We start from the raw sequence: 57671 nt of genomic DNA, 5'->3' as shown, positions 1-57671 counted from the left end.
CACTAATCGAAACGGAGAGTTAAAAATGCCAATTATTACACATTTACAAGCTCGTGAAGTATTAGATTCACGCGGGAACCCAACAGTAGAAGTAGAGGTTTTTACAGAAAGCGGAGCATTTGGTCGTGCAATCGTTCCATCTGGCGCATCTACTGGTGAATATGAAGCAGTAGAACTTCGTGATGGTGACAAAGCAAGATACCTAGGGAAAGGTGTTTTAAAAGCAGTTGATAACGTAAATAACATCATTGCAGCAGAATTAGAAGAGAACTTTTCCGTACTTGACCAAGTAGGAATCGATCACGCAATGATTGAACTAGATGGTACAGACAACAAAGGTAACCTTGGTGCAAACGCAATCCTAGGTGTATCCATTGCCGTTGCGCATGCAGCAGCAGATTACTTAGATATTCCGTTGTATCAATATTTAGGTGGCTTCAATGCGAAACAACTACCAGTTCCAATGATGAACATTGTAAATGGTGGAGAACATGCTGATAACAATGTGGACATTCAAGAATTCATGGTTATGCCAGTCGGAGCAGAATCTTTCCGTCATGCACTACGTATGGGAGCTGAAATTTTCCATAGCTTAAAAGCAGTGTTAAAAGACGCAGGTTTAAACACAGCAGTTGGAGATGAAGGTGGATTTGCGCCTAACTTAAAATCTAACGAAGAAGCACTTTCAACGATCATGACTGCTATTGAAAAAGCAGGTTATAGACCAGGGGAAGAAGTACTTCTTGCAATGGACGTTGCTGCTTCTGAATTATTCAATAAAGAAGATGGAAAATACCATTTAGCTGGTGAAGGTGTAGTAAAAACTTCAGAAGAATGGTAGCTTGGTATGAAGAGCTTTGCGAAAAATACCCAATCGTTTCAATCGAAGACGGTTTAGATGAAAACGACTGGGCTGGACATAAATTACTTACTGAAAAATTAGGTAAAAAAGTCCAACTAGTTGGAGACGACTTATTCGTGACAAACACGAAAAAATTGTCACAAGGAATTGAGCAAGGTGTTGGAAACTCAATCCTTGTAAAAGTAAACCAAATTGGTACTTTAACAGAAACGTTCGATGCAATCGAAATGGCTAAACGTGCAGGCTATACAGCAGTAATTTCTCACCGCTCTGGTGAATCAGAAGACGTAACAATTGCAGATATCGCAGTTGCTACAAACGCTGGTCAAATTAAAACGGGTGCACCATCTCGTTCAGACCGCGTAGCAAAATACAACCAATTACTTCGTATTGAGGATCAACTAGATATTACTGCTCAATACTTAGGAAAAGATACTTTTTATAACCTAAAATAATGATCAAAAAAGCTACTTAACGGCATTTTGCTGTTAAGTAGCTTTTTGTAGTTAGCCTATTTTAAAGCGTGTAACCCTTACTCAACTTTGTTAAAATTGTAAGATAAGTATGAAATGATTAAATGTCCATGTTAATCATTTGGTTTACAGGGAGAGGGGAAATGAATATATGTCGATTTACCATAAAGTAATTGGAGAAGGATATCCCATCGTTATGTTGCATGGTTGGACACTTGACCATCAAGTGATGTTACATGCGATGGAACCGATATTCGAGAAACGAAGCGGTTGGAAGAGAATATACATAGACTTACCAGGTATGGGGCAATCCGACTCACAACCATCTATTCAGAACTCTGATGATATTTTAAAAGCGGTATTGCGTCTCTTGGACGAGATTATCCCTGATCAACCGTTTATTATTTGTGGTAATTCATATGGAGGGTACATTGCCAGAGGAATAGCCCGATTGCGTCAGGACACAGTTCGGGGATTACTGCTGATGGCACCAATGACTATACCCGACTTCGATGAAAGGGAAGTACCGCAGCAGACCGTTCTAAAAAGAGACAACAACTTAATATCACAATTGTCTTCAAGTGAGGCTGATGAATTTTGCTCCATGGGGGTAGTACAAGGTCAACCTGAATGGGAGAGGTTTCGAAATGAAATTTTACTTCCTTCTAAACAAACAAATGATGAATTCGTAAACCACATCCGTCAAAATGGATATGGCTTCACCTTTGATATTACATGTAAAATTGAGTATCCCACGCTAATTATCACAGGGCGTCAGGACAATGTAGTTGGATACCACGACGCATGGCGATTAATCGAAGATTACCCAAGGGCAACTTTTGCAGTGCTTGATATGGCTGGTCACAACCTACAAATCGAACAAACGGATGTATTTAACGCATTAGTTCATAATTGGTTAAACAGACTTGAGTCGGAGGATTCTCGGATGGTATAACTTTTCATAGGTTAAAATGCTTATGGTGATATTAGAATGGAGTCAGCAAGTTGAGCGGGCTCAGGCTTAGTTGGAAATTTGGAGTAGTTAGTTGGAATTTTGAAACATTTAGTTGGAAAATTTGCAGGTTTAGTTGTAATTTTGAGTTATTTAGTTGTAATATCCAGTAAAATGGAAAATATCAGATAGATTAATTTACTTAAAGAGTTGTAACTTCACACACTTTTTGGTAAAATTACTTATGTTGTGAACGTTTTATCAGGAGGTGGAACAAATGCATACGTTACTAATGGTTTTACTTGTCATTGTATCGCTCGCATTAATCGTTGTTGTATTGTTACAATCGGGGAAAAGTGCTGGTCTTTCAGGAGCCATCTCTGGTGGAGCGGAACAACTTTTTGGAAAACAAAAAGCCCGAGGTATGGACCTTGTGTTACATAGAATAACGATTGTACTTGCAGTGTTATTTTTTATTTTGACAATTGCTGTTACAAAGTTTTAATAATTGAGTTGAACCGAACCGCCTGACCGACATCTGATTGGTTAGGCGTTTTCTTTTACATACTAAGTTTGTGGTAGTTGATTGGAGGTATTTTTATATGAAAATTACAACACCAAAACCATTTTTCTTTGAAGCTGGAAAACGTGCTGTGCTATTGCTGCATGGTTTCACGGGGAATTCATCGGACGTTCGAATGCTTGGACGTTTCTTGGAGAAAAACGGATACACATCTCTTGCCCCGCACTATAAAGGGCATGGCGTACCACCGGAGGAGCTACTTGAGACCGGGCCGAAAGACTGGTGGAAGGATGTCATGCGTGGGTATGACCGTTTAAAAGCAGAAGGCTATGAGGAGATTGCAGTAGCTGGACTTTCACTTGGAGGCGTATTTTCACTCAAATTGGGGTATACAGTTCCTGTGAAGGGTATTGTCACGATGTGTTCCCCAATGACGATGAAAACAACTGACGTCATGTTCGAAGGTGTCGTAAAATATGCCAAAGAATATAAGAAATATGAAGGAAAAACAGAAGCGCAAATAGAAGAAGAAGTAGAGGCGATTCGCCAAACTCCAATGGAGACGCTGGCAGAGCTAAGAGAGTTTGTCTATAATGTTCGAGAACATGTCGATCATATTTACGCACCACTACTTGTCACACAAGGCAAGAAAGATACGGTAATAGATATTGAATCGGCAAGTACCATTTTTGAGCAAGCAGAATCATTAGAGAAAAAACTCAATTGGTATGAAAACTCAGGGCATGTGATTACACTTGGTCCTGAAAAAGAACAATTACATGAAGATATATTAAACTTTTTAGAGTCGCTTGATTGGAATGTGTAAAACACACCAAATGTGCACACGCTGAAAAAGGAGGGATGTAACATGGAAAATATGAAAGAAAAATTATTAGAACTAATGCGAGATGAAGAATATAAACCACTAACTACAAAAGAGCTAGAGGAGCACTTTGGATTAGTGGATGCAGACGATTTTAAAGAACTAGTGAAAACACTTGTTCAAATGGAAGATGCAGGACTCGTTGTCCGCTCCAGATCCAATCGTTATGGTACCCCGGCTCGAATGAATTTAGTCGTTGGGAAATTTATCGGCCATGCGAAAGGATTCGGCTTTGTTGCACCAGAAGAGGGTGGAGATGATATTTTTATTCCACCGACGGAAGTGAATGGAGCAGTGAACGGAGACAAGGTACTCGTTCGTGTATCCCGTGAATCACATGGTGACCGAAGTGAAGGTTCCATTATTAAAATTACACAAAGAGGCACTACCCAAGTCGTTGGAACGTTCCAGGACAATCGAGGGTTTGGCTTTGTTATTCCAGATGATAAAAAAGTACCTATGGACGTATTTATCGCAAAAGGAGATACGTTAGGGGCAATCGAAGGACATAAAGTAGTTGTAGAAATTACGGAGTGGCCAAATGAAAGAAAATCCGCAACTGGTATGGTTACGAAAATTCTTGGACATAAAAATGACCCAGGAGTCGATATTCTATCTATTATTTACAAGCATGGCATTACCATCGACTTCCCGCAAGAAGTGATTGACCAAGCAGAATCAGTTCCGGATGAAATTGACGAAAAAGATTTGGAGAATCGCAGAGATTTACGAGATGAAGTAATCGTCACAATTGATGGAGCAGATGCAAAAGACTTAGATGATGCTGTTACAGTAACGAAACTACCGGATGGTACCTATAAACTAGGCGTACATATTGCGGATGTTAGTCATTATGTAACGGAAGGCTCTCCACTTGATCGCGAAGCATATGATCGCGGAACGAGTGTTTACTTAGCAGACCGAGTTATCCCGATGATTCCGCATCGTCTATCAAACGGTATTTGTTCATTGAACCCGCAAGTAGACCGTTTAACATTATCCTGTGAGATGATCATTAACGGCTCTGGTACGGTTGTATCGCATGAAATTTTCCAAAGTGTGATTCGTACAACCGAACGAATGACTTACCATGATGTATTTAAAATTTTAGAAGAAAAAGATGCAGCGTTAATCGAGCGTTACGAGCCATTAGTACCAATGTTTGAACTGATGGGTGAGCTTGCGGCAATCCTTAGAGAAAAGCGTCAAGAACGTGGTGCAATCGACTTTGACTTCCAAGAAGCTAAAATTATCGTAGATGAAGATGGCTGGCCAACAGATGTTGCGACTCGCGAACGTACAGTTGCAGAACGTCTTATTGAAGAATTCATGCTTGTTGCCAATGAAACAGTTGCAGAGCATTTTAAATGGATGGATGTTCCGTTTATTTATCGTATTCACGAAGATCCAAAGCCGGAAAAACTGCAACGCTTTTTCGCTTTCCTAACGAATTTTGGACTTGTAGTAAAAGGTACGGGCAATGAAGTGCATCCAAAGGCATTACAAGAAATTATTGAAAATATTGAAGGTATGCCAGAAGAGCCAGTCATTTCTACGATGTTATTACGCTCTCTACAACAAGCGAAATATTACGGGGAATGTTTAGGACACTTTGGATTATCTACTGAATTCTATACGCATTTCACATCACCAATTCGACGTTATCCCGATTTAATCGTTCATCGATTAATCCGAACATACTTAGTAAATGGAGATGTAAGCTCAGCAACGATTAATCATTGGGGAGCAATCATCGATGATATCGCCGAGCACACATCGAAACGTGAACGTCGTGCAGTAGATGCAGAACGTGATACAGATGCACTGAAGAAAGCACAATTCATGTCCGATAAGATCGGGGAAGAATTCGAAGGTATTATTAGCTCTGTTACAAACTTCGGTATATTCGTCGAGCTGCCAAATACGATTGAAGGACTTGTGCATGTAACGAATATGACGGATGACTATTATCGATTCGATGATCGTCAAATGATCATGATCGGTGAGCGTTCAGGCAAGCAATTCCGAATCGGGGATGAAGTAACGGTTCGCGTATCCGAAGTAAAACCAGAAGAATCAGCGATCGATTTTGAAATCGTCGGCATGAAAAAAGCATTCCACCGCACGAGAAAAGAAGCACCAAAAGTAATTCATGCAAAGAAAAAAGAAGGCGCAGGCAGAAGAAGCTCTTCTCAACCAGGCCCGAAAAAAGAAGTAAAACAGAAAAAGAAATTTTACGAATCCGTTGCCAAAAAATCGCAACGTCGTAAACGACCAAAAAAGAAAAAATAAAAGGAGCGCTTAGTCGCTCCTCGTAAGCTTTAAGAGGTGAATGAGATGGCAGCAAAAAAGCATGACGATAAAGTGCTCGCACAGAACAAAAAAGCAAGCCATGATTACTTTATCGAAGAAACAATTGAAGCAGGTATCGTATTACAAGGAACCGAAATAAAATCCATCCGTAACGGAAAAGTACAACTAAAAGATGCATTCGTTCGTATCCGTAACAATGAAGCGTGGATTTCCAATATGCATATTAGCCCATACGAGCAAGGAAACCGCTTCAACCATGATCCATTACGATCTCGAAAACTACTTTTACATAAAAAGCAGATCAATACATTAATCGGCGAAACTAAACGAGAGGGCTACACAATCGTCCCGCTAAAAATGTATGTGAAAAATGGCTATGCAAAAGTATTAATTGGCCTTGGTAAAGGGAAGAAAGATTACGACAAACGAGACGTCTTGAAGAAAAAAGAAGCAAAACGTGATATGGAAAGAGCGTTCAAGGAGCGCAACCAATAAGGACTATCCATTATTGGAAAGATGTATCACTTGAAAATTGACCATTTTTGATGTATAGTTAGCTATGTAACAAAGCTTACATTATTCCATAAACGGGGACGTTATGGATTCGACAGGGATAGTCTGAGCTTGAGTTGCGCGTCGGAGGCTCGGCTCCGCAAAAACGGACTTTATAATAACAGGCAAAACAAACAACAACTTAGCATTCGCAGCGTAAGCTCGGATCTGCTTTATCTATCCATCGCCCATGTGGCTAGGTAGAGCTCACTCTTAGTGGGATACGGTTGGCAGTGCCACTTGAGCTGTCAGCAAGAGATTTCCAAGTTAGCGTACATGACGCCTGCTTGTCGGCATAGTGCTACGCGAAACCTAAATAGGCAAGATACACGCGTAGAAGCTTAAGTGTTAGAGTTTCTGGACGCGGGTTCAAATCCCGCCGTCTCCATACTATTTTTGACAGTAGAAACACTGTTAAATCAATGTTTAAACAATGTTAGGGGTATTTGATAGGAGTTGAACTCTTATTGAATATCCCTTTTTTGTTACTAGGGTAAATTACTCATTATTTATATGAACTTAGTTTATAAACCTTCTGATTCCAATTTGGATTAGGGGGTTTTTTTATGTCCAATATTAGAAAACATGGTGTATATGCAATTGAAGATACACAGTTAGTATTCAGTAAAGGGGGAGATAAAAGCAATATTAGTTGGACACCGATAAGCTATGGAATGGAAGTAATTTTTAAACAAATGCAGATAGCTGGCAATAGACCGAGAACAATTCAAAGCTATGATTATATCTTTAAGCAATTTGTTCAATTCAATGGGTTAGTTTTTATAGAGGAAATCAATTCAGATAGTATTTTTAACTATTTGGATAATCTTGAGGTTTCTGTACAAACAAAAAAAATTCGTTTGAAGACAATCAAAGCAGTACTAGGAAAGCTATTTTTTAACAATTGGATAAAGGATAACTTTTGGAAGAACATCCATATCAAAGTTGATAAGGAGGTTAAACCATCTGCTAAAGAATGTGACATTCAAAAGTTGTTTCATTTGATAGATAAATCAACCTTTATAGGCTTTAGAGATGTCACTGCTGTCAAACTGATGTTTAAGACTGGAATAAGAATTCACACTGTATGCGAGTTAAAGGAACGGCACATTGATTTTGAAAAACATTGTTTAAACTTAAATGGATCTACATTAAAAAATCATAAATATTTGAAGCTACCAATCGATGAAGAATTAGCTGACATTTTAATGTTACTAATCAAACAAAATCAGCGTATTAGAAAACATTTTAAAACCACCGGCACAAATGTGTTTATAACTCAGAATGGCCTAGCCATGAATACAACTAAATCATCAAACTGTGCCATTTCAAAACAACTTAATAAATACAGTAAACGATTTGGATTAGAGAACATCAACGCACACGCTATTAGAAGGGCGTTCGCAAAGAACCTCCTAGAGAAAGGTGCAAGTGTACCACTCATCAGTAAAGCCTTAGGACACTCGGATTTAGCCGTTACAACGCAATATTTAGACCTTGATATAGAGGAAGTATCTAACAGTCTAAAACAATATCTATAGCAAATAAAAAGTACCAATAAAGCATCTTCTTAAGAAATGAATGTTTCGAATGTTAATACTGATTGAAAGTAAGGGAGAATTGAATGTTGAGAAATTATAAATTCAAGGATGCAGAGAATAAAAATTTATACATTACTCTTGAAAGCCACTATGTAAAGATTACGGATGCAAAACAAACATATTTGGATTCAAAGCAATCTGGCAAAAAAGACGATTCAATTTTAATAGGGGTAGGAAATGGGAAAGAAATTCTTTCGATTATTACCTCAGGAGTTGATGAAGCTGAAAAGTTCGCTTTAGACATATTAAATCTATGTCAGACAATAAAGTATTAACCCATACATACTGGAGTTAATTTCATCATTACTGGATTGGTAAACTACAAACAACATAATTGAAGTGAAAGGGGAGGAAATAAAAAAGAGAGTAACGATTCGCAGTCGTTACCCTCTACTCAATTAGCGTACGCAAATACAACTAAATATGAGTTTCTAACATGCCTTCATTTTACTTGAAAAAAAGCTAAATTGCAAAGGTCTAGTTTCCTATTGTCTTTTTTAGGATGTACTCTTTCGAGGTTGCCCACTAACTCGAATCAAAATAAAACTGGAAAGGTTATGACGTTTCCGATGCAAACAAACGTCTAGCACTCTATTCTAGCGTTCCTTGTTTCGCTTTGAGTGTGAATGGTGTTAGCGACCATTAACGGCTAGGAGTGGAAGAATTGAGTTGTTAAGGCAACACAGAACACACCAAAGAGTATAATTTTACAGAGTTCCACTATAGATGGATATGTATTAACGATATGATGCAAATGGCTTTAAATCGAATTGTATGAACTCATGGGGGCAATAGTAGTGTAGTAGGTGTGTTGATTTGAAAGAATCGCATTTAACAAGGGCATACATATACGGATACCTCAAATGACGGATTCATGTGAAAAGTGTTGCAATGGCTGACTATGTTTCAGATTCTATTAATTTAGTTTCTGAAATGTAGGCAGTCATTTTTGCACCAAGCCGTTGTCCTCAATTCTGGCTTCATGTTGGGGGAAGTATTTGAATAACGCAAGTAAATATGAAAAATAAACAAAAAAAGAATCCTAGTTACTGGTAACGATATACACCCACCCTTATCGCTACGTTGATAGGCTACTACATTGATATGTGTTGATTATTGAGTTTATATAAAATAATTTGAATAATCTTGTAATTTTAATAGAGTTCGTTTACAATAATATATGGCGTTGCATTTTGGGGGATGTTTGGCTTAGAAGCAGCCATCATTTTAAAAGTGCGTAATAGCTTACTCCAGATAGCTAAGTATCCGATTCGTCGGTACTAAAACTATCATTAGGAGGAATTGAATCATGGGCAAGAAAAATTTAATTGTACTACTCATTGTAGTAGTCCTACTGGGGATAAGCACAGGATTTATAGGCGTCACGTTGGTTTTCAGCAACTTTGGAAATTTCATGGTTGTATTACTTGGTATCTTATATACGTACTGGATGGGTGGTCCTGGGGGAAACAGTGGCACTGGAAATGGGGAGAATAGTATACCTTAGGGTGTGCCCCTCTCTCCCCACACCTATGGGGTGCAATAATACCGTCAAAAGTATGCACACAATTAAATTATAATTCCTCCGGTGGTAGAGGGGGTGTCGCTATGTAGACCCAGATATATAGCAGGCACCCCCATACTTTTTTTATTAGGTTCATATAAAAGTAGTAGCACTATTAAATAGGCAAAAATATAGCCGTGTAATGAATTTAGGTGAACAGTTATCCATTCTAGTGTTAGTGTTCCTAAAGTCGTTACAGCGCTTCTCACAAGTATCATTGTTACATTATAAGTTTTTTGTATGCTTAAATTTATCGAGATAGCCTAAATCAATTGGTGTTTTCTTGATAATCTTCTGTACTTCTTCATGAGTAAGGGCCAAGTAAATACCATTATAGCGTTTTAAATGGCTTGGCATTGGTGCTGAATCCACTGTAAAGATGTTATATACATCCTTCTTCATTCCAGCAGCCTGTTCTACTAGTTGAATCTGTAGATCAACGGCTTGGAACTGGTGAAGTACTTCAGCTTCTTCTTTCATAGCTTCCACGTATTCACGCTTCTTTGACATCATCTTGCTATAGATCTTATCCATAGCAATAGCACGTTCATCCTTAAATAATTGCTGATACTGTTTCAGTTCGTTTGCCGCTTGAAAATGATACTGCTGCAAGGCGTTCTGTAGAATCAAAACTTCTTCATTTTTCTCTTCTAGTTCTGTCTGAAGCTTTATTAATGTTTTCTTTAGTTTATTTTCCAATCCTGATTCACTGGACAAGACACGCTGCACAGAAGCTTCAGGGAGTTCCTTCTGACTGATATACTTTATTTCCATTTCAATTTCAGTAACACGCTTGGAACTGGATTCTATTCTTTCATTAAGCTGATTCAATTTATTATTGTATTCTGCTATGAAGGTATTAATCTTTTCAGTTACGTTCATTTTGATTCACCGCATTCTTCTTCATGAATAATGAAATGTAGTCCACGGAACTTATGAAGGTCATTTCTCTCTACCCATGCAATACCGTGACGAAATTTGTATCCAGCACGATCTCCGTTAAAGTAGTGATGCACGTCACCTTTTATTGTCTTACTTATCTTTACTGGGACTTCTACCTTTATCTTTTCTTCCTCGGCAAAATACGCCCTAATTGCTTCTAATCTATCTGTATTACTCATTAATAACACCTTCCATTTCTTTTATTATGAATATCTGAAAATCTTTAACGTGAAGCATTTTTTTCGCATTAGAATAAGCCCAAATATTCCGCTTAAAACTTCTATGTAAAGAAGGGAAATAAAGCTTTCTTTGAATTAATGACCTTGCAATTATGTTATATTGTCGTTTAGTACTGGCCTGTTTAAGTTCATTCAGTCTAATTATCGCTTTGTACTTATGGCGGCTTAATAGCTGGGTGTAAACGTTTGTAGCATCTGGGGGAAGGTTCTCTAATGGATTGGAGAACTGAATCTGTAACTGTTCCACTTGATTGATTAGTAGATCCAGCTTCATGTTTCTTACTTCGAATGATATTTCATCATTATTCCATTCCTGTGACGTGTCGGTTAATTCCTGAATCATATCTTCAATTAGCTTCATTTGTTTTCACCTTCTTCATAGTAGTCATCATTTTGTTTATCAGGATTAATTCAGCAGCTTCTAAGCCGTATTGAATGAATAGATTAAGAATGATTTCACGCTGGTAATTTTTAAAGCTATCGTTTTTAAGTTGGTAATAAACTGCTGGTCTTGTTTGTCCAAATCTGATAGCAATTTTCTTATAGTCAATTCCATAAATCCTTAGAAGCACCTTTATCGTATCTGCATCTAGTAGCTTTAATAATTCAGTTTTATCGTATCTATTCATTTATAATAACCTCCATTTTTATGCATAGTAAAAAACAGCCCAAACTAATTAAAGTCTGAACTGTTCCTAGTAAGGAGTTGTGTAATGGCACAACAAAGTAACACCCATGCCTAAGTGTTATTTTATAAGGATGATGTTATTCATTCTTACATACTTATACACGCTTGAAGGTGCTAAAGTTCGTAAAGATACTGTGTCCATCTCATGAAGGATTATTATGGGAATATTTATTTGTTTAATCTGTTTTGTAATCTTTCTAAGGCTCTATCATTCACTGGTAGATTAACATTTTCATCTATTGTTTTTGGTATTTCATTAGTACTTTTCTTTGTACCATTTTTAGTACTTTCTTTAGTATCAAGGATTTCTACTTGGCCGCCGAAAATAGCCACCTGTGAAATAGGGTGAATTGTATAGACGCTATTTTTAAAATATCCATTCTGAACCATCCTACGACTAATTAAAGGCTTACCTTTGAACTTAAAAGCTAGCAATTCATTTACAGACTTATTAACTGTGGTTTTTCCAATACCACTGCTCTCTGCAATCTGTTCTTGTGTAGGCCAACATTCACCAGCTTCATTCATATAGCTACAAATGGTCATGAAAACAGTGAAATTGGTGGCTTTCAGCTTGGCAACTAAACCACTTCTAAACGCGGATAAGTACAGTCGTACATAGATTTCATCATTACTAGTATTATTTTTAGAGATTTTTGACATTAAAAACACCTTCCATTCTGTTGTTTGTACTACAATAACGAAAGGTATTTCAATTTCTGACATAAGCTGTTTAAATTTTTTAATGATGATGTATCAAGAAGTGAAGTTAGCAAGATTCAATATCTGAACTTTGCTTGTTTCAGAATCTGATATGTAACTATAACCAATAAACAATAACCAATAACCAATAAACAATTAACTATTAATATTTCTATTGAAAGAATACTATCAAGGTGCATAGCTATAATAACTATAGTAATAGCAGTAAAGTAAAGAAGTTAAATCATATTAGGATTGAGTAAATTTTCGTCAGTTATCAATATAGATTCCGTTATTGTAGTAAAAGGCCGATAGTTCCGCTAACTGTTAAAACTTTCACTACTCATTCTTCTAATCTAAATAACATCCGATCTGAAGCCCTTACTAGTATTCACTGCTGGTAGGGGTACTTTTTTATTCGAATATTAACGTTCATGAAAAATGAATAGCTGATATATAGCAAGCTGGCACAAAAAGAAGGCATGTTCTAATATATCTAAGAGTTGATAATCGTTATCAATAAAGGGCTTTAGCTATCTACAAGGGCAGGTTCATGCCATTAGTTCAGGTGGGCGGCTATTTGACTTCAATTAAAAATTACAAAGGTGTCATAACTTAATAGTATTGACACCTCTTTTCCGATACTGTAATATCAACGTACCAGAGGGTGTCGTAACTTAGTGTCATAAGTGAAACGCAAAAAAGGAGTAAATACATAATGAAATACGGATATGCAAGGGTAAGTACAGTTTCACAAGAATTAGAGGGACAATTACAAGCACTAGAAAATGAAAACTGTGACAATATCTATTCAGAGAAGTTCACAGGAACTAAAGCAGACAGACCACAATTACAAGAAGTTCTGTCACTATTAAAAGAGGGTGACACGTTGGTCGTCACTAAATTGGATAGACTAGCTAGAAATACTGTTGAAGGCATTGAAATAGTAAAGGATTTATTTTCTAAAGGTGTGAGGGTTCATGTGTTAAATGTGGGACTACTGGAAGATACAACAATGGGACGTTTCTTCTTAACTACTCTATTAGCAGTGGCAGAAATGGAAAGAAACCTAATTGTAGAACGTACTCAAGAAGGTAAAGCCATCGCTAAACAGAAACCAGACTTTACAGAAGGTAGACCGAATAAATTCACTAAGGAACAGATTGACCACGCTTTAAAGTTATTAGAAACTCATAGCTATAAAGAAGTTGAGAAGATGACAAGATTGTCAAAAAGTACTCTTATTCGTGCTAAAAGAAAGGTGACAAAATAATATGAACGTAATAGATGAATTAAAGGTTATAGACGGTTATTTTGAAGGTGATAGATTCCTTAATTCATATTATGAGGGGGTAAGCCGGAAACGCTAGATACGGCACTTATAAAGCCGTTGGGATTGCTTCAATGGTTAGAATGATAAATGATACTCCAATGAGTTTCACAATCGATAAAGAACGTACGCTATTAGTTCCAGTCGAACTAAATCAACAATTAAAAAAGGAATTATATATGATTGCTGAAGAATTAGAGAAGAACTAAGTGCCGGTGTTTCCGGTCTTTTTTTATGTCCATAGCTTTTATATAGCGTTAGTACATACGTATTCCTTAAAAGGATAGATACCTAGATGATAAAATTGTTTATTAATAATCAAAAACTAGGAACTAAAGGTAAGGGGGGGCATGGGTGAGGGGGGGATATTTACGCCACACACTACCTCTCAACAATTTCTATACCATTTTTTTAAAGTTGGCCATGTTCATTTAGCGGATTTTTTTTATTATATTTTGATATTAATGCTAAAATATATTAATGATTGTTAATAGTTTCACTTAAACTAACGAAGCAGGTTAGCTTAAGAGTAATTATTTTGAGTTTTTTTGGAGTAAGAGGTTTTACAGGGTAAATTTATTTGAATTTACAGGAAGAAGACGTGAATCTACCACTACTTCTTCTTTTTAATATTAAAATAATAACCATTTATGTATAAGAATAGTAAAATATTTTTTGAGGTTATATACATATCTGAGAAGGAGTAGGTTAATATAATGAATATTAATAATTGGACAGCGGTTGAATGGGGAACTTTAGGAAACTGGGTTTTAGCTTTTGCTACTTTTATTGCAGCTATTGTTGCTTTATGGACTTCTAAACAATCTCGGAAGCCTGAAGTACTGGTTTCGGTATCTTATGGTTTTTTGTAGGTGGAGGTAATATGGGCAGTGGTCAGCATTTAGTAATTACGGCTGTAAATGCTGGAATAGTTCCAGTAACGTTAACTAATACTTCATTTAAATTGCCAAATAAAAAACAAATGGTGTTTCCAATACAACAACAAGATGCAATACCTAAAAAACTGCAACCATCAGAATCTACGGAATACTATGTTGAATTATCTCTAGTAGCAAAAAAATTCCAACAGGAAGGATATAATGGGAGAATAAAATTATTTGTTACTTTTACTGATAGCCTTGGAAATGTATATAAGCGTAGAATGAAATTCAATATAGAAAGTTCTTTATAAAAACGTTTAGTAGGGAGATTGATTGCAAACGCTATTTGAAATGCGGTTATTTCCATATTGCTTGTCAGAAATAACCAAAAAAACAACGCAGTTTGTGAAGGAATATACTTAAGCTAACGGGTGCTTTAGTTAAACAAGACCATCTATTGATGGTCTGTTTACGTCCAAAAACATCAGGTATATTTCAGTAATCCATTGTGAAATGTTATATTTAAACTAACGGAGCAGGTTTGTTCAATAAGAGAAGGAAAAATTTTATGTCGTATTTGACACATAAGGCGGAACAAGGAAGGAGAATAATAGTGGGAATCTGGAACTATAGAGTTGTAATGACAGTAGATAAAGAAAATAAACCTTCCTTCGAGATAAGCGAAGTTCATTATGATGAAAACAATAAGCCTTACGGTTGGGGAGAAGTAATGGCAGATGATTCATTAGAGGAACTAAAGGAATCTTACGAGTATATGGCTACAGCATTTGATATGCCAGTATTGAAAGTAGTCGATGGTAAACTAGTAGAACAGGGGGAATAATGTCGCAGTACGACCATAATGTGTAATAAAAGAGAAGGTGCTTCTTCAAATACGGATGCTTTAGTTCAACAGTCGATTCCAAGGAATCGGCTTTTTTTCAGTATTTTTACTATTAATATATTTTATAGAGTGAATTTTCAGGGATTGTATTGACGTGGAGTTTTCTCTATTTTACAGTGATGGTAATAAAGGTCAGGGAGGTTATTTGAATGAAAACGTTTCGTACTCTAGAACAGTCAAAAAAAGATTTACAGGAGATTCAGGAATATGTGGAACTCATTGAGAAATATCAACCTGAAAATTTTGTGCAACAAGTGATTCATGCCTATGTAATTCATGAAAGCATTGCAAAAACAGCAGAGGTACTAAATGGTCAAGGATATACCATTGAACAAGGGGAGGTATCTGCTTCCATAAAAAGCACACCAGTTAAAGGTGACTTATTACATAAGAAAGTTTTAAGTCTATATTTAAAGAAAACACGGTCCAGTCGCAGGGTTGCTAAAAGTTATTTCTAATAGAAGGAATGGGATCGAACATAGTGGGAGGCAAACGTTGCTAGGTGGCTTAAGGATGCTGCACCATATATGCCTTACTTCGTTATTCATATGAAGAAATTAAAGGTTGGTTAGATAGAAGAAGTAAAGATTTGTGCTAACAGGTGCTTTAGTGAAAAACGGACTGTAAAAGATGTGGACTTGGAGATACCTTACCAAGTTCTTTTTTTATGCAAAATTTATTATTTTTTCAAATTCATTGTCAGTATTTGATTTAACTTGCGTTATTAGTGTGTAAAGCCGAAAGGCAAACAAAACAATAGAGGAAAAGACAATGAATAAAAAAAGTAAAAGAAGGTTGTGAAGAGATCGGTTAAAAAGTTTTTCAACTTTATTGTCAGGATTTAAAGTAGATTGCGTTATTAGCGTGTAGAGCCGAAGAGCAAACAAAACTATTAGGAGGAAAAGAAAATGAATAAAAAAGTAAATGTAGGTTATGAAGAGATCGGTTATAAAATTTATCACTATCTAAATGATGTCTGTGTATTTTTAGAAAAGGATATGGATGAAGTATTTGAGGATATTTCGATGGTAAGTTATAGTGACAACTGGCATATTACAAATACAGGGGATATTATGATTCACTCAAAAGATTTCCGATCGCTATTAATTTATTTAAATAAAGAAAAATACGCTAATTATATTCAAGAACTGGACTTCATTCTTGAGGAAGAAAGTTGCTATGAAGAAGTAATGGTCTTATATAGACAAAAAAAGGATATCGAAGAAAAGATAAAAACTATAGAACAAAGAGATATAAATAATGAAATTAAGTGGGAAGAACATAAATGGGGAAGAAATAAAAAGTAAAATATAACACTATTCTTATTAAGAGATACAGTTTAAAATGCTGTATCTTTTTTTATTGTCTATAATTTGAAGTTGTTACAGTCGATAACTGATAGCTCATGAAGATTGTATAGTGGTCTAGATAGAAAAGAATGGGACCGAAGGATGTATAAAGGGCAATTATGGAGCAATTGATGAGATTGTATAGTTAAATATCGCCCTGTTTTCTATAGAGGAGAGCAGAGGGGTTGTTTTTCACATTCCAAAGTCTGGTTAGTTTGGAAAAAGAGTGAGTAGATTAATGTACACACAATAGATAAAATAAGGATACGATGTAATGGTTTGAGTACAGTATTAATTATATCCTTTTTATAAGTTATAATAGTATTTAAGACAAGGGAGGCAATTTAATGAGTAGTTGGCGAGAATTAGTAGAAAATCAGTTAAGTGAGCAAAAAAATATAGTTGCTCAAATAGATTTGAGCAAAGCAAGTGTACTTTATTCTAAAGATATAAAACATCATAGAGAATTGAAAGTCTTATCTGGAGACGAAGAAATAGTAAGAGCATATATATTAGATAGATTAGTAAATGATTTAGATTATCGAGCTGAAAATATAGAAACGGAGAAAGAATATAATATCCATGGTGGGCATTCTAAATTAGTGCCGAGAATAGATGTGATTGTAAAAGACGACTTCGGAAATCCATTCTTTTTTATTGAATTAAAATCCCCAAGTAAATTTGAAAGAGATAAATCAGAAATTGAGGGACAATTATTTGCTTTAGCACAAGCAGAAGAAAGAGATTTTAAAACTAAAGTAAAATACCTAGTATATTACACTTTGGATGAAGTAGCAGGGGAATTGTTAGATAAATTATTAATTATAGATTTTGAGAAATATCCAACCTATGCAGAATGGGAAGCTGATGGGTATATATCAATAGGTACAAAATTGACTGGTGGATATGGTAAGCCTAAAAAGCAACCTTTACTGAAGGGTGATAAAGAGTATGACCTAAGATTAAAGATAGATAAAGATGAAGTGGATGGACTAGCTAAAGACTTACATAATAAGCTTTGGGGTGGTGGCGGAACTAATGATAGTGAAATATTTTACTCATTAGTTAATATAATTTTAGCTAAAATTCAAGATGAATATGAAAAAGTCAATGGTGAAGAATATGATTTCCAGGTATATCAGTATGGAGTAAATACAGAGAGTCCTAAAAAGTTATATGAGAGGATAAATGATTTATATAAGAGGGCAAAAAAAGAACAGTTAAATATAAGTGATGAACAACAACTTAATGATGACAGTGTTATAAACCTTAATAAGTTCCAATTAAATAAATTGATTTATACTGTTCAAACTTTAGAGAATATTTCTTTTTTAGAAGGTAGAAATTCATTAAACAATAAAGATATTCTAGGAGATTTCTTTGAAAGTATAACTAGAGATGGTTTTAAGCAACATAAAGGACAGTTCTTCACTCCAACTCCAATTGTGAAGTTTTTACTATTTGGATTACAACTAGACACTTTAGCAATTGAGAAATTGAATAATGAAAGAGAATTACCTTACATTATTGACCCATCTGCGGGGAGTGGCACGTATTTAGTTGAAGCAATGAGAGTAATAACAAAAGAGTTAAAATACAAGCAAAAGTACAAACTTAAATCGAGCAGGCAGCTTGAAAAACGTTTTGAAGAACTATTTACTCCAGACCATAATGAAAATAAATGGGCTAGAGAATATTTGTATGGCTCAGAAATAAATTTTGATCTAGGAACAGCTTCAAAAGTAAATATGATACTGCATGGCGATGGTTCAACTAATATATTTGTAAAAAGCGGATTACTTCCGTTCCATTTGTATAGAAGTAGTGCACCTAATGTTTTAGAAAATAATAGTTCAACCGATTCTAATTATGCTAAAGAAATTAATGGTAGATTCGACGTTGTTATTAGTAATCCTCCTTTCAGTGTGGACCTAGACACAGAGACATTGAGAAGTGTTAAAAATACTTTTATTTTTGGTGAAAAGAAGAACTCAGAGAATCTATTTATTGAAAGATATTATCAATTGTTAAAAGAAGGTGGAAGATTAGGTGTCGTTCTTCCAGAAAGTGTTTTTGATACTATTGAAAATAAATATATTCGTTTATTTATTTATAAGTATTTTAATGTTAAAGCTGTAGTTAGTTTACCCGAAGTTACATTTGAGCCTTACACATCTACTAAGACAAGTATTTTATTTGCTCAAAAAAAATCTTCTAAAGATATAACGTTATGGAACGATAAATGGAATGAATATGGTAAAGAATGGGGTAGACTAAAGACTCGTATTAATAACTATATTGATTACTTTATATATGAAAAAAAAATAAATGGAAAATGGGCTAAAGATGTAGTAGAAAATTTAAAGGGAAATAATATTTCAATTATTAAAGAACATATTGATCGGTACTTGAAAGATTTTATTATAGATAGTGATAAAGAATTAGATGTAAAGGATTTGCTAGTAAAGTACCAAGAGGAAATTGATGAGGTCTCTAAAATTGAAAAAGAAACTGATGTATTTGGTTTTTATAATGCAGCATGGGTTTTTGGAGAAGTAGCAAAAGAGTTAGATTATAATGTCTTTATGGGAGAAGCATCTCATGTAGGATATAAACGTTCGAAAAAGGGAACGGAGAAAGTAATGCCGAATGATTTATATGATTTAGAATTTGCGCCACTAAAAATTGAAGAAGAAAGTGTGCTACAAGAATTAGAAGATAAGTTACAAAAACTTGTGGTAAAAGAAAAGGCTTTGCAAGAATTTTTAGAAAATCTCAAACAAAATGAGATAGAAAAGAGCTCAAGTAATTTAGCTAAACAAATTGTGAAACAACAAAATCAGTTAGAAAGCGTTACTGCAGAAGTAGCATATTTACAAGAAACTATTTCTGAAGTAAATGAAGTTTTTGCTAAATACTACGATGATAATGGAATTTTGAGGGAAGAATATCTAGAACGTGATGATGAAGAGTTAATTAACAAGTTTAAATATGGGTTTTTAACTTTGCTAAAAAGTGAAGAAATTGTTCTACGTGAACAAAATAGAATTAAAATTTTAGATTATATTAGGCAAGAGGTGAAGTGGGAATGAAAATAAAGCATCAAAAGATGTCAGAATTTTCTTCTGAGCCCACGTTGAGATTTGATTTCAAATTTATAGTTGGAAATGTAACAGATGATAAAGATTACTATACTTATAAATCTCTGTTTAAAATCATTCCATATAAAAAATGTGAAATTGATTTGGATACGACAATTCAATATGCGGAAATTGGGAATGTAAGTAAATTAGGAGAGGTTTTCCCTGTAGCACTTTCTAATGATAATAGAAATGAATTGAATGAAGATTTATTTAAAAAGATAGAAAAAGGGGATATTATTTCACCAGAAAAAGGCGATATACTGCTTTCTAGTATTAGACCTTATTTAAATAAAGTAGTATTGATTAGGGAAGATGAATTTACGAACAATAAAGATATATACTTCACAAAAGCTTTTATTCAAATAAGACCTTTAATAAATAGTAAAGTTCTTTACTATTTATTAAGAACTATTTTAAGTTCTAAAATAAATGCTGTTTCTAGACAAGGTAAGGGTTATCCAACATTAAAAGAGTCAGATTTAAAAAATATAAGGTTTTCAAAGGATCTTCTAGACCATATTTTAGACAATGAAGAAACTATTTTAGCAGATTTGGAGAAAGTTGAAAGTGAAATTGGGAAACTAAATTCTTTAAGGATTAATAAAAAAGAAATAGTTGATAAGATTTTTGCACAAGAATTTAACTTAGATATAAAATCTATTTTTAATGTTGAATCTATAAAGAATTTGAAAGTTCCTATTAGTAGTATTACAAATGTAAATAAAGATTTAAGGTATAGTTTTAGATGGAACAAAATGAAGGAATTACAAGGATTTATGTATGAAAATATAGATTGTATAGAGCGACTAGGTAAGTATATTCTTTCAACTAATAATGGATGGAGTCCAGAATCAATAGTCGCTGGAGAGGGGATTCCGGTATTAGGACAAGAGCATTTTGATTTTGGCGCATATCTTGATGTGCATCCCACAAAAGCAACTATAAAAACTAGGCCAGATATTAACAAGTTCTTTATTAAAAAGGGAGATTTCTTTATAAGTAGAGGAAATACAGTAGGTTTGGTTGGTTTAGCGAGTATTGTACATGAGGAGATAAATGAAAATATCATATATCCGGATTTATATATAAAAGTTCAATTTTCTAAAGAGATTTTACCGAAATACATAGCTCTAGTTTTTAATTCTTTTCTAGGTAGATCTTATTTTAAATATGTATCTAAGGGGAAAAATCAATCTATGGTGAAAGTTTCTAGTAATGAATTATTGAATTTTTATTTACCTATACCTGACATGTCTACTCAAGAGAAGATAGTTAAATCTGTTCAAGAGAAAATTGAGGTACAGGATAATTTATCAAGAAAAGCAATCTTAGGTTATGGGAAGATAGATAAGATATTTAATGATTTTAAATAGTGACAAAACCAATTACTTCTTATCTTAAGAACTAAACGATTAAGTGCGAATGGGATAGATAATAAGGTGAAAGAGAATCTGAATTAAAAGATTCTCTTTTTATTTTATATATACATGGTATAATGTGGTTAAGAAAGTTTATAACCAAGTTCATGAATAGTGTAATACACCCTTACAATAATAAATAGTTTAGATATAATAGTATGGATGCTGCAAGAGATTTCCAAGTTAGCGTACAGGACGCCCGCTTATCGGCATATTGCTACGCGAAACTTCAAATAGGTAAGATACACGCGTAGAAGCTTAAGTGTTAGAGTTTCTGGACGCGGGTTCAAATCCCGCCGTCTCCATATAGCAACTTCATTGAGTTTCAGTGAACGTCAATGTGACGTAAAGCATAAAATTTCCTTTTGGAAACTTTATACTTGATTTTTTATTTGATAAAGCAGTGACTTTAAGTATATCTTTGCCATATTGCCAAGATTTAACGAAAAAGGATTAACGCAAAACGAAACGTCAGGTTAGTGGATTTTTAATTGGATATTTATGTTACTTCACTATAAAGAATTTGGTTTCTAGCTGTTCAATTTCTTGAATGGTTAATGCCTTTACTTTAAAGAATAATAATAAAGAAGCTAAGAGAGTGTTCTCTTAGCTTCTTTGTGTTGAACGATTATCTTCTAGGAAAACTAACACACCAGGAGGGTGAAAGCCTCAGTTCGACAGCCCCATTACAACTACAACTACTTTCCGTCAGTGATCTGATTAATTCCACGTTCTAGCAATCCTGCAAAACCTGAAAGGATTCGGTTAGCTGCAGGTGCGTTATCTGCAGGATTAGGCAATGCATTCATACATGCTCGCATTGCAGAAACTTGATCTAGATTTTTTGCTTCATCTGCCAAAACCACTCGTTTATCTACTGCTGCTAGAAAAGTAGTATCACCTAGCCATGCTAAATTATAAAGATAAGCAGTTGGTTGTTTATGGTTCAGCAGTCCTGTTGCATGTCCAATAGTATCTTTACTTGTAACTAGACTCGCTGGCTCTTTCATCATTTGCTCCACAACTGCGTTAATACTAGTTACAGTAGGTTGTGTTCCATTAAAATCAAATGGCTCGTGAATTTCATAGGCTTGGCGAGACTGTAATACTGATGTATAGAATGCGGCTATTTGTTTGGCCTGTGTTAAATATTGCCCACCATTAGAAGGGATTCTTAAATCTCCAGTCCCCGTGTGACCATGTGCGGCCAGTGCTAATCCCATACCAGTGTAGGCATTATATCCAGACGAACCGAATGGCTTTCTATTAGTACTTCTACCACCGATAGGAACAAAGGTACGAGAATTATTTGTTGTCCCATATCTTCCTACGACTGTATTAGAAAATGTCACAATTGCACTACGGTGTGCTGTTGACTTATTGACTATGTCTGAGTAAACACTTAAGGCACCTGCAACTAATGCAGCAATATTTAGTGAAAACTTAGGCACAGGATTCAAACCTTTATATTTATATGGCGTTGTGTCCGTATTAACTTCATTAAGACAGAACTGATATAAATGCTGACCAAGCTTATCAAAAAGGTTCTTTGCGATTGTGTCCACTATGCCTTTTGTATTAGCATTAAGTCCATTATAAGCTGAACCTTTTTTAACTAATGCTAATCCTAGCAAAATCATACCATGACCTGGATCGTCCAATACTGCACTATAAGTTAGTTTATCTACGTTGAACTGCCCACTATTGTTAAAATTGTTCATAAGTAAAGTAATTTCACTAGCGATCCTGGATTTTCGGTTAGTATCAGCAGTTCGAGGATACAAAGCTGCTAAAAATTGAAGTTGCATTCCCATTCGTTGTTTAGTAGTTGAATCAGCCAGGTTCCGATGACCGGTAATTTGGTCCAATAGCTTGTTGTACCTATTTCCATATTCAAAATAAGTTTCAAATGCGTTTTCTGCTTCAGTTAAAGTAGATAGTAATGCCATTTATAAATACCTCCATGTTCTTATATTTTTTGGTCTTCACTAAATAAAGGGAACCTTAAAGTTAAATTAACAACTCTCATTAACTAAATTTTGTTTTTTTATTAGTTGTCAGTAATTTAGCATATGCATCAATGACAAAACTGTTGAGATTTATCGAAAGTATAGATAAAATTAAGGAGTGGCGGCAATGACTTGGGGAGTAATAAGTTTTGGTAAATATCATATTGGTATCCCACAGGGTTTAAGATTAGTTACTTGAATGATGTTTAGTCATCGGCCGACAAAGAACAAAATTCTCTAAAATAAGACAGACTAAAATTGGTAAAAGGTTGTTAAAAGTTGCACTTTTAACCCTTTATATATAGAAGGGCCATTTTTTTTATCTAAAAATAGAACGTATGCTCTATTTCGGAAAGGGTGAAGGTAATGAAAAGAATAGATTATGAAGAAATTATCGATATTTTAACTCCTAAAATAAAGAGAGCTTTAAAGGAAACAACGTTCCAGGAACAAGAAGAGCTTGAACAAGAATTAAAAATTAAAATACTCAAGCAAATAGATAATTTAAAGGTTGATTTGATTCCAAACTTCTTTGATCTTTTAAGTAAAGAATAAGTTTATAGGAGGACGCAACAGGATATAGTGTCTTTCCATTTTTTAAAGGGATTAATAGTTGTATATAAGAATTTATTCTTTACCTTTTAATAAATTTATCTTAATGGTTGGGTGGTATCGGAGAATGATTATTGAAAGAGGTCAGATAAAAAATCCTATACTCATTGGTTTTTTAAACCAAGAAGATAATGCAAAAGTATATGATCTTTATTGCCAAGAACCTTCGAATGAAAAAAGAGAACTACTGAATCGAAGGTTTGTAGAATTTTATTATAAGATTAAGCTCATTACCTATTTTTCTAAAGTTATAGGTTTTGAAGCTAAAAGATATGACAAGAAAGATAGGGAATATAAAGAAAGAAATCAATTAGTTTTAGACAAAAAAGATGAGGATAACGAAGATTCAATAATGAATTTATTTGAATCAAAAGCAGATGTGTATTTTTTCAATAATACTAAATTAGAAGATTACATTGAAGACCCTAAAGTATATAAAATTGTTTCTAAACTTACCAAAAGGCAGAAACAAATTCTCTATTTATCTTATATTAATAACATGAAAGATATTGAAATAGCAAAGTTGCTTAGAGTATCTCAACAGGCAATAACCAAAACTAAAAATCAAGCTCTAAATAAAGTAAGGAGGGAAATAAAAAATGGATAATGTTGAATTTGTTCAAATGATAGGAGATGTCGGACTTCCAATGTTAATAACCCTATATTTATTAATCATATTTGAAAAAGGATGGATTATCTATAATGGTAATTCAAGAGTTAACAAAAGAAATAGCGTCACTAAAAGAAATTTTTCGAAATAATCTTTGACGGAAATGGAGAAGTTCAGTGTATTAAATTATAAACATTTAATAGAAAATACATCTATGCTAAAATATTTTCTTAGTAAAAATTTTATCTCTCTTTATCTAAAAAAATCTTTCAAAGAAGGGGGTATTAAAATTGGCTAAGGAAAATGAGTGCAATTCCACGGCTCGATTGGCTATCTGACACCGCAGCAGATGGAGGAACGATGCTGGGAAAGCAGTGTCTGCATTACCTGACCCCCATTTTTCGAGAACGACATCCATAGTGCTTCTTCCCTTTGCAAATCACAGGATTATCCCATAAATAGATGTCGTTCTGAAAAACTTAAGTAGATCCAATGGGGCAAATTAATTCTTTTCTGATATACGTTGCGGTTTCCAGAACTGCTCTAGTAATATGACCAGAATCGTTCCCACAAGAAGGCCATTGCTGACGATATCCTGGATGACCGCTGGCAGTGTGCTGAAAAGACCTGTCGGCAGGAACATGATGCCAATGCTGATCAAAAGCGTAATGCCAAGGATGGACAGTCTGCGCTGATCGAGTATTTCTTTCGTAAGTGACGTTAGCGCAATCGCAATCATATTAATGAAAGAAGCCATCAAAGCTGCATTCGCAATCGGTCCTGGAAGAAGAGATAATACATGGACTATGGACGGAATGAGTGCGAGAACAGCAAGTCCCATGCTCGCGAATAGGAATGGCTTGATCTTCTTCTCACCAGTCATTTGCAAGAAGCCAGCCGTGACAGGGAGCGGCACGACCACGAGCGATGAAAAGCCGGATGCAAGAATATGAGATATGCCGCCTGTATACAAGCTGCGATTGATTGTCGACTCGAAATTCTTTGTATCATTGCCAAGAGATTGACGGACTGCGGTAACCGCAGCAATCGTATTGGAGATGAGCAGGAAAGAAAACAGTATTGCTGTAACAATCATCCCAGCATTCAACTTCGGCAATCCCCAGGCAAACAGTTCCGGAACTTGGAATATCGCTGAATGTGTAGGCGCACTGATTGATGCCTTGCCCAGGACAAGTGCAATGAGCCAACCTGCAAGAATACCGATAAGAACGGCATAGCTTTTCACCCAGCCTTTCCCCTTGTTGGAGAGTAGGATGACAAAGATGAAGACGAAGAAGGCAATCGCTGCCATGCCATAGTCAGGCACAGCCGGGTCCCCTTTTACTGCAAGCATCCCTTCAAGGAATACACCACTCAGCTGCAGAGCGAGCAGCAATAGAAACGTTCCAGTAACAAGCGGACTAAAGAGAAACAGAATTTTTTGCACAAGTCCGCTGATGCCGAGTACGATTAAAAGAATACCTGCAAAGAACACAGCCCCCATAAGGAGCGGCAAAGCTGTCTGCGGATCACCAGTCTGCTGGATCGCGATTGCTCCCAGCATGACGAATATGCTGACCCATGAACCAGCAGGACCGTCTGCAAGAGGGAGCCTGTGACCGATGAATCCTTGAAGGAATGAACTGATTCCGACGATGAAGAAGACACGCTGCATGAGCGAGGTGATTTCATCAATGGAAAGGCCGAACGCCCCGCCAATTACAATCGGCAGAGCAATCGCATTCGCCAAAAGGAAGATGAACCATTGGAACGTACTAAGTGTTCCGTTAATATATTTCTTATTCAAAACATTCACCTGCACAATCTATGTAATTTCAGCTTTGTAAAAAATTTGGCCATGATCAAGGTTTTTCCTAATTATGGCCTTTTTATTTCGCACCCGCTGTTATCAAAATTTCTTCAATTTCTTAAATCCTCTAACATTCTAAAGCGTAAGTATGCCCCTTATATCCTTATACAAAATACGAGAGTTTGATAATTGAGAAATCATAAAGTAATGATATTCTATTTGATATCATATGGGAAATATTAAAAAAGTAAGTTTTTCTTATCTTTTTCATATACAAGAGGGTTTCATTATTGGATGTAACTATAGAGGATTGTGGAAGAAAGATTTCAGCTACAGCCAAAAGATTACATATTTCACAACCCTCGCTGAGCCAGTAATTAAAAGTAATGGAGAAAGAGTTAGGGACAAAACTAGTAGAGAGAACTGGCAGATTTTTAGAAGTGACAGAGGCAGGATCAGCAACCTCTATTATTCTTTTACCGTCATTCTATTGGTGTTTATACAATTTTAATATATTGTTCATTTTGATTTTATAAGATGTAAAATCTATGTTTACTAAAAAAAGTTTATCGATGTTCATTTTGAGTAGTGGTCTTATTCTTACGGGGTGCAGTACAAATGAGAGTGTTAGTGAAAACGAGGAGCAGAAAACAAAAACTCAGGAAGAAACTAGTCAAGTAGAAAATATATCAAATGTTGAAGAGTTGGCCAAAGGCGAAGAACTATCCAACATCCTTACCTCTACGAATTGGCAAGGCACTAAAGTATATGATGAAGAAGGAAATAATCTAACAGAAGAGAATAGTAATTTTATTGGATTGGCAAAATACGATCAAGAAACAAATCGCTATGAATTTTTCGATAAAGCAACAGGTGAAACACGTGGGGATGAAGGGATATTTTTCATCACGAATGATGGTAAAAAGCGGATTTTAATTTCCCAAAGCATGGGCTATCAAGCAGTTGTGGAGCTTACGGAGATCAGTGATGAAATATTTACTTATAAACGAATGGGTGTAGATAAAAGTGGTAATGAAGTAGAAGTGTATGTTGAACACGTACCATATAATGAGACTGAGCTCGAGTTTACTAATAGTGGTGAAAAGTTAACTAGTGAAACAGGCGAAATTATTACAGAAATCCCAGGTAGTCGTATTTTAGGGGAAACGTTGTGGAATGGTACTAAAGTGTTGGATAATGAGGGCAATGATGTAACAGAGTACAATAATAATTTCATTAGTATTGCTAAATTTGATGCGGAGACAAGTAAATATGAATTTTTCGATGTAAATAGTGGTGAAAGCCGCGGAGATTTTGGATATTTTGATGTGATTAGTGATAATAAGATTCGTACACATGTATCGATTGGAGAAAACAAATACGGTGCTGCTCTGGAAATCACTGAATTAAATGATGATCGCTTTACTTATAAACGAATGGGTAAAGATGCTGATGGAAATGACATCGAAATCTATGTGGAACATGAGCCTTATAAAGGTGAATTTAATCCTTCCTTTGGATTTTAAAGAAATTTAAGTTATCCTAATGAGGAATTGGTACTTACTATAGCTAGGGGGTGAGGAGGCGGTATGGATATGCGTACAAAATTTTTAATCACATTTCTCGGTAGTCTGTTTGTTATTATATGCTCGATGGTAGCTATATTTTGGCTTTTGTTGTTTGCTATAAATGGACAAGTCTCCTCACCTGTTCAGCTTTATAAATCCGTTGCGCAGCAAAAACAAATTACATATGACGAGCAAGAAGCGTTGGTTACCTTTCGTAAGATTGCTAAGGAAAATCCGGATGATTTGATGAAGCCCAACATTCAACAAAGTATTGATACCTATGAAATGAAAGGTTTGAATATTGTTATCCGAAAACAAGATGAAATCCTTTATCATTCTCCTGACCTTGTTCTAAAATCTCTAATCGTTCATGCACCAAAATTTGATATTGAAAATATTTATACTCAAGGCACCATTGACAACAAAGGCAGTCTTTATCGCTATCTTAAGTTTGATTTTCATTTTTCCGATAATGAAAAAGGTAGTGTGATGATCTTAAAGCAAGAAAATAGCTTTGCTGAATTTTTACAAAGATGGGGGTTCTTTATAATCACCTTAATCCTAGCCATTGCTATTTTTCTTGTTATTATGTTTAACCGTTCTCTAAATAAGGCAATTATTGTCCCTTTACGGGAATTAGGTATAAAAGTGCAACAACTAAAAGAAGGTAAGTTGGAAGGGAAAATTGAAATTTCAACAGGCAAAAAAGGGGAAGTGAATGAGCTTGCGCAAGAATTTGAGAAATTGCGTGAGGCGTTAAACAGAGTCAGTAAAGAAAATAAAAAATACGAGGAAAATAGAAAGGAATTACTTTCTAATATCTCTCATGACTTAAAAACACCTATTACTTCGATTATTGGCTATGTAGAGGGATTAAAAGATGGTGTAGCAGATACAAAAGAAAAACAAGGTAAATACTTGAATATTGTTTATAATAAGGCGAAAAGCATGAACTTTTTAATTGATGATTTATTTGTATTTTCTAAACTAGACCTCCAAAAATTACCCTTTCATTTTGAGTATATTGACTTAAAAAAATTTCTCGTGCATTTTGTTGAAGAATATCAATTAGACCTTGAGCAAATAAACATTCAACTTACTTTTCAAGATGTTCATTTAAACAAAGCCATTGTACGAATAGATGTACAACAAATTCGACGAGTGCTAGATAATATGATCCAAAATAGTGTAAAGCATATGAACAAGAATGAAAAAAAAATAACGATTGTTGCAAAACAAGAAGTCGATGAAGTGATTATTACCGTACAAGATAATGGTGCAGGGATGGCTGAGGAAAATTTAGAAATGATTTTTGATCGATTTTATCGTATAGAAAGCTCCAGAAATAGTGATAAAGGTGGCAGTGGTTTAGGTCTTGCTATTGCAAGGCAAATTATTTTAGAGCACGGTGGAATCATAAAAGCGGATAGCAAATTAGGTGAAGGTACAAGCATCACTTTTACGCTGCCCTTAAAGGAGAATGGACATAATGAAGGAAATTCTATTAGTGGAGGATGATCAGGATATAGCAGAATTGCAAAGGGATTATCTGGAGCTAAATGAGATGAATGTCAATATCATTGCCGATGGATTAGTTGGTTTAGAAGAAGGACTCACCGGAAAATATGATTTAATCATACTAGATATCATGATTCCAAGTATGACCGGATTTGAAATTTGTAAAAGATTACGTGAGGAAGTGGATACACCTATTTTAATGGTATCTGCTAAAAAGGAAGATATCGATAAAATCCGTGCGCTTGGATTTGGTGCGGATGATTATATTACCAAACCCTTTAGCCCTAATGAGTTAGTCGCTCGTGTAAAATCACACTTAAATCGTTATGAGCGTTTAACAAAGGGACCTCAGACAATATCGGATGAAATCTTAGAAGTCAATGATATTCGGTTGAATACAAAATCACATAAAGTATTTTCCTTTGACCAAGAGATCAATTTGACGACAAAGGAATTTGAATTATTGAAATTTCTCATGAAGCACCCAAATCAAGTATTTAGTAAAGAAGATTTATTTGAACGAGTTTGGGGGTTGGATTCACTAGGCGATACATCAACCGTTGTTGTTCATATTAAACGACTACGAGAAAAGATAGAATTCGATCCAAAAAATCCATTATTATTAGAAACAATCTGGGGTTCTGGGTATAGATTTAATAATAACTAAAAAGAACCCAATTTCTTTATTTATTAAGGAAAAATTGGGTTTTTACTTTGTCATTTTCCTAGTTGGATATGCAAAATAAAACCTAAAGTGATTACTTTATACAATTTGAATCATCTCTATAAAATTTTGAGCAGCCTTGGATAAATTATGATCTTTGAGCCATATTATTCCAACTGGTCCAGTCAACTTGGTTGTGCTTGATATCCGATAAGCATTTACCGGATACCCTCGAAATCGTTGAAGTAAGGTTTCTGGAACAATAGATGCAGCAAAGTCAGCTGTGACTAGATCCATCAAAAGACTAATATCAGAACACTCTCCAACAATATTAGGTTGTAATTTGAAACGGGAAAACGCTTCTAAAATCAAGTAATGCACACCTAGTCCCTCTGTACTTGGAAAGAGGAGAGGGTGATGTTGAATATCAGTAAGTGAGATTTCTTCATCAAATGATGGATGTTCCTTAGACGTGACAAAGTAAAATGGCTCGTTACATAAATGAAGTACCGAAAAATCGTCTAGATTTAGTGGCATGCGGATAATTGCTAATTCCACCATTCGGTCCCTGACTAATTGGCAAAGGTGGGAAGATTCATTTTGTTGAATTTTATATGTTATATTTGGGAATTGTTTTCGAAATTGCTCAAGAATATGAGGCAATCGGTTAACAGAAAAAGTGTTCACTCCAATAGTGAGCCTTCCATTTAAGCCTTTACCAACTTCCATTACTTCTGTTTTGGTTTCCTCCATCAATTGGGTTATTTGTAAAGCATTTTTGTATAGAGCATTTCCTGCCTCTGTCAGTTCTAAATATTTTCCACTTCTCTCCACTAATGTTGAACCGAGTTCCTTCTCCATAGCTTTCAGTTGCTGGCTTAATGGTGGTTGGGACATATGAAGTCTTTTAGCAGCAGCAGAAATCTTCCTTTCTTCTACAATTGCAATAAAATAGCGTAGTTGCTTAATATCCATCATTAACATCCTTCCATTCTATATACGATAAATATTAGTAAAGCAAATTTTATTAATATTTTTCATATAGGTATTACAATGATAACATGTTTATAAAGGAGGTGCAGGCTATTATGAAGCTGAAAGGGATTTGTTTAAGTTTTCTCGTAGTTATGCTTACCGCATGTAGCACGACTCCAGACTCAGAAGAAGGTTCAACTATTAAATTAGAAAAAAAGGGGGAAACTAATGTGGAACAACAGTTAATTGCTGCAGCAACAGAAGGAGACATAGAAACCGTTTTAGAATTATTAGAAGGCGGAGCCGATATTAATGCGACAAATAATCAGGGAGATACGGCTGTAATGGCTGCAACGCAAAAAAATAATGTAGATACTGTTAAGACACTTATCGAACACGGGGCAGATATAGATATCCGCAATAACAATATGGATAATGTGCTTTTATATTCTGGAGCAGAAGGTTTGCTAGAAATCGTGAAGCTTGCTGTTCAAGCAGGAGCTGATACAACAATCACAAATCGTTTTGGTGGAACTGCGCTCATTCCAGCTTCAGATCGGGGACATGTGGATATTGTGGAGGAGCTTTTAACTAACTCTGACACGGACGTCAACCACCTTAACAACTTACATTGGACTGCATTATTGGAAGCAGTCATTTTGGGGGATGGAAGGGAAAATTATCAAGAAATCGTACAATTATTAGTTGATCATGGCGCTGATCTCAATATTAGTGATAGAGATGGGGTTACCCCATTAGAACATGCAGAAAGACGTGGATTTAAAGAAATTGAACGTATTTTGAAAGAAGCTGGTGCATAATCATCATATTTGAGCATTAAAAAAGTGGTGACTAAAAAATTGGTATTTGAAGAACTAGTTGCTTTCACGAGTAATCTGGTTGCTCTTAGCCATTTACTGGATGCACACAAAGAATAGGCGGAATTAGTGAAGATGGGCTTTTTGGAGACGTTTGAAAATAGTACTTGGAAAAGAATAGGTTCAAAAAATACAGTTACATTTTCTTCAAAATGTAACTGTATTTTTTCGCGTCTGAAAACTAATTTACTCTCGGCTCTTGTAACCCAAATAGAAGCAAACAAACCACTACTATTACCAATCTTCATGCACTCGAAAGATTATATTACAAGTCGCATTTCCCGAAAGACTCGTAACAGCTAAAGTAACTGGAGTTGTACCATTCAACACAGTGTCGACCGGAAAGCTTTGCTGTGCTGCATGTTGTCCTCCTTTAGCAAATCCGCTCATAAGTTTGATTCCAGTCGAGGTATTTATGGCAGTAGCAGAAACATCAGATTGACTACAAGTTTCGGATGAAGGGGTATCGCTTATATTTCCAAAGGAAGCCCCGGTAAGTGTAGAACCATATCTTAATTGCCATCTTAAATCGTTGCTTGCAAGAATATCGAAGCTGCTGATTTGTACATTGACCGAGTTATTTCGATTGGAGCCGTCAGGGAAAATGGCTTTTCGTCGGAAGCTGATCGTTGGAACAAAGGCACCGGCTCCTACTGTCATATTTAACCGGCTTTCGGAGGTGATTCTATTCGTTGGTACAGTTGGACCGAGAACAGCATAATACCTTCCTCGAACTATTGTGGAAAAGGAACCGCCTGATCCTCCATTTTCGGCACGTACACGAATGACTTGGTTTGGATCAGAAAGTAAAGTTAAGTTAGTGCCTTGGGTTTGTCGATGGCAGACGACGATTTGTTGGAAATTTAAAGAGTTCACAAATACAATACGGAACTCAATGATTCCGTACTCGTATCCAAATCGTATTTGGAACATTTTCCCCGCCGTTGTATCAAGTGTAAGTTTACTTGGCCCAGAACCATTAAGCTTATCCTCATTCCATGACGATTGATAAACCTTGAATATTTCGACTCCATTGTTAAGGATCCCGATAAAAATGCCTGCAGAGTCTTGACCGAAATAGGCTCCATTACTTCCATCAAAATATCCCCAAGTTGCTTTTTGAGTCCCAGTTGGAGCAACCGGTATACGGATAGAAACACCGGCCTCGAATGAATTTCCAGGAAATAGCTTTCCGCGTTCTGCCGTATCTAAAATCGCTGAAGTATTTGGAGTTGTCGATGTTGATACTTGATAGAATCCTTGTGTGTTGGTAACTGTTCCACCCCCTACGGTAGAAATGACATCTCTTAATGCCGAAATACCATAGTTAGATGTATAGTTAAAAAGTGGAGTTGCTTCAGCGGTTTGTAAACGATCAAACATGGAATTTAATGTTGGGGAAATCCCTGTTAAATTAATCGTGGGCCAAATGAAATCTGTCACAAGTTATGCCTCCTAGCTAAGAAATAAGTTCATTAACATGTATATTCCATTACGAACTATTAAAGAATCAATGTATTTCTTGTAAAAACTGCTCGGGGTGCGACCTCTAACTGTATTCATACTTTTCAGCACACATATTTAAAAACCTTCTAATTCAACTGGTGAATTAGAAGGTTTTTGCTAACAAAGTTTGTACTAATCTGGTTTATTACTAATGTACTGAAGGTGTCCTCAAGGTTACGAAATTCTTTAATGTGACTACAAACTTCAATGAAACAATCCAGATTCTCGCGACTTTTTAAGCATTAGTTTTGTTTTTCGGTTTATCTTTTCTTTTAAGAAGGTGCCGAATAGTAAAAATACTAAGCTGAAGAGCAACAGGAAGGAAGCATCTCGTATTGCTCTTTGCCAAACGATCCCTCCTACAGCTTCTCGCATAAGATCTACTGCATACGTAAAAGGGAGTGCAGGGTTAATCGTTTGAAAAAATTCTGGTAAAAGAACGACTGGATAGGTTCCGCCTGCCCCTGCAATCTGCAGGACTAGCATAATAATGGCCAGCGCTTTTCCTACATCGCCAAATACGGAAACGAGCGTGTAAACAATGGACATGAAAACGAAACTAATAATAAATCCAAATAATATAAACCATAAAGAATCTTTGACATCCACACCTAATAGAACAATGTCGCCTATTGTTACTATCAATGCTTGGAGTAGACCAATGGCTGTGAAAGTAAACAATCTACCGAAATATACACTACGTGCACTTACATTCATTTCATGATTGGCATCTGTAGCAAGAAGTGATATAAGCAGCAAACAACCGACCCAGATAGCAAGAACTGTATAAAAAGGAGTCATGCCTGTTCCATAGTTTGCGATAGGGAAGAGTTTGTTTTCATTCAAGACGATTGGCTCTTCGAAGAAGCTACGTTCCGCTTGTGGATCATTGCGGAGTAACTGGATTATTTCAGTGATATTCGTTTCCCCTTGAACTTTTCGTATCCTATCTGCTAACTGGTTCACTTTATCATGTATATATGGGTATTGTGCCAATGCTTGATCTAGTGTTGTTTTTCCTTCTTTAATATGGGCATCTGCGCTATTTAGAGTACTTGCGACTTCCGGTAAAGTTGACTGTATACTGGTCAGCATTTCTTTCGCATTTCCTAGCGTCTTTTTTGCTTTGGCTACTTCGGAAAGAACAGTTGGTTCAATCGTGTTTTTGTATTCGTTTATAAAGGCATCCAATTGGACGGATGTATTCTGAGCTATTTGTTGTAGATCATTCAATGTTGTTTGGAATTGTTGTTCTTTATCTTTTACAAGTGTATCGATGGTTCGGGTATTTGTTTGCGCTTCTTTTAAAAAAGCTTTTAGTTCGTTCGTTTTATCAATGGCATCATCTAGCTTTGTTTGTTCTTCGTTGTTTGCTTCCGCACCTGAGTCGTTTGAGCTATTAGATACTTCCTTTAACCAATTAAGGTCCTTACTAATCGCGTCGACTGTTTGGATATTGGAGGTCATCTTGTTGTCGAGATCCTCTTTTACTCGGTCCAATTCTGTAAAATCCAGTTGGACATTTTGAACGCTTTGCAGAAATTCATTTGTATTGTTTGAAATCTTTGATACTTTTTCCAAATCATTCTCCACTTGAGGAGCCAGTTCATTTAAGCGATTTTGCGCTTTCGTCAAGAAATCTATCGTTCTTTCGATGGAACCCAAACCTTCAGTCGTTATTTGTTCGGCACGTGGTAACATGGAAGTAGCTTGAGTGATAATTTTCTGTGCGGAAGAGGCATCTTTTTGAGCACCGGTTAGCAAATTGTGAATGGCGGGCAAGTCTTGTTCCATTTTGAATACATAGTTTTCGAAGTTTTGAATATCTGGCAGGTCTCTTTCTATTTCAATCCCTAAATCATTAAAGAGGTCAAAAATGACTCCATTCACACTGGAGATGAATTGACTGCTAACTTTTTGAACAATAACCGTGGCACCTTTTTCCGTTATTTTGGGCGCAATGGAGTTTATTTTTTCATTTACATAGTATTCGATATCCGCCTTCTGAGGGTTATCCGAAACGACGGAAGCTAGCTTTTCGGAAAAGTTTTTAGGAATAATGATGACGGCAAAATAATCACCATATTCCACTTTTTCCATAGCCATTTTTCGAGAAGTAAAAGACCATTTCATGTCTTCATTATTTTTCAATGTATCAATCAGTTCATTTCCAACGTTTAGTTGTTCTCCCCGTACTTCTGCCCCTACATCCTCATTTACAACGGCAACAGGAAGCTGATCCGTTTGAGAATATGGATCCCAAGAAGCATAAATATTAAGCCATGCATATAAAGATGGCAGGAAAACTAGTCCTCCTATAAGAATGGCAGCCACCCAATTTTTACTTATATTTTGAATGTCCGTCTTGAAAATCTTCCAACTATTTTTCATAACTTGACCACCCTACTAAATTGAAGTTAATCGGTCCTAGATGGTGGTAGTATACCCTCAATAAATAGTGATTAACCTAAGTGGGGGGAAGAGGTATATTTTTGCCATTTTTAACTACAATCCGTAACGAATCTAAAACGTCTTTAATGAAAATGATATATGAAAATTATGTAGTTTATGTGAATTCAATCCCCAAAATTGTACTTTTCGTTACAAATGATGTACCTTTTGTTCTACATATGGACACTTGGTTATAAAAACAGCCGAGGCAATAATTCCCCGATTATAATGTGTTTTGTATCCCAAATTGTTTGCATTTATTTGGTCATATAATTCACATTTTCGGAGGGGTCATCGTGCGAAATACACAGCAGCTGAATAAAGAAGAACAGCAGCCAGAAAAGAAAAAGAAGAAATTTGAGATGCCGCATATCTATGTTATTTTATTTGTCTTTAGTGCGTTAGCGGCATTGACAACATATTTTATCCCAGCGGGGGAGTTTGAACGTGTACCAGGACCAGATGGCAGAACGACTATCGATCCGAATTCCTTTCAATATGTTGATCAGACACCAGTAGGTATTCAGGACTTTATAACGGTTATTCCTCGAGGATTGATTGATGCGGGAGAAGTTGTATTCTTCACGTTTATCATTGGTGGAATGTTTATGGTACTTAGACGTACGGGAATTATTGAAATTGCAGTTGATAAACTCGCAAGGAAATTTGCGCATAAAAGTATTATGCTCATCCCTGTTTTAACAACAGTATTCGCATTGATCGCAACATTGATTGGAACAGCTGAATTATCACTCGTTTATATTCCGGTAATTATGCCGCTAATTATTGCACTTGGCTACGATTCGATAACAGCTGCAGCCATTGCACTTTGTGGGACAGTTGTTGGATTTACAGCAGGAGTATTAAATCCGATTAACACAGGGCTTGGACAGAAGTTATCTGGACTGCCGGTTTTCTCAGGGCTTGGATTACGCTTAATCGTATTTATCATAGCGGTTACGGCAGCAGTTTTATTCATTATGCGATATGCAAAGAAAATCAAACAAAATCCGACGCATAGTTTTGTGTATGAAGATGATATGGAAAAACGTTCATTGTATAACAATGTGGGAAAAGCTGAAGCTATTCCTGCAACAGGAAGACAAAAGTGGGCAGCAATTGTAGCCCTAGTATTCTTTGCCATCCTTGTATACGGAGTTATTTCAAGAGGCTGGTTTATGGTTGAAATGGCAGGACTCTTTATCATTATGGGAATTGTCGTAGGGATCATTTCAGGTCTTAAAGTTGGCGATATTTGCGAAGCATTTAATCAAGGTTTTAAAGACGTCTTAATGGGGGCGTTCATCGTTGGACTGGCCCGTGCGGTCGCTGTTGTATTAGAGGACGGTAACATTATGGATACGATTGTCCATGCACTTGGTGCAGTCGTTGGTGATTTGCCGCCAGCATTAGCAGCAGTTGGTATGTATGTTGTGCAAGTACTTATTAACTTTGTTATTTCATCCGGTAGTGGACAAGCACTAGTAACAATGCCAATTATGGCACCGCTTGCAGACATGGTTGGAGTGACAAGACAAACTGCTGTTCTTGCTTATCAGCTTGGAGATGGGTTTACACATATTTTCTACCCGACAAGCGGATATTTCATGGCAGCTTTAGCGATTGCAGGTGTGAAGTGGCAAACGTGGATTCGTTTCTTCTATCCATTATTCCTAATATGGGCTGGAATTTCTATTGTAGTACTTGTCATTGCCCAGTTAATTGGCTGGTCATAATAATTGTAAAAAATAGCATCCATGCATATGGGTGCTATTTTTTATAGTGTGTTACTGGAAGTAGGTTAATCAAATATTGATTAGCCTACTTCTCGTTTTTGGCAAAGTAAAAGTCGCTCATTTAAATCCTAATTTTTGCATCACGTTTTTGGCGAAGGAGCGGCTGACGGGTACTTTTGAACCGTCTTTCAAAATAAATTATAAGCGCGGTTAAACCATGGTTCCATGGCAGTAACATACTTGACATTGACAATGTATCCTCGATGCACTTGCAAAAAGTCTTCACCAAGTTTTTCTATCAATTGATAAAGCAACAAATCCGATTCATATTTGTGCTGTGCGGTTTTAATAAAGGTTTGGCGGTTTTCTGTTCCGATATAGTAAATCTCATCTGCTTGAACAATAATCATTCTATCTCCGTCTTTTGCCGGAATTGTTTTTGTTCCTTGCGGCTGTGTACTTTTTTGCATTTGCTGATCACTATGGAGCTGAGCGTGTGTTAGTAATTTGTCTACGGTTTTACGCAGTCTTTTTTCATCAATCGGTTTGACAATGTAATCAACAGCATCGAGATTGAATGCCTCAAGCGCGTATTCATCGTAAGCAGTTGCAAATACGATCATTGGCTGCTTTTTCATATGTATAAATTGTTTCGCCAGTTCCAGTCCATTTCCTTTGGCAAGCTCGATATCCAGAAACACAACATCCGGTTGAAGATCATTAATATCCCATAGCGCCTCATGCATCGTTTCCGAATCACCGATAATTTCTATATCGCCTGTCTCGGTTAATAAATACTTTAATTCTTCTCGTGCAAATTGTTCATCCTCTACGATAAAAGCTTGTAGCATATCCATCTATCTCCTATTAAAAGTGTATCGGTAATGTGATAAAAATTGTTGTTCCTTGTCCCTGCTTACTTTCCATTTTAAATGTGGCGTCTTGGCTAAATAGGGCAGTTAAGCGCTCTTTAATATTGAATAGGGCAGATCCGCTACCGTTTTTCGTTGAATTGACAACACGCTGACCTAAATCCGCGAGCCTTTCCGACGGTACGCCAATTCCGTTATCTGTAACGGTTAATAGCAGTTTTGCTTCTTCTTGTTTAATATCAATGCGGATTTTTCCGATTCCGCCTAAGTCTTTTAATTCTCCATGTGTAATAGCATTTTCAACAAGCGGTTGCAGTAAGAAAGGTGGTATAAGCGCATTATTTAGATGGGATTGCATTTCAATTGTGAGCTCAAACTTATCCGGAAACCGGGCGTTTTCTAATGCGAAATAAGCATGGACATTTTCCAACTCTTTTTCCACACGAACAAGACGATTTGTAAGTCCTCTTAAATTGTTCCTTAAAAAGGTCGATAAATGGAGCAACAATTGTCGCGCTAGCAATGGATCCATGCGGCATAGTGCTACAATTGTATTTAAAGCGTTGAACAAAAAGTGCGGGTGAATCTGGGCATGAAGCGCTTTTACTTCAGCATCCTGCAACAAGTGATTATAACGTTCAACCTCGCCTAACTCCAATTGGCTAGAAAATAAATTACTGAGCCCTTCTGCCATTTCCCGATCTACCGATGTGACGTGAAATGGATGGTTAAAGTAAAATGTTAATGTCCCAATCGTTTTATCTTTAACGATTAATGGAAAAATAATAAACTCATACTCCGGGGAGTGGGCGCTTTCGATTTTACCGGTTTTAAATACGAGCTCTCTATATTTTATTTCCGATTGGCTGCTAGGTCCGCCAGTATGTGCAAGCTCCCTAATGCCCCGTGTGATTGCCACATCATCAACGTTTGTTAACTGCTGGATGATCTTGGTAGCTTTTCTTGCAGAGGATTCGTTTAATCCTTGGCGAAAAAGTGTCAGCGTCTGATTTGCAATCGAGAGTGCCGTTGCCGTTTGGCTGGCGCGTGTATGTTCCTCATCCTGAATAACGCTATTAAAAACGATTGCACAAATCCAGATTCCTATGCCATTAATGACGATAATAGGTACCCCAGTATAACTGATTAAATGAAAAGCGGTACTGTGCTGAGAAGCAATCAAAGGGATAAGCAGAATTTGAATGATAAGGATCAAAAGCCCGCTTAAAAACATTGGCAAAGGACGTATTAAGCCAAAGACTCGCAATTTCCGTCCAAACAGTCCTGCCAATCCACCACCAATAAGCGTAGCAATGAAAGTGGCATCTCCAATAAATCCACCCATTATTAAACGATGGCCACCTGCAATCAATGCCGATCCAAGCCCAACTACTGGACCGCCGACCAATCCACCTATGATGATGCCGATATTACGTGTATCTGCAATAGCATTGTCCATCTGAAGAGCAGGGTTCCACAAGCTGGAAATCATATGAGCTTCCGGATTGACAACTATAGCTGTATAATTTCCGATTACACCAAATAAACCAAAGAGTAGAATCATTATAAAGCTGTCTTTCATATTTAAATCTCGATAAATCATCTGTCTAAAAGTGCGCAGACGTGTTATGAGGAAAGCAATCGTGATGATTAGTGTCATTCTTGACAGCATTTGTGCAAGTAAATCCCACATGTCGGAATCCTCATTTCTTTTCAATTTATTAATCTTCCTGCATTAAAAGTATATCTTTCTTTTTGTCAACGCGTTGCTTTATATAGCGTGCCCCGAAATAATATGACAAGATTATCGTTACTTGGTCTCTAAGTTTATTTATAGTTTCCTATGAAGATTGCATTGTTCTTTATAGCGGTTAACCGTATCAATACTAAATTACCATTAATATAATATCAAATCCTAAACAGTTGGATGTAATTGTTTAAGAAGTGAAGAAGTCCTTATTACCAATAGTTTTTTGTCCAATTATTCAATAAGGACTATTCTTGCTAGGATCACTGAAATAAAGGCTGTTACTGTTTAAAAATTTGAATGTAATCTTTCGTTTTATTGACTATTCCTCCATTAAATTCAATCCACTTCTCTTTTTCTCGCTCTACCGCTCGATTTTGCCATTCAAACCAAATTAATGAGCATTCACTACAATGACTCTCGACACCACTATTATTTTGCATATCTCTACGTATAAATAAGGTCCTTTTCCGACAGCAGTAACAATAAATTATTTTGTCATCACTTTTTTTTATTATTATCATAATTTATCCCTCCAATATACACTAGTAATTGTCTATTGTTTGGAAATTTATTCTTTATTCTATAAATTGTTCTGTTAGTAAAATAGATATGGAGGTTAGCCATAGAAGGATAAAGAATTGGAGAAATAAGTGAAGATGGACAGGTGTTAGGCAATTTATGTTGATCGATTGATTTGTGACTGAAGTAGCTGGTTTTATTGATAAGCAGAAAAGAGAGTGAGGTTGGCTGGCCTTTCAATATGCCTTCAGACAAGGGGAAGTACCCCTGTGCAACTTAAATTTCAAGCGTCTCACTAAAGAAGTGCCTGTTTGTCCACAATCTAAAGGGATTATGGACAAGAAAATCCGCTAATTAAAAGCCCTCTATTTTATTGTTTTTATGAATTTCTTCCGTTCCAGCATCCAATGCGGTCTTGTAATAGTTGCATTTGTGTTCGATGAGTTCCATTGTTTTTTCAAGTTCTTCCATCTGTGCAAAAACAGTAGCTTTGCGTTCCATAAACAAGTCATATCGTTGTTGCAATGATGCATCCCCCTCCGAGCACCAATCAATGAAATTTTTAATCTCTTTAATAGGCATCCCTGTAGATTTTAGACATTCTATTACTTTTAAAGCATCTAGATCAGATTCTTTAAACATTCGTATCCCGTTAGGTGTTCTTTCTACAAAAGGAATTAGTCCTTCCTTGTCGTAGTAACGTAAAGTATATGCTGTGAGATTTAATTTTTTTGCAACTTCTCCGATAGAATATTTCATCGTTGTTTATCTCCTTTTTAAGTAGACTTAGAGCTAACTCTATGAATTGACATGATTCTATCATGTTAAATGCTGATTGTAAAAAGTACGACTCAACTGTTTTAAAGTTTTGATTTATGTTCTAAACTGATGCCTTGACTTAGAGTTAACTATAAGGTTTATCCTAATTTTGAAAGAGAAAATATAAGAAAGTTCTCTTAAAGAATCGTATTATTGGAGGGGTAGACAAATGGTAATAGCTAAAGCGCGTGCGGTAGATGGTCCAGACAAACCGTTTCGACCTGCCGAAATCAAAAGACGTAATTTAGATTCACAAGATGTTCTGATTGAGATTAAATATGCAGGTATCTGTCATTCCGACATCCATACTGCCCACGGAGAGTGGGGGCCAGTCCATTATCCACTCGTTCCAGGACATGAGATAGCGGGTGTTGTCACAGAAGTTGGACCTAATGTTACAAAATATAAGGTAGGAGACCGAGTGGGTGTCGGCTGTATGGTTGGTTCCTGTGGCGAGTGTAAGAACTGCCGAAATGGAGAAGAACAATACTGTCTAAAAGGGAAAGTCGATACTTACGCTGGGGTCGATAAATACGGGGAGCCTACTCAAGGGGGGTATTCTACCCATATTGTAGTACCGGAAGATTTCGTACTCAGAATCCCTGATAATATCGATTTTGACGTTGCAGCACCATTGCTGTGTGCAGGAATTACAACCTATTCTCCACTAAACCATTGGGGAGCGGGACCTGGTAAGAAGATAGCGATTGTAGGTTTGGGCGGTCTTGGACATATGGCTGTTCAAATTGCACATGCCATGGGTACTGAAGTCACTGTTTTGTCGCAAACCTTGAAGAAAAAGGATGATGGCCTGAAGTTAGGAGCAGACAATTACTATGCAACAAGTGACCCAGAAACATTTGAGAAACTTGCAGGAAACTTTGACTTAATCATTAATACGGTAAGTGCAAATATTGACTTGAATGCATATCTAGGACTACTCACGCTTGATGGCACATTGGTAAACGTTGGTGCTCCTGCAGAACCACTTTCACTAAACGTGATAAACTTAATCGGTCATCGCCGTTCATTTGCAGGATCAATGATTGGCGGAATACGTGAGACACAGGAAATGTTAGATTTTTGTGCAAAACACAATATTGCTCCTAAAATTGAAGTGATTTCTGCCAATCAAATTGACGAAGCATACGAACGAGTACTCGCTTCAGATGTGAAGTATCGATTCGTGATTGACATTAGTACAATGTGAATTGTATAAGTGATAATCGAAACAATATTTTTCTGCAAAATTCTTTAAGGTGTCTTAAAAGCCCGGCTTTTGGGACACCTTTTTTATAGAAGGAAAGGTGATAAGCGTTGAAAAAAATTGTAAGTGTATTTATGGTAATGATCTTATTAGTTGGATGTTCCTCTAATAGTCAAAAAGAAACTGTATTTTACAGTAACGAGCAAGACACTACACCCAGTCAGCAAGAACATGGTGAAATAGAAGTGGTTGCCGAAAATCTCGATGTTCCTTGGTCAATTGAAAAAAATAACAATACTTACTATTTGACTGAAAGAACTGGGTCCATTGTGAAAATAGAAAATGGAAAAATGGAGAGGCAAAGTGTAGAACTTGAGAAAGACCTTGCGACAGCTTCGGAAGCCGGACTATTAGGATTTGTACTTACTCCTGACTTTCAGGAGTCGAATCTAGCTTTTGCTTATTACACGTATGTAGACAGTTTGGGGCAATTTAATCGTATAATAACACTTCACTTGGAAGATAACGTGTGGAGGGAAGAAGGGGTGCTTCTTGATAAGATCCCAAGTGGCTCCTATCATCATGGAGGAAGGCTTAAAATAGGTCCAGATGGCAAACTCTATGCAACCGCCGGTGATGCTGCTGATTCAAAAATAGCACAAGATCTCCAGTCGTTAGGCGGTAAAATTTTAAGAATGAATTTAGATGGGTCAATTCCAAAGGATAATCCGTTTTCGGATTCATACGTCTATAGCTATGGTCACCGAAATCCACAAGGAATTACGTGGTTGCCTGATGGAATGCTATATGCCAGTGAGCACGGAAACAACGCAAATGATGAAATAAATAGAATAGAGCCTGGTAAAAATTACGGATGGCCAATTATAGAAGGGCACGAAGAACAGGAAGAAATGGTTTCACCTCTATTCACTTCTGGAGATAATTCAACCTGGGCACCTTCTGGAATGGATAATTATAATGGAAAATTGTACGTTGCCGCATTAAGAGGGACTGCCGTTATAGAGTTTGACCTTGAATCAGGAGAAAAGCGTGAAGTAATAACAGGCCTAGGCAGAATCCGAGATGTGCTAATAGACGATAATTACCTTTATTTCATTAGTAATAATTCGGATGGACGTGGAAATCCAGAGGAAAGTGACGACAAATTATACCGCATCCCTCTATCAGTTTTAAATTGATTGAAAAGTATTCATGGCAAAAGGATAGGTGAGTTCTAAATTTATAGATTGGTGATGGAAGATTTAGAACTCCTAACATAACTAATTATTTTTTGAGTTGTATATATCAATATTGCTTCGAAGTTGATCTAAAAATTTTTTCGCTGCACTCGAATGAGTTAGAGACATGGATCAACAATGCTGGTTTTGGTAATTTTGCTTCTGTAAAAGAACAGAACTTAAATAAAGTTGCATCCATGCTACATGTAAATATCGAAGCAGTAACCATTCTGTCTTCATAGTTTGTGAGAGATTATGAAAATGTGGAAGGGACACAGATTATTAATGTCTCTTCAGCAGGCGGCTATATAATGATTTCTGATTTTGTGACCTATTCCGCAACAAAGTTCTACGTAAGTGCGTTCACAGAAGGTCTTACCGGAGAGTTAAAAAGTAAAGGATCAAAAATGCAGTCGAAGGTTCGAGCCCCAGCCATTACACAAACATAATTTGAACTAAGTACTTTGGATTTAGACGAGTTTCAATATGAAGGACAATTTCCTAAGTTTCATACATCAGAAGAAATGGCTAGATTTATGTTAAAGCTTTATGATAGCAACAAAACTGTAGGTATGGTAGACGAATCTACTTATGAGTTTCATCTAAAAGATCCAATTTTTCCATTCAGGGAATTTGAAAACAAGAAATAAAATTGGTGCTCCCCTAAATTTGTTATCTTACATGGAGTTTGTTTATGTGCATTATTTCTATTTTCTCTGATTAGCTCGTACTTAAACTGACGGGAATGTTTCTTAAAATCTGATGTATTATACATAACTGAGATTGAAAAATTAGAAAATAACCGTGTATATGTGTAAAATAATAATGAGATGTAATCTGAATAATAAGTTTGTATACTAGTTCCCTAAAATCATTATTAAGTAGCGATTCAGTAGAGACATAATAATTTCTATTTGCAAGGAGTCTAGTATAATGAGATTAAAGGCAGAATAAAAGCTAGTATATGCAATTTATTGTATAGAGATGAAAAAGAAGGAATTTATTAAATAATAGAGTCCTTTTAAAATCGTTAAGGGTTTTCCTTGCAAGAAAAGGGGAAAATTCCCCTGTGTTAGACATAACTTCAAAACGATTCTTAATAGTTTTGAAGCTGTATGTGAACAGGGATGCACCCAAAAATAGTATAAAGGAGATCAAAACTATGTATCGTAATATTCTTAGACATCCGGGACCTACTCCAATCCCTAAAAAAGTGGAATTGGCAATGGCTCAGGATATGATTAGTCATCGTACGGAAGAATTTGTCAAACTCTATCGACAAACTACTGCACGTGTGAAACCTATCTTTGGGACGAAGCAGGATATTTTGCTTCTTCCTTCTGGCGGTACAGCTGCATTAGAAGCAGCTGTGGTAAACACTGTTTCGCCAGGAGATGAAGTAGTCATCATCACAGTAGGCGCATTTGGAGATTATTTCGTTTCGATATGTGAAAAGCATGGCTTGCAAGTACATAAACTTGAAAAAGAGTGGGGGGAAGCTTGCACCAAGGAGGATCTGATTGACTTTTTGAAGCCATTATCCAATGTGAAGGCAGTGTTTGCCACTTATAATGAAACGTCTACAGGAATCTTAAATCCTATTGAGCAATTGGCAGAAGCAGTACGCGATCATTCGGATGCCCTTTTTATAGTGGATGGAGTGAGTTGTATTGGGGGTGCCCCTGCTGAAATGGACAAATGGGGTATTGATATTTTGGTAACAGGTTCTCAAAAAGCGATGATGCTTCCTCCGGGACTTTCCTTTGTAGCGGTAAGTGAACGGGCATGGAAAGTGATAGAAGCTAATCAAACGAATGCCTATTATTTGAATTTATTAAGCTACCGTGAATGGGCAGAAAAAGGAATGACCCCTAATACTCCAGCGATTTCGCTTATTATGGGACTTTCCGCTGTATGCGATTTAATAGAAGAGGAAGGCGGATTTTCGAAAACAGTTGAACGACATGAAGTCATGAAAAATATGGTTCGGGAATCTATGAAGGCCCTATCCATTGAATTGTTAACAAGTGATGAGTATGCATCACCAACAATTACGACGATCCGGACCCCAGAAGGATTGGATCTTGCAGACTTTTTAAGCCACTTAAAGAATAAGTATCACATTGATTTTGCTGGTGGTCTTGGTCCTCTTCAAGGGAAGGTGTTCAGATTCGGACATATGGGATATTGCTTCCCTAGCGACATACTTCAAGCAGTTTCACTTATCGAAGCAGGTTTGCAAGATTTTTCTTATCCATTTGAACCTGGAACTGGAGTAAGTGCGGCACAGCGTGTTTACTTGTCCTCATTAGGTAAGTAATATTTTATATTTGACCGTTTGATGCTCAAACATCATTCGGTCTTTTTTATTTTACTAATACCTTTTGCTGTGTACTAACATTCAAATTTGTTTCGGATACATGGAAAAATCAATAATCTATTTAAATCGATAGGAGAAACTATGCAATAAATGGGTTTCTCATTTTCTTATCCAGAAATTCACCAAAAGTGCACATATAGAGCATTTATCACGGTGAATAACCATATCAGTAACACGGGACCACAACAGTAGATTTCCACAAAATGAATGAACATAACTTTATCATAGCTAAGCTCGGCTTTTCGAAAACCAAAGAAATCCCCTTGACTGATAATATAAATAAACGCACTGTCCACCATAAGGCAGGACATTAAAACCGCACTGTTTGGCAAGGAAGTAACATAGCGCGGGTTGCCACTAGTCTCCATATACAACGGAATGTCCCATTGCTTGCTTAATACAAAGCTTGCAATGACTAGAATAAAGAGGAAAAGCGAAATGTTGAACGGATGCTTTCGATAATCGATCAGCTCCAACATTATTTTCGTTTTTCCTTTATAATCCCAATTCTCTTCTACTTCTACTCGATCGCCTCTTAAAATATACACAAACCCTGCCAGAACAAATCCACAAAGTAAATACAGCGAAAAGAGCTGAAAAAACAATGACCAGCTATAAAATAGCGCGAAGAGCAGGGGGATAATGATAATGCCAATAAGCCATTTGCTGAATGGTCGATTATCCTGAAGCCACTTATTTAAAGCATCCCGATTATCCTTTCGATATACATATGTATCTTCATGGTACGTAGAAAATCGATTCATTATAAAAGTCACAACGACAATTGCCAATCCAATCCCGAATAAAATATAGGAAGCTTTCGGATAAATGGATACCAAATCGTAGTTGTTAATAATCCAATTGCCACTGAAAGCGACGATTAAAATGCCCAAAAACATGCTGTACGCGGATACGTGTCTCATCCAATCACCTCTTATTCTATTGGAATACGTTTATTCTTTAAATTTACGTTGTGATGAGGCGAATAGTTTCATTTTAAATTCTGACCCTGTGATAGAAACATTTACATTAATTCAAACAAATATAAAAGTAGTAATCTTCCCAATTATTTCTGACATCGGTAAAAACCAGGTTAGGGAGTATACTGATAAAGTAAAAAGGTTTACTTCAGTAAAATAAGGTATATTATATTTGTTGAATAGATTCTCTTTAAAGACAAGAAAAGTAGGTGAACAAAATGGGGAAATATCAATTGGATACTAAGAGCAAGATGGCTGTGGCAAAGTATCATGAAAAACACAAGCCTGCCAAATTTGATAAAAAGCATCAACTTGAAAAAATACGTACGGAGTATTTGAAAAAAAAGCAAGAATAATAGGAATGAAGACATAGGAAGACTAAAAGCTCTCTATGTCTTTTTTAATTGAAGATAGATATAGAGGTGGTAATGAGCTGGAATAATCATAGGGGATTTGTGATTAAGAAAAAGGGAGGGTGAATATATCACTCGTTTCTTATCAATGTACCTAGTTTTAGTTACTTGGTTTGAAACATTCCAAGTTCTTCAAGTAATGACTTTGGTTGATTAAAAAATATTTCACTTAAGGTTCTTTCCTTCAAGAACGATAAGAAATTTGATATTTATGTAATTGAATTGTAATACTATTTTTGGTAACTTAGAAATGAAAATTTTAATGAACTTAGAAAAGGAGTGATAATAGTTGGAGATTGATGTAAAAATGAAAAAAGAAGCACGTAAGGATTTATTTTGGTTTTTCATTTTTGTTGGACTACCCTTTATATCCATCATTTATTCAATCGCTGAATTTCTTTATGTGAATAGAATTTGAGTCTAGTATCTCCAAACAATAATAAAAAAACTAAACATAATTTAATGAGCTTGGAAATCCATTTCCAGCTCTTTTTTTTGATCGTTTAAATTTTCTTTACCTATAAACATTCATGTTAATTCCTAGATCAAACGCAAAGAACCATAAAAAATTAACCTATCCTTGAGTTGACAGCTCAGATGGGTTACTTATATCAATAGCCAATTCCCTTGAAGAAATCCTACAATAAACAAGACCAATTGATGTGCAAACATCAATTGGTCTTGTTTATTGTACTCAGATGAAATCTCTTCTACTGTTCTAGGCATTTATTAACTTGGAATAATCACATATACAAAAACTATCCCACATTTATAATTAAAAGACTCTTCTCACCGTATTCTCTGCTTCCTCATCCACTGCGTTGCGACCCACTTCTCGCCATTGATAACCGGTGTTCCAGCATGTAAAGTCAACTCATTTAAAGTTTGATCGTTATAGAAATACTCGAAATAAACTGCCATACCTTTTTTAGGAGATACAGAAAAATTTAGTTTAGGGAAAGTGGTTTCTCCGCCTTCTTCTACATCATTCAAGTACATAACGAGTGTACTTATTCTATTATTGTTTGCTATTTTACTAGTGGATGAAAAGAAATCGTAGTGAGCTTTATACTCTTGACCAGGCGTATATCGAAGAATCTGAAGGCCTTCTCCGTGTTCAATGGGTATATTCATAATAGTAGAGATTCTTTTTTCGACTCTCGCAACTATTTCGTTTTCACTTTCTTCAATAAACATACTGCTGCTTGTTCTTAGTTCATTTACTTCTCGTGTTGCTCCAATTTTTGAACGCTTCATTTTGTCTTTAGACAATCTGATTAGTTCCTCGCACTCTTCGTCACTTAACACATTTCCTAACATCACGATCAATGGCTCTTCTAGTCTCGTGATTATATCAATCTCTCTATCTGTAATTATTTTATTCCCAACGTGATCAAATATAGTTTGCTCTCTGCTCTCCGTTATCATCTTTAATGCTCCTCAACTATGAAATTTTTAAAACAACTACATTTTGGGTAAGAAATATACGTGTTAAAGGACTTTTTACTTTAAAAGGGTATTTTCTCCTACTTAATTCTGGAATTAATTTCATTTTATTTTATCACGGCGTTTTTATATTTCGCAACTTTGTGAAAATTTTCGCAAGCAGATTCTTCTTTTATATCAACTAGTGAATAAAGACAATGGTAGAATAAGATAAACTTGAATTTGAAGGGTGGAGCGAGTGGAGTGATTAAAAACCTTACAACCAATGACCATTCCGAATTAGAAGGAGAAGCCTATTTAGAATTATTTGACCAAACTATTAAGCTATATATAGATCAAGATTCTGATCTCGAATATGCAGAAATATGTATAACTTATTTAAACAATTTAAGTGAAGAACTGATAGTTTCACTGTGTGAAGCATCTATTAGATACTGTAATGAATTTCTAGAAGATATCGGTGAAGAGATGATCAAATTTTCTAAGCCGACAGATGTTTTAGCGCATATTACACCAAACACGATATGTATTCCGAATCCTAAAAATAAGACTGAACCCGTCATTGATTTAGAATTAAATTGCACGTGGGAAGTGGAACATGGGATGGAATGGATCATACGAAATGGGGAAGTTATGTATGTTGGCCCATATCATGGAATCAATCCATATGGAGATTGTGATAGGGGAGAAGATTGGAATTATATAGAGGTGAATAATGTTTGAAAAGCGAAGAGCTATTTAAAGTAGAACAAGAAAAATGGATACCGGAGATTTCATTAAAAAACAATTTTCAATTAGCAGATATCCATTTGGTAGCTGGAATTGATATTGCATATTGGACAGAGGGGAAAGCCGATTTTGGGGTTTGTTGTATTGTAGTAATCGATTATATCTCCAAACAGATCGTAGAAGAAGTAGAATTTTGTGGACAAATAGACGTGCCCTATATTCCAGGGTATTTAGCTTTTCGAGAACTTCCGTTAGTGAAGGAAGCAGTAAAAAAATTGCAAAGCAAACCGGACCTTTATATGTTTGATGGAAATGGATATTTACATTTCAGAAAGATGGGGATTGCCACACATGCTTCTTTTTACTTAAATAAACCCACGATCGGCGTTGCAAAAAGTTATTTGAAAATAAAAGATACAGATTTTTACATGCCTAATAATGAAGCGGGAAGTTTTACATATATTAAAGTTGATGGAGAAATATATGGAGCAGCATTAAGAACGAGAAAGGATGTAAAGCCAATTTTTATATCATGTGGGAACTGGATAGATTTAGAGACTTCTATAATAATAACCCTGCATTTTGTAGAAAATAATAGTCGACTACCAATTACAACACGATACGCTGATTTAGCTACTCATGAGAGTAGAAAGAAATTTTTAAGCAGTATTAAATAAACAACACTCAGAATTAATAAAATAGAAAAAGAATCCATCGATCGCAATGATGAATTCTTTTTCTTATTCTATTTTTTATTTATCTGATTGAACTTGAAATACCTCAACAGTATCGATCGTTTCTTCTCCAGGAATAGTCGTACTGATAAAGACAGTATTCGAATCCTGACTCCAATAACCTGTGTAAGAGATAACAGCATATAAATCTGCATTTTGCATAATCAAGGATGGGTTGGAAACTTTTCCATTTATTAGCTCAGCTACATAGACATTTGTTTTATATTCTTTACCTACTTGGACAGGTGCATCAAATAGAATTTTGTTTTTATCGGGTGAGAGTTTATAAAATGGTACCCAAATACCTTCCTCGTCTTCGCCGCCTGCTACAAGCTGTGTCACTTGTTCTGTTTTTAGATTTAGTGTATAAATCCCAGATTTTCCGTTGTATATATCGTTAAAGATAATTGTTTCTTCGTCTAAAAAGTGATAGCGGTCCATCGAATCTATTTTTTCTAATGGTGATAATTGTTCGATTTCCCTATTATCCGTCAAATGATAAAATCCATAACCTTCTTCTAATGATTTTCCTACTATATATATCCCATTACTACTCGTTTGGAAAGATGAAATGGATAAACCATCCCACTCAAACATGTCTGAGATTGTCCATGAAGTTTTTTGATTGGTTGAAAGGTTTGTTTTCTCAAGAACTATATCACTTTTCTTATGAATGATTTGAATAACTGTTGAACCTTCTTCGTCACCAAAGTATGTCAGATATTCTTCTGAACCTGTTCCAATGAACTGTTTCGTATTCGTTTGAAAATCTAGTACGTAAAACTCTTCGTTCACAAGAGACAATGCTCGGTTACCGTTCTCGGATAATAAGTAGAATGGTTTATCTGCTATTTTCTCTTTTTTCATTGTCTTGAGATCAAGATGATACGTTGCTTTGTTTTGATTGTAAAATATGTTATTTCCTTTGAAACCTGGGTAGTTTACTTTTACATCAATAGGAATGGAACCATCATGTTTTGCGATAATACTTCCATCCGTTAAGGCACTTTCTAATTTGACATCTTCGGAAATGGTTACGGTTTTAGTGCTAGCGTCTCCATTGAGCGTGCATCCAGTAGCGATAAGACTGCTTATTGTGAGTACTGCGATTCCTTGCCATTTTCTTTTCATTTTTTATTCCTCCTATTAGTTGCTTGCATACATAGCATAAGGAATGGTTGTTTCAAATTTTGTGTGACTTGTTGTCAAATTGTTGCAAACGGGGAAATGTTATACTAACAACTGCCTGGTCTAATTTTTCTTCAAATATAATGGTTCCTTTATGACGTTCGACTATATCAGCACAAATAAATAAGCCTAAACCTGTACTTCCTTCCTTTTTCTGATGAACAAAAGGCTCGAAGATGTGTCCCAAAATAGTCGGGGGGATAGGGAAGCATGCATTTTTTATTAGGATTTCATCATGTAACTCTATGTCAATATCGTGACCCGCTTTACCATGCCGAATAGCATTATCGATCAAATTGATAAAAAGCTGTTTGATTTCATTTTGATAGCCTTGTACAATAAATGGCTCTCCACTTACCACAATCCTCATATCGTACTGTGTTGACTTCATTTGCATATCCTCAGCAATCGATTGTACAAGCGGATACAGATCAAATACTTCCGTTATGTTATTTTGAGTCTTTGACTGGTACTTCGATAATGTAAGTAATTGGGTGACCATTTCATTTAAACGATCACTTTCACCTCTTATTTTTTGAGTGGCTTTTATTAGAAAGGTAACATCATTAAAATCCTTTTCTCCAATAATTTGTGCATAGCCTGAAATTGTCGTAAGTGGAGTTTTTAATTCATGGGTTACATTATTAAAAAAAGTTTGGCGCTTTTCTTCTAATAACATGACCTTCTCTTTTTCCAGTTCAATTGTCTGGACATGTTGCTGAATTTCATGTTGCATCAGCTTGAAATGCTTTGCAAGCTCGCCGATTTCATCCGTTCGATTGATAATAGGAATGGGCTGATAATTACCTTGTGCCATTCGCTTAGTTGCATTTGTTAAGTCATGAAGTGGTTTAGTGAGCTGGTTTGTTAGTAATAAAGAAATGAGAAAGACACCTAAAAATAATAAGATAGTAAGTAGGGTAAAGCTCCTTAATAATCGCTCGTTGTGCTGAAAAACATCTGTATAATCAGCGGTAAATCGAATGACACCATAAAACGTATCGTCGATATAAAGCGGATAAGCAAAATAAAGTAGTGTTCCATTTTCAACGGGTTGAATGGTGTAGGCAGATTTGTTTTGAAATGCCTGTATTAATTCATCACTACTCTCATTTTCTACATCCGTTTGATACCGTTGATGTTCAATGAGTAATGGTTGGTCAATGGGGGCAGCTTCATACAGAAACTGCCCAGTTGTATCATATAGAGCCACACTTTGGTTATTGATTTTACTAAGCTCATTTGCGATGGTGTAACTATCTTCGATAAAAAAGCTTTCGTCTTGTTTATGTAATTGTTTGAATTGTTTCGTATATTGTTTTGTTGCAAATTGTAACGTGGTAACATCTGATTCTAAGTTAGTTGTCGTATGCTTTTCAAGCATATTTGCCAATACGAAGTTAAATAGAAATGCAGCCACCGTAAACAAAATGAAAAACCCTACAAAGAACTTTTTTCGAATGGTCCATTTCATCGTTTAGTTTCCTTTCATTTTATAGCCGATCCCAAAAACAGTCTCAATAATGGAAGGATCAAGTTTCTTCCGGACTCTCTGTACATGAACATCGACCGTCCGAAGCCCACCTTCATAGTCCATTTCCCAAACGGTATCTAGTATCTCTTCTCGTGAAAATACACGATTTTTATGTTGAGCGAATAATAATAGTAACTCATATTCTTTAGGTTTTAGCGCTACTACCTCATTGTCTTGGAAGACGCAGTATGCACGAGGATCAATACTAATTGATTCATTTACTTTTATAAAGTGAAAGGGAGTTTGTGATGCATTTCGTCTTAATAATACTTTGGCACGTGCAATGACTTCTCTTACATCAAATGGCTTAGTCATATAATCTTCGGCTCCGAGTTCTAGTCCCAAAACTTTATCTACTATATCATCGCGAGCAGTTAGCATGAGGATTGGCAAATTACTATTAGATGTAATACTTTTGCATAACTCAAAGCCTGTTGTATCAGGTAACATTAAGTCCAAGATAACTAAATCTATTTCCATTCCTTGAAGATATTCTAAAGCTTTCTTCCCGGTAAAAGCGCCATAAACACTAAATCCTTCTTTACGAAAAGAATAAGATAATATATCGTAAATGGATTCCTCGTCTTCTATGATTAAAATTGTTTTCTTTACAGTATTCATTTTACACATCCTCTTAAAAGCAGCTAACTTACATTTTACTATAAAGTTGTTTCTAAATTGTTGCTGCTGAATAGAGTTAAATGGTTATTCGATGTTACTTAAATGAAATAAATAGTTCAATCAGTTGGTATCTTTAACTAAACAAAACAAATAAAAAGCTGCCAGAGAGGATTCTGACAGCTTTGATTTGTTTTATAGCTTCAATACTTCTCGCTTCACTTTTTCCATAATCCATTTTGACTAAAAATATCATGAGAAGTTTAAAAACAGCTATCTATGTGGGAACTAAGAGGTAGCCATCATATGAAAAATATGGTTGAAGAAAAAACTCAGAATAGTCTAGTAGACAGGGGCGCTAAAGTAATTTTCATGTTATGCTTGCTTTTTAACATAACAAAATATTAATAAAAGGAGAACGTGATATTATGAAAAACATACTAAAAATGATTGCTGCCACAATGATGCTAATCTCATTGAATTATGCTTCTTGTGGGTCAGCAAGTGCTGCTTCAACTTCAAAAGTTATGTGGGATAATATGGAACTGAAAAAAGGTCAAATTGGGCGAGTTACTATCTTAAAAGAAACTATTTTAATGCATATAGGTAAAGATCCTTCGGTTGAGGGAGGGGCAGTCCGTGCTTTGAAACCAGGGGAAGTGTATCGAGTCTACTCAACTAAAACGCCAGATGGGTATGTACCCATGTATGCGGTAGGTGGTGAGTATTACATTATACAAAATAGTACTTTAAATGGTGTACATGTAAAATACGAAACACCGTCCAAAGCAAAACTCGCTTTACTTAACAAGAAATAGTCACCATTAGGTGGCTATTTTATTGTGTCTCGAATGATACAAATATGTAAATCAATAATAAGAGGTGATGGTCATAAAATGCGGAGCAAAGTGCTTCACAGTTCAAGCAGATATTAATGGCGAATTGCAAACAATACCTGTGACAGCAAGGACATCTGTTCAAGCCCGGAAAGTTGTACGTCTACAGTATGGGGATCAGTTAAAAATTATTGCAGTGAAGGTCGAAACAGTGAAATAAAGATTATATATTGATGCGTTTTTACTAGAAAAGCAGGGGCCAGTGACGATATATTTGATTGATTGAAGCACCAACATCCATTGGTCTATGTATTGTACTCAAAAGTTGTTTTTCATATATTCCTTATTATTCTAAAGATTTCTTATTTTCTCCTACGAAAGGATAAATATTCTAAAAATCGGTTAGCGGCAAGTGAAAGTGATTTTTGTTCTCTCATCCCAATACCGATATTTCGGTAAGCAGGCACTTCCAGCTCTTTTGTGATTATTTGGTATGGAATACGCTGTAAAATCAATTCTGGTAATATGCTGATTCCTAGTCCGTTTTCTACCATCGACATAATGGCATAGTCATCCCAAGTCGTAAAATGAATTTGTGGTGTGATTTCGTGTTGCGCAAAAATCTCGGAGATCTCCGCTTTTGCTCCCTTTTCCAATAGCATAAATGGACTGTTCGATAACTCTTTTATTGGAAACTTATCGCAATCCGCGAGAGGATGATCTTCGGGAATTACTACTAACAAACGGTCTTGCTCCACAAAAATAGTTTCCATTTCCCCTTTTGTCGGAAGTCGTAAAAATCCAAAGTCGACCCGCCCTTCGATAATCCAGTTTTCGATTTCTGTATAATCCCCCAATAATAATTCAAAATCAATCCCCGGATAATCTTTCCTAAAAATTTTAATGATGTTAGGTAACCAATGTGTTGCTACGCTTGAAAAGGTTCCAATCCGAATGATTCCAGTTTGTATATCGTGTAAATCCTCAATCTGCATCAATAGCATTTCATGTTCGTTACAGACTCGTTTTAACTGAGGTAATAACTTTAAGCCATCGGACGTTAGAGTGATACCTCCGCGTCCTCTTTCAAATAGTAAAATTCCCCACTCTGCTTCTAAATCGTTAATCATTCGACTGATCCCAGACTGCGTATAGTTTAAATCTTGAGCAGCTCTTGTAAAGCTTCCATATTCAACGGCTTTCACAAAGGCCATATACTTTTGGATATTCATATTACTCACTTCTTCCATGCTATTTTGTTATGTAAAACATGACAAACATTTGATTTTGGAATACTTGTTAATATGCTAATCTACTACTACTGGAAAATCAAGTTGGAAAGAGGGCGCGTATGAAATCTAAAATTCAGTTTATATTATCGATGATAATTTTTGGCACCATTGGTGTAGTAGTTCGGTACATTGATCTATCGGCAAGTGAAAGAGCTTTACTAAGTAGTTTTTTAGGATGTTTATTTTTGCTACTAATCTTCATCCTAATGAAGAAAAAAATAGTCTGGACTGCAGTAAAATCGAATGCATTATTTTTAATTCTTTCCAGTATTGCATTAGGAGGAAATTGGATTTTTCTTTATCAATCATACGACCATACGACACTTGCCAATGCAACACTAGGTTATTACTTTGCTCCTGTATTTGTAATGATTCTTTCACCACTTGTACTTCGGGAACCATTATCCGTGAAAAAAATTGTGTGTATTCTCGTTGCAATTATAGGAATGGTATTAATTGTGGGGGAAGGGTTGAGTGCACCCAATTCAGAGGATCTTCTTGGACTTTCATTTGGATTAATCGCTGCTGCATTTTATGCGGCGTTATTGCTTTTAAATAAATTTATTAAAGAGATAGGGAAGTTAGAGTTGACCATTATTCAGCTTGGAACAACTTCTTTACTATTACTGCCGTATGTTTTATTAACGGAAGGCTTTGGTATTTTTTCATTATCCAGTTCTGCGATTCCTTTTATCTTCCTATTAGGGATTGTCAATACAGGTATTGGATTTCTGTTGTTTTTCTCTGGTATGGAAAATTTAAAAGGGCAAAGCATTGCAATGCTAAGTTATGTAGATCCGTTTGTAGCTATCATGATTTCTGCACTTATTCTGCAAGAGCAAATGACAATAGTTCAAATATTCGGTGGTGTATTGTTACTAGGCTCCACATTTATTAGCGAAATAGGATTCATTCGCTTTTCCAAACAAGTTATAAAGTGAATAGCGATAGACAATAATTTTAAATTTCTTCTTTAGATTTAGAAATGGTATAAAACAAAGAAAAGATATAGACATACGGGAGGATAAAATGAAAATTCTACCAGCAAAAGAACTTTTTCTACAAGGAAAATGAATCAGCGATATTGTTTTTACATTCTTACACAAGTCATACACGTGATATGAAAAATTTAGCTGAATATCTCAACGAACGTATTGTTTGCACATGTTGGAATCTTTGCATTAAAATTAGCCCAAGAGAACCCAATTGAACGACTCGTTGTAATGTATGTCCCGAAAGAGCGGACACCAGAAAGATTAAAACAACGCCTCGGTGATTATGCAAAAGGATACAAGCAGCTCGAAGTGAAAACAACTGAGGAGATTATAAATGAACTGTTGTCTTTTCAGGAAATGTCCTTACATTCATTTGAGCTATTCCAACAGTTTATTCATCATACAATGGGGCAGAATTCTCTTATTACCTCTCCAATAGCAGTCTATTATGGAAATAAGGACGAC

At 35.8% G+C, this 57671-nt stretch carries 58 protein-coding genes, 1 other RNA gene and 2 pseudogenes (2 of these 61 cut by a window edge); 41 read left to right on the top strand and 20 right to left on the bottom strand.

Going from position 1 to position 57671, the window contains the following annotated elements:
• From gpmI to OR571_RS05585, 11 genes and pseudogenes are all read left to right on the top strand, one after another.
• On the top strand, positions 1 to 23 hold the 3' end of the coding sequence (gene gpmI / locus OR571_RS05635) for a 2,3-bisphosphoglycerate-independent phosphoglycerate mutase (RefSeq protein ID WP_282241901.1). The gene continues 1516 nt to the left of window position 1, outside the view; only the last 23 of its 1539 coding nucleotides appear in the window; the start codon falls outside the window, past its left edge; its stop codon occupies positions 21 to 23.
• 2 nt (positions 24 to 25) lie between these two features.
• A pseudogene (eno, locus tag OR571_RS05630) lies at positions 26 to 1317 on the top strand (phosphopyruvate hydratase).
• A 169-nt stretch (positions 1318 to 1486) separates the two neighbouring features.
• The gene (locus OR571_RS05625) at positions 1487 to 2290 is read left to right on the top strand and encodes an alpha/beta fold hydrolase (protein ID WP_282241900.1); all 804 of its coding nucleotides are present in this window, start codon (positions 1487 to 1489) and stop codon (positions 2288 to 2290) included.
• 274 nt (positions 2291 to 2564) lie between these two features.
• Positions 2565 to 2792: a preprotein translocase subunit SecG gene (gene secG / locus OR571_RS05620; protein ID WP_142540001.1), complete on the top strand. Its 228-nt coding sequence runs from the start codon at positions 2565 to 2567 to the stop codon at positions 2790 to 2792.
• A 97-nt stretch (positions 2793 to 2889) separates the two neighbouring features.
• Positions 2890 to 3636: an alpha/beta hydrolase gene (locus OR571_RS05615; protein ID WP_282241899.1), complete on the top strand. Its 747-nt coding sequence runs from the start codon at positions 2890 to 2892 to the stop codon at positions 3634 to 3636.
• A 42-nt stretch (positions 3637 to 3678) separates the two neighbouring features.
• Positions 3679 to 5985, top strand: coding sequence for a ribonuclease R (rnr, locus tag OR571_RS05610; protein WP_282241898.1), 2307 nt, complete (start codon positions 3679 to 3681; stop codon positions 5983 to 5985).
• Positions 5986 to 6030: 45 nt separating this feature from the next.
• Positions 6031 to 6501 carry an SsrA-binding protein SmpB gene (gene smpB / locus OR571_RS05605; RefSeq protein ID WP_142540004.1) on the top strand — a complete coding sequence of 157 codons (471 nt, stop codon included), beginning with the start codon at positions 6031 to 6033 and terminating at the stop codon, positions 6499 to 6501.
• A gap of 94 nt (positions 6502 to 6595) precedes the next feature.
• Positions 6596 to 6949, top strand: a transfer-messenger RNA (tmRNA) gene (gene ssrA / locus OR571_RS05600).
• A gap of 175 nt (positions 6950 to 7124) precedes the next feature.
• Positions 7125 to 8099: a tyrosine-type recombinase/integrase gene (locus tag OR571_RS05595; protein WP_282241897.1), complete on the top strand. Its 975-nt coding sequence runs from the start codon at positions 7125 to 7127 to the stop codon at positions 8097 to 8099.
• Positions 8100 to 8185: 86 nt separating this feature from the next.
• Positions 8186 to 8434: a hypothetical protein gene (locus tag OR571_RS05590; RefSeq protein WP_282241896.1), complete on the top strand. Its 249-nt coding sequence runs from the start codon at positions 8186 to 8188 to the stop codon at positions 8432 to 8434.
• Positions 8435 to 9468: 1034 nt separating this feature from the next.
• Positions 9469 to 9666 (top strand): hypothetical protein, encoded by a 198-nt coding sequence (locus OR571_RS05585; protein ID WP_282241895.1) that lies wholly within the window; start codon positions 9469 to 9471, stop codon positions 9664 to 9666.
• A 282-nt stretch (positions 9667 to 9948) separates the two neighbouring features.
• On the opposite strand, the gene OR571_RS05580 is transcribed toward OR571_RS05585, so the two are convergent.
• The 5 genes from OR571_RS05580 to OR571_RS05560 form a co-directional block, all read right to left on the bottom strand.
• Positions 9949 to 10605, bottom strand: coding sequence for a hypothetical protein (locus OR571_RS05580; protein WP_282241894.1), 657 nt, complete (start codon positions 10603 to 10605; stop codon positions 9949 to 9951).
• The gene (locus OR571_RS05575) at positions 10602 to 10844 is read right to left on the bottom strand and encodes a hypothetical protein (RefSeq protein WP_282241893.1); all 243 of its coding nucleotides are present in this window, start codon (positions 10842 to 10844) and stop codon (positions 10602 to 10604) included. Before OR571_RS05575 ends, OR571_RS05580 begins: the two co-directional genes overlap by 4 nt.
• Positions 10837 to 11265: a hypothetical protein gene (locus tag OR571_RS05570; RefSeq protein ID WP_282241892.1), complete on the bottom strand. Its 429-nt coding sequence runs from the start codon at positions 11263 to 11265 to the stop codon at positions 10837 to 10839. The genes OR571_RS05575 and OR571_RS05570 overlap by 8 nt, the downstream gene beginning before the upstream one ends.
• Positions 11252 to 11533, bottom strand: a complete 282-nt coding sequence (locus tag OR571_RS05565; RefSeq protein WP_282241891.1) for a hypothetical protein — start codon at positions 11531 to 11533, stop codon at positions 11252 to 11254. Before OR571_RS05565 ends, OR571_RS05570 begins: the two co-directional genes overlap by 14 nt.
• A 227-nt stretch (positions 11534 to 11760) precedes the next feature.
• Positions 11761 to 12318 carry a helix-turn-helix domain-containing protein gene (locus tag OR571_RS05560; protein ID WP_282241890.1) on the bottom strand — a complete coding sequence of 186 codons (558 nt, stop codon included), beginning with the start codon at positions 12316 to 12318 and terminating at the stop codon, positions 11761 to 11763.
• A 694-nt stretch (positions 12319 to 13012) separates the two neighbouring features.
• On the opposite strand from OR571_RS05560, the gene OR571_RS05555 reads away from it, so the two are divergent.
• The 9 genes from OR571_RS05555 (at position 13013) to OR571_RS05515 (ending at position 21274) form a co-directional block, all read left to right on the top strand.
• Complete coding sequence (locus OR571_RS05555) at positions 13013 to 13567, top strand: recombinase family protein (protein ID WP_282241889.1); 555 nt, start codon at positions 13013 to 13015, stop codon at positions 13565 to 13567.
• Positions 13568 to 13698: 131 nt separating this feature from the next.
• Positions 13699 to 13833, top strand: coding sequence for a hypothetical protein (locus tag OR571_RS05550; RefSeq protein ID WP_282241888.1), 135 nt, complete (start codon positions 13699 to 13701; stop codon positions 13831 to 13833).
• Positions 13834 to 14340: 507 nt separating this feature from the next.
• The gene (locus OR571_RS05545; RefSeq protein ID WP_282241887.1) at positions 14341 to 14496 is read left to right on the top strand and encodes a hypothetical protein; all 156 of its coding nucleotides are present in this window, start codon (positions 14341 to 14343) and stop codon (positions 14494 to 14496) included.
• Between the two features lie 11 nt (positions 14497 to 14507).
• Positions 14508 to 14816 (top strand): hypothetical protein, encoded by a 309-nt coding sequence (locus OR571_RS05540; protein ID WP_282241886.1) that lies wholly within the window; start codon positions 14508 to 14510, stop codon positions 14814 to 14816.
• Between the two features lie 302 nt (positions 14817 to 15118).
• On the top strand, positions 15119 to 15349 hold the full coding sequence (locus tag OR571_RS05535; RefSeq protein ID WP_282241885.1) for a hypothetical protein: 231 nt from the start codon (positions 15119 to 15121) through the stop codon (positions 15347 to 15349).
• 209 nt (positions 15350 to 15558) lie between these two features.
• Complete coding sequence (locus tag OR571_RS05530; RefSeq protein WP_282241884.1) at positions 15559 to 15867, top strand: hypothetical protein; 309 nt, start codon at positions 15559 to 15561, stop codon at positions 15865 to 15867.
• Positions 15868 to 16317: 450 nt separating this feature from the next.
• Positions 16318 to 16716, top strand: coding sequence for a hypothetical protein (locus OR571_RS05525; protein WP_282241883.1), 399 nt, complete (start codon positions 16318 to 16320; stop codon positions 16714 to 16716).
• 389 nt (positions 16717 to 17105) lie between these two features.
• The gene (locus tag OR571_RS05520; protein WP_282241882.1) at positions 17106 to 19850 is read left to right on the top strand and encodes an N-6 DNA methylase; all 2745 of its coding nucleotides are present in this window, start codon (positions 17106 to 17108) and stop codon (positions 19848 to 19850) included.
• A complete protein-coding gene (locus OR571_RS05515) occupies positions 19847 to 21274 on the top strand; it encodes a restriction endonuclease subunit S (RefSeq protein ID WP_282241881.1) in 1428 nt (475 codons plus the stop codon). The genes OR571_RS05520 and OR571_RS05515 overlap by 4 nt, the downstream gene beginning before the upstream one ends.
• A gap of 743 nt (positions 21275 to 22017) precedes the next feature.
• On the opposite strand, the gene OR571_RS05510 is transcribed toward OR571_RS05515, so the two are convergent.
• On the bottom strand, positions 22018 to 23268 hold the full coding sequence (locus OR571_RS05510) for a hypothetical protein (protein WP_282241880.1): 1251 nt from the start codon (positions 23266 to 23268) through the stop codon (positions 22018 to 22020).
• Positions 23269 to 23694: 426 nt separating this feature from the next.
• On the opposite strand from OR571_RS05510, the gene OR571_RS05505 reads away from it, so the two are divergent.
• From OR571_RS05505 to OR571_RS05495, 3 genes are all read left to right on the top strand, one after another.
• Positions 23695 to 23883 (top strand): hypothetical protein, encoded by a 189-nt coding sequence (locus OR571_RS05505; RefSeq protein ID WP_142540036.1) that lies wholly within the window; start codon positions 23695 to 23697, stop codon positions 23881 to 23883.
• Between the two features lie 124 nt (positions 23884 to 24007).
• Entirely contained in the window at positions 24008 to 24547 is a 540-nt protein-coding gene (locus OR571_RS05500; protein WP_282241879.1) for a sigma-70 family RNA polymerase sigma factor, read from the top strand.
• Positions 24540 to 24701 carry a hypothetical protein gene (locus tag OR571_RS05495; RefSeq protein WP_282241878.1) on the top strand — a complete coding sequence of 54 codons (162 nt, stop codon included), beginning with the start codon at positions 24540 to 24542 and terminating at the stop codon, positions 24699 to 24701. Before OR571_RS05500 ends, OR571_RS05495 begins: the two co-directional genes overlap by 8 nt.
• A gap of 351 nt (positions 24702 to 25052) precedes the next feature.
• Here the strand turns inward: OR571_RS05495 and OR571_RS05490 are convergent, their stop codons facing one another.
• A complete protein-coding gene (locus OR571_RS05490; protein WP_282241877.1) occupies positions 25053 to 26357 on the bottom strand; it encodes a purine/pyrimidine permease in 1305 nt (434 codons plus the stop codon).
• 551 nt (positions 26358 to 26908) lie between these two features.
• Here OR571_RS05490 and OR571_RS05480 point away from each other — a divergent pair.
• The 3 genes from OR571_RS05480 to OR571_RS05470 all read left to right on the top strand — a co-directional run bounded on the left by OR571_RS05480 (position 26909) and on the right by OR571_RS05470 (position 30113).
• A complete protein-coding gene (locus OR571_RS05480; protein ID WP_282241876.1) occupies positions 26909 to 27886 on the top strand; it encodes a DUF4822 domain-containing protein in 978 nt (325 codons plus the stop codon).
• A 69-nt stretch (positions 27887 to 27955) separates the two neighbouring features.
• Positions 27956 to 29446 carry a sensor histidine kinase gene (locus OR571_RS05475; RefSeq protein ID WP_282241875.1) on the top strand — a complete coding sequence of 497 codons (1491 nt, stop codon included), beginning with the start codon at positions 27956 to 27958 and terminating at the stop codon, positions 29444 to 29446.
• A complete protein-coding gene (locus tag OR571_RS05470) occupies positions 29418 to 30113 on the top strand; it encodes a response regulator transcription factor (RefSeq protein WP_282241874.1) in 696 nt (231 codons plus the stop codon). The genes OR571_RS05475 and OR571_RS05470 overlap by 29 nt, the downstream gene beginning before the upstream one ends.
• Positions 30114 to 30209: 96 nt before the next feature.
• On the opposite strand, the gene OR571_RS05465 is transcribed toward OR571_RS05470, so the two are convergent.
• Positions 30210 to 31085, bottom strand: coding sequence for a LysR family transcriptional regulator (locus OR571_RS05465; RefSeq protein ID WP_282241873.1), 876 nt, complete (start codon positions 31083 to 31085; stop codon positions 30210 to 30212).
• A gap of 230 nt (positions 31086 to 31315) precedes the next feature.
• On the opposite strand from OR571_RS05465, the gene OR571_RS05460 reads away from it, so the two are divergent.
• Positions 31316 to 31906, top strand: a complete 591-nt coding sequence (locus OR571_RS05460) for an ankyrin repeat domain-containing protein (protein ID WP_282242065.1) — start codon at positions 31316 to 31318, stop codon at positions 31904 to 31906.
• 291 nt (positions 31907 to 32197) lie between these two features.
• Here OR571_RS05460 and OR571_RS05455 read toward each other — a convergent pair whose 3' ends face one another.
• Both OR571_RS05455 and OR571_RS05450 read right to left on the bottom strand, forming a co-directional pair.
• Positions 32198 to 33406 (bottom strand): hypothetical protein, encoded by a 1209-nt coding sequence (locus tag OR571_RS05455; RefSeq protein ID WP_282241872.1) that lies wholly within the window; start codon positions 33404 to 33406, stop codon positions 32198 to 32200.
• Between the two features lie 267 nt (positions 33407 to 33673).
• Complete coding sequence (locus tag OR571_RS05450; RefSeq protein WP_282241869.1) at positions 33674 to 35860, bottom strand: YhgE/Pip domain-containing protein; 2187 nt, start codon at positions 35858 to 35860, stop codon at positions 33674 to 33676.
• 101 nt (positions 35861 to 35961) lie between these two features.
• Here OR571_RS05450 and OR571_RS05445 point away from each other — a divergent pair, with 101 nt between their 5' ends.
• Complete coding sequence (locus OR571_RS05445) at positions 35962 to 36117, top strand: hypothetical protein (RefSeq protein WP_282241865.1); 156 nt, start codon at positions 35962 to 35964, stop codon at positions 36115 to 36117.
• 165 nt (positions 36118 to 36282) lie between these two features.
• Entirely contained in the window at positions 36283 to 37656 is a 1374-nt protein-coding gene (locus OR571_RS05440; protein ID WP_282242064.1) for a YfcC family protein, read from the top strand.
• Between the two features lie 188 nt (positions 37657 to 37844).
• Here OR571_RS05440 and OR571_RS05435 read toward each other — a convergent pair whose 3' ends face one another.
• The 4 genes from OR571_RS05435 to OR571_RS05420 all read right to left on the bottom strand — a co-directional run bounded on the left by OR571_RS05435 (position 37845) and on the right by OR571_RS05420 (position 41556).
• Positions 37845 to 38507, bottom strand: coding sequence for a LytR/AlgR family response regulator transcription factor (locus OR571_RS05435; protein ID WP_282241863.1), 663 nt, complete (start codon positions 38505 to 38507; stop codon positions 37845 to 37847).
• Positions 38508 to 38523: 16 nt separating this feature from the next.
• Complete coding sequence (locus OR571_RS05430) at positions 38524 to 40245, bottom strand: LytS/YhcK type 5TM receptor domain-containing protein (RefSeq protein ID WP_282241861.1); 1722 nt, start codon at positions 40243 to 40245, stop codon at positions 38524 to 38526.
• A gap of 311 nt (positions 40246 to 40556) precedes the next feature.
• Positions 40557 to 40718 carry a hypothetical protein gene (locus OR571_RS05425; RefSeq protein WP_282241859.1) on the bottom strand — a complete coding sequence of 54 codons (162 nt, stop codon included), beginning with the start codon at positions 40716 to 40718 and terminating at the stop codon, positions 40557 to 40559.
• A gap of 433 nt (positions 40719 to 41151) precedes the next feature.
• A complete protein-coding gene (locus OR571_RS05420) occupies positions 41152 to 41556 on the bottom strand; it encodes a MerR family transcriptional regulator (RefSeq protein ID WP_282241857.1) in 405 nt (134 codons plus the stop codon).
• 229 nt (positions 41557 to 41785) lie between these two features.
• Between OR571_RS05420 and OR571_RS05415 the strand changes: the two genes are divergently transcribed.
• The 4 genes and pseudogenes from OR571_RS05415 to OR571_RS05400 all read left to right on the top strand — a co-directional run bounded on the left by OR571_RS05415 (position 41786) and on the right by OR571_RS05400 (position 46381).
• Positions 41786 to 42826: an NAD(P)-dependent alcohol dehydrogenase gene (locus tag OR571_RS05415; RefSeq protein ID WP_282241855.1), complete on the top strand. Its 1041-nt coding sequence runs from the start codon at positions 41786 to 41788 to the stop codon at positions 42824 to 42826.
• 107 nt (positions 42827 to 42933) lie between these two features.
• The gene (locus tag OR571_RS05410; RefSeq protein ID WP_282241853.1) at positions 42934 to 44022 is read left to right on the top strand and encodes a PQQ-dependent sugar dehydrogenase; all 1089 of its coding nucleotides are present in this window, start codon (positions 42934 to 42936) and stop codon (positions 44020 to 44022) included.
• 158 nt (positions 44023 to 44180) lie between these two features.
• Positions 44181 to 44711 (top strand): annotated as a pseudogene (locus OR571_RS05405) (SDR family NAD(P)-dependent oxidoreductase); the annotation flags it as partial.
• 512 nt (positions 44712 to 45223) lie between these two features.
• Positions 45224 to 46381 (top strand): pyridoxal-phosphate-dependent aminotransferase family protein, encoded by a 1158-nt coding sequence (locus tag OR571_RS05400; RefSeq protein WP_282241851.1) that lies wholly within the window; start codon positions 45224 to 45226, stop codon positions 46379 to 46381.
• Between the two features lie 179 nt (positions 46382 to 46560).
• On the opposite strand, the gene OR571_RS05395 is transcribed toward OR571_RS05400, so the two are convergent.
• A complete protein-coding gene (locus OR571_RS05395) occupies positions 46561 to 47364 on the bottom strand; it encodes a nucleotidyltransferase (protein ID WP_282241850.1) in 804 nt (267 codons plus the stop codon).
• Positions 47365 to 47639: 275 nt separating this feature from the next.
• Between OR571_RS05395 and OR571_RS05390 the strand changes: the two genes are divergently transcribed.
• Positions 47640 to 47777 (top strand): hypothetical protein, encoded by a 138-nt coding sequence (locus tag OR571_RS05390; protein WP_282241848.1) that lies wholly within the window; start codon positions 47640 to 47642, stop codon positions 47775 to 47777.
• A gap of 346 nt (positions 47778 to 48123) precedes the next feature.
• Positions 48124 to 48252 (top strand): hypothetical protein, encoded by a 129-nt coding sequence (locus OR571_RS05385; protein WP_282241846.1) that lies wholly within the window; start codon positions 48124 to 48126, stop codon positions 48250 to 48252.
• A 371-nt stretch (positions 48253 to 48623) separates the two neighbouring features.
• On the opposite strand, the gene OR571_RS05380 is transcribed toward OR571_RS05385, so the two are convergent.
• Positions 48624 to 49262 carry a 2OG-Fe(II) oxygenase gene (locus OR571_RS05380; protein ID WP_282241844.1) on the bottom strand — a complete coding sequence of 213 codons (639 nt, stop codon included), beginning with the start codon at positions 49260 to 49262 and terminating at the stop codon, positions 48624 to 48626.
• Between the two features lie 261 nt (positions 49263 to 49523).
• On the opposite strand from OR571_RS05380, the gene OR571_RS05375 reads away from it, so the two are divergent.
• Both OR571_RS05375 and OR571_RS05370 read left to right on the top strand, forming a co-directional pair.
• Complete coding sequence (locus OR571_RS05375; RefSeq protein ID WP_282241842.1) at positions 49524 to 50003, top strand: DUF6985 domain-containing protein; 480 nt, start codon at positions 49524 to 49526, stop codon at positions 50001 to 50003.
• Entirely contained in the window at positions 50000 to 50686 is a 687-nt protein-coding gene (locus OR571_RS05370; RefSeq protein ID WP_282241840.1) for an endonuclease V, read from the top strand. The genes OR571_RS05375 and OR571_RS05370 overlap by 4 nt, the downstream gene beginning before the upstream one ends.
• 75 nt (positions 50687 to 50761) lie before the next feature.
• On the opposite strand, the gene OR571_RS05365 is transcribed toward OR571_RS05370, so the two are convergent.
• Genes OR571_RS05365 through OR571_RS05355 form a run of 3 tightly spaced genes read right to left on the bottom strand, consistent with a single transcriptional unit; the run spans position 50762 to position 54086 of the window.
• Complete coding sequence (locus tag OR571_RS05365) at positions 50762 to 51874, bottom strand: TolB-like translocation protein (protein WP_282241838.1); 1113 nt, start codon at positions 51872 to 51874, stop codon at positions 50762 to 50764.
• Between the two features lie 52 nt (positions 51875 to 51926).
• Entirely contained in the window at positions 51927 to 53405 is a 1479-nt protein-coding gene (locus OR571_RS05360) for a sensor histidine kinase (protein WP_282241836.1), read from the bottom strand.
• Positions 53406 to 53408: 3 nt separating this feature from the next.
• The gene (locus OR571_RS05355; RefSeq protein ID WP_282241834.1) at positions 53409 to 54086 is read right to left on the bottom strand and encodes a response regulator transcription factor; all 678 of its coding nucleotides are present in this window, start codon (positions 54084 to 54086) and stop codon (positions 53409 to 53411) included.
• A 425-nt stretch (positions 54087 to 54511) separates the two neighbouring features.
• On the opposite strand from OR571_RS05355, the gene OR571_RS05350 reads away from it, so the two are divergent.
• Together OR571_RS05350 and OR571_RS05345 are read left to right on the top strand one after the other, a co-directional pair.
• A complete protein-coding gene (locus tag OR571_RS05350) occupies positions 54512 to 54901 on the top strand; it encodes a hypothetical protein (RefSeq protein ID WP_282241831.1) in 390 nt (129 codons plus the stop codon).
• A gap of 67 nt (positions 54902 to 54968) precedes the next feature.
• Positions 54969 to 55139 (top strand): hypothetical protein, encoded by a 171-nt coding sequence (locus OR571_RS05345; protein ID WP_282241828.1) that lies wholly within the window; start codon positions 54969 to 54971, stop codon positions 55137 to 55139.
• Positions 55140 to 55281: 142 nt separating this feature from the next.
• Here the strand turns inward: OR571_RS05345 and OR571_RS05340 are convergent, their stop codons facing one another.
• Entirely contained in the window at positions 55282 to 56151 is an 870-nt protein-coding gene (locus OR571_RS05340; RefSeq protein ID WP_282242063.1) for a LysR family transcriptional regulator, read from the bottom strand.
• 119 nt (positions 56152 to 56270) lie between these two features.
• On the opposite strand from OR571_RS05340, the gene OR571_RS05335 reads away from it, so the two are divergent.
• Together OR571_RS05335 and OR571_RS05330 are read left to right on the top strand one after the other, a co-directional pair.
• Positions 56271 to 57152, top strand: a complete 882-nt coding sequence (locus tag OR571_RS05335) for a DMT family transporter (protein ID WP_282241827.1) — start codon at positions 56271 to 56273, stop codon at positions 57150 to 57152.
• Between the two features lie 213 nt (positions 57153 to 57365).
• On the top strand, positions 57366 to 57671 hold the 5' portion of the coding sequence (locus OR571_RS05330) for a hypothetical protein (protein WP_282241826.1). The gene runs 30 nt beyond the window's last position; the window shows 306 of its 336 coding nt (coding positions 1-306); it begins with the start codon at positions 57366 to 57368; its stop codon lies beyond the right edge, outside the window.

It is taken from the genome of Psychrobacillus sp. NEAU-3TGS (genome assembly GCF_029955155.1).
In the GTDB taxonomy this organism is placed as follows: domain Bacteria; phylum Bacillota; class Bacilli; order Bacillales_A; family Planococcaceae; genus Psychrobacillus.
The sequence above is the reverse complement of the archived record's forward strand: the minus strand, read 5'-3'. Positions and strand labels throughout refer to the sequence as shown.

Bases quoted from the DNA above. Each gene is read 5' to 3' on its own strand.
- OR571_RS05625 (WP_282241900.1), top strand. From the start codon at position 1,487: ATGTCGATTTACCATAAAGTAATTGGAGAAGGATATCCCATCGTTATG.
- secG (WP_142540001.1), top strand. From the start codon at position 2,565: ATGCATACGTTACTAATGGTTTTACTTGTCATTGTATCGCTCGCATTA.
- OR571_RS05615 (WP_282241899.1), top strand. From the start codon at position 2,890: ATGAAAATTACAACACCAAAACCATTTTTCTTTGAAGCTGGAAAACGT.
- rnr (WP_282241898.1), top strand. From the start codon at position 3,679: ATGGAAAATATGAAAGAAAAATTATTAGAACTAATGCGAGATGAAGAA.
- smpB (WP_142540004.1), top strand. From the start codon at position 6,031: ATGGCAGCAAAAAAGCATGACGATAAAGTGCTCGCACAGAACAAAAAA.
- OR571_RS05595 (WP_282241897.1), top strand. From the start codon at position 7,125: ATGTCCAATATTAGAAAACATGGTGTATATGCAATTGAAGATACACAG.
- OR571_RS05585 (WP_282241895.1), top strand. From the start codon at position 9,469: ATGGGCAAGAAAAATTTAATTGTACTACTCATTGTAGTAGTCCTACTG.
- OR571_RS05580 (WP_282241894.1), bottom strand. From the start codon at position 10,605: ATGAACGTAACTGAAAAGATTAATACCTTCATAGCAGAATACAATAAT.
- OR571_RS05575 (WP_282241893.1), bottom strand. From the start codon at position 10,844: ATGAGTAATACAGATAGATTAGAAGCAATTAGGGCGTATTTTGCCGAG.
- OR571_RS05570 (WP_282241892.1), bottom strand. From the start codon at position 11,265: ATGAAGCTAATTGAAGATATGATTCAGGAATTAACCGACACGTCACAG.
- OR571_RS05565 (WP_282241891.1), bottom strand. From the start codon at position 11,533: ATGAATAGATACGATAAAACTGAATTATTAAAGCTACTAGATGCAGAT.
- OR571_RS05560 (WP_282241890.1), bottom strand. From the start codon at position 12,318: ATGTCAGAAATTGAAATACCTTTCGTTATTGTAGTACAAACAACAGAA.
- OR571_RS05555 (WP_282241889.1), top strand. From the start codon at position 13,013: ATGAAATACGGATATGCAAGGGTAAGTACAGTTTCACAAGAATTAGAG.
- OR571_RS05550 (WP_282241888.1), top strand. From the start codon at position 13,699: ATGGTTAGAATGATAAATGATACTCCAATGAGTTTCACAATCGATAAA.
- OR571_RS05545 (WP_282241887.1), top strand. From the start codon at position 14,341: ATGAATATTAATAATTGGACAGCGGTTGAATGGGGAACTTTAGGAAAC.
- OR571_RS05540 (WP_282241886.1), top strand. From the start codon at position 14,508: ATGGGCAGTGGTCAGCATTTAGTAATTACGGCTGTAAATGCTGGAATA.
- OR571_RS05530 (WP_282241884.1), top strand. From the start codon at position 15,559: ATGAAAACGTTTCGTACTCTAGAACAGTCAAAAAAAGATTTACAGGAG.
- OR571_RS05525 (WP_282241883.1), top strand. From the start codon at position 16,318: ATGAATAAAAAAGTAAATGTAGGTTATGAAGAGATCGGTTATAAAATT.
- OR571_RS05520 (WP_282241882.1), top strand. From the start codon at position 17,106: ATGAGTAGTTGGCGAGAATTAGTAGAAAATCAGTTAAGTGAGCAAAAA.
- OR571_RS05515 (WP_282241881.1), top strand. From the start codon at position 19,847: ATGAAAATAAAGCATCAAAAGATGTCAGAATTTTCTTCTGAGCCCACG.
- OR571_RS05510 (WP_282241880.1), bottom strand. From the start codon at position 23,268: ATGGCATTACTATCTACTTTAACTGAAGCAGAAAACGCATTTGAAACT.
- OR571_RS05505 (WP_142540036.1), top strand. From the start codon at position 23,695: ATGAAAAGAATAGATTATGAAGAAATTATCGATATTTTAACTCCTAAA.
- OR571_RS05500 (WP_282241879.1), top strand. From the start codon at position 24,008: ATGATTATTGAAAGAGGTCAGATAAAAAATCCTATACTCATTGGTTTT.
- OR571_RS05495 (WP_282241878.1), top strand. From the start codon at position 24,540: ATGGATAATGTTGAATTTGTTCAAATGATAGGAGATGTCGGACTTCCA.
- OR571_RS05480 (WP_282241876.1), top strand. From the start codon at position 26,909: ATGTTTACTAAAAAAAGTTTATCGATGTTCATTTTGAGTAGTGGTCTT.
- OR571_RS05475 (WP_282241875.1), top strand. From the start codon at position 27,956: ATGCGTACAAAATTTTTAATCACATTTCTCGGTAGTCTGTTTGTTATT.
- OR571_RS05470 (WP_282241874.1), top strand. From the start codon at position 29,418: ATGAAGGAAATTCTATTAGTGGAGGATGATCAGGATATAGCAGAATTG.
- OR571_RS05465 (WP_282241873.1), bottom strand. From the start codon at position 31,085: ATGGATATTAAGCAACTACGCTATTTTATTGCAATTGTAGAAGAAAGG.
- OR571_RS05450 (WP_282241869.1), bottom strand. From the start codon at position 35,860: ATGAAAAATAGTTGGAAGATTTTCAAGACGGACATTCAAAATATAAGT.
- OR571_RS05440 (WP_282242064.1), top strand. From the start codon at position 36,283: ATGCCGCATATCTATGTTATTTTATTTGTCTTTAGTGCGTTAGCGGCA.
- OR571_RS05435 (WP_282241863.1), bottom strand. From the start codon at position 38,507: ATGCTACAAGCTTTTATCGTAGAGGATGAACAATTTGCACGAGAAGAA.
- OR571_RS05425 (WP_282241859.1), bottom strand. From the start codon at position 40,718: ATGCAAAATAATAGTGGTGTCGAGAGTCATTGTAGTGAATGCTCATTA.
- OR571_RS05420 (WP_282241857.1), bottom strand. From the start codon at position 41,556: ATGAAATATTCTATCGGAGAAGTTGCAAAAAAATTAAATCTCACAGCA.
- OR571_RS05415 (WP_282241855.1), top strand. From the start codon at position 41,786: ATGGTAATAGCTAAAGCGCGTGCGGTAGATGGTCCAGACAAACCGTTT.
- OR571_RS05400 (WP_282241851.1), top strand. From the start codon at position 45,224: ATGTATCGTAATATTCTTAGACATCCGGGACCTACTCCAATCCCTAAA.
- OR571_RS05395 (WP_282241850.1), bottom strand. From the start codon at position 47,364: ATGAGACACGTATCCGCGTACAGCATGTTTTTGGGCATTTTAATCGTC.
- OR571_RS05390 (WP_282241848.1), top strand. From the start codon at position 47,640: ATGGGGAAATATCAATTGGATACTAAGAGCAAGATGGCTGTGGCAAAG.
- OR571_RS05380 (WP_282241844.1), bottom strand. From the start codon at position 49,262: ATGATAACGGAGAGCAGAGAGCAAACTATATTTGATCACGTTGGGAAT.
- OR571_RS05365 (WP_282241838.1), bottom strand. From the start codon at position 51,874: ATGAAAAGAAAATGGCAAGGAATCGCAGTACTCACAATAAGCAGTCTT.
- OR571_RS05360 (WP_282241836.1), bottom strand. From the start codon at position 53,405: ATGAAATGGACCATTCGAAAAAAGTTCTTTGTAGGGTTTTTCATTTTG.
- OR571_RS05355 (WP_282241834.1), bottom strand. From the start codon at position 54,086: ATGAATACTGTAAAGAAAACAATTTTAATCATAGAAGACGAGGAATCC.
- OR571_RS05350 (WP_282241831.1), top strand. From the start codon at position 54,512: ATGAAAAACATACTAAAAATGATTGCTGCCACAATGATGCTAATCTCA.
- OR571_RS05345 (WP_282241828.1), top strand. From the start codon at position 54,969: ATGGTCATAAAATGCGGAGCAAAGTGCTTCACAGTTCAAGCAGATATT.
- OR571_RS05340 (WP_282242063.1), bottom strand. From the start codon at position 56,151: ATGAATATCCAAAAGTATATGGCCTTTGTGAAAGCCGTTGAATATGGA.
- OR571_RS05335 (WP_282241827.1), top strand. From the start codon at position 56,271: ATGAAATCTAAAATTCAGTTTATATTATCGATGATAATTTTTGGCACC.